Annotated in this window: 42 protein-coding genes and 1 pseudogene; 31 read left to right on the top strand and 12 right to left on the bottom strand. The window is 74.6% G+C overall.

Going from position 1 to position 56,923, the window contains the following annotated elements:
• Together ABD353_RS24825 and ligD are read right to left on the bottom strand one after the other, a co-directional pair.
• Positions 1-531, bottom strand: a pseudogene (locus tag ABD353_RS24825) (hypothetical protein); the annotation flags it as partial.
• A gap of 246 nt (positions 532-777) precedes the next feature.
• Positions 778-1,776, bottom strand: coding sequence for a non-homologous end-joining DNA ligase (gene ligD / locus ABD353_RS24820; protein WP_344625876.1), 999 nt, complete (start codon positions 1,774-1,776; stop codon positions 778-780).
• A gap of 69 nt (positions 1,777-1,845) precedes the next feature.
• Between ligD and ABD353_RS24815 the strand changes: the two genes are divergently transcribed.
• Positions 1,846-2,904: an ATP-dependent DNA ligase gene (locus tag ABD353_RS24815; RefSeq protein WP_344625875.1), complete on the top strand. Its 1,059-nt coding sequence runs from the start codon at positions 1,846-1,848 to the stop codon at positions 2,902-2,904.
• A 308-nt stretch (positions 2,905-3,212) separates the two neighbouring features.
• Positions 3,213-5,666 carry a glycoside hydrolase family 9 protein gene (locus ABD353_RS24810; RefSeq protein WP_344625874.1) on the top strand — a complete coding sequence of 818 codons (2,454 nt, stop codon included), beginning with the start codon at positions 3,213-3,215 and terminating at the stop codon, positions 5,664-5,666.
• 82 nt (positions 5,667-5,748) lie between these two features.
• Here ABD353_RS24810 and ABD353_RS24805 read toward each other — a convergent pair whose 3' ends face one another.
• On the bottom strand, positions 5,749-6,090 hold the full coding sequence (locus ABD353_RS24805; RefSeq protein ID WP_344625873.1) for a DUF5713 family protein: 342 nt from the start codon (positions 6,088-6,090) through the stop codon (positions 5,749-5,751).
• A gap of 227 nt (positions 6,091-6,317) precedes the next feature.
• Between ABD353_RS24805 and ABD353_RS24800 the strand changes: the two genes are divergently transcribed.
• Entirely contained in the window at positions 6,318-8,072 is a 1,755-nt protein-coding gene (locus ABD353_RS24800) for an ABC transporter transmembrane domain-containing protein (protein ID WP_425555243.1), read from the top strand.
• Positions 8,069-9,814: an ABC transporter ATP-binding protein gene (locus ABD353_RS24795; protein WP_344625872.1), complete on the top strand. Its 1,746-nt coding sequence runs from the start codon at positions 8,069-8,071 to the stop codon at positions 9,812-9,814. The genes ABD353_RS24800 and ABD353_RS24795 overlap by 4 nt, the downstream gene beginning before the upstream one ends.
• Positions 9,815-9,902: 88 nt before the next feature.
• Here the strand turns inward: ABD353_RS24795 and ABD353_RS24790 are convergent, their stop codons facing one another.
• Entirely contained in the window at positions 9,903-10,592 is a 690-nt protein-coding gene (locus ABD353_RS24790; RefSeq protein ID WP_344625871.1) for a tyrosine-protein phosphatase, read from the bottom strand.
• Positions 10,593-10,870: 278 nt separating this feature from the next.
• On the opposite strand from ABD353_RS24790, the gene tdh reads away from it, so the two are divergent.
• From tdh to ABD353_RS24770, 4 genes are all read left to right on the top strand, one after another.
• Positions 10,871-11,899 (top strand): L-threonine 3-dehydrogenase, encoded by a 1,029-nt coding sequence (gene tdh / locus ABD353_RS24785; RefSeq protein ID WP_344625870.1) that lies wholly within the window; start codon positions 10,871-10,873, stop codon positions 11,897-11,899.
• 140 nt (positions 11,900-12,039) lie between these two features.
• The gene (locus ABD353_RS24780; protein WP_344625869.1) at positions 12,040-13,233 is read left to right on the top strand and encodes a glycine C-acetyltransferase; all 1,194 of its coding nucleotides are present in this window, start codon (positions 12,040-12,042) and stop codon (positions 13,231-13,233) included.
• Between the two features lie 312 nt (positions 13,234-13,545).
• Positions 13,546-15,558, top strand: coding sequence for a phosphatase PAP2 family protein (locus ABD353_RS24775; RefSeq protein ID WP_344625868.1), 2,013 nt, complete (start codon positions 13,546-13,548; stop codon positions 15,556-15,558).
• Positions 15,559-15,642: 84 nt separating this feature from the next.
• Complete coding sequence (locus ABD353_RS24770) at positions 15,643-16,560, top strand: LysR family transcriptional regulator (protein WP_344625867.1); 918 nt, start codon at positions 15,643-15,645, stop codon at positions 16,558-16,560.
• Between the two features lie 12 nt (positions 16,561-16,572).
• Here ABD353_RS24770 and ABD353_RS24765 read toward each other — a convergent pair whose 3' ends face one another.
• Both ABD353_RS24765 and ABD353_RS24760 read right to left on the bottom strand, forming a co-directional pair.
• Entirely contained in the window at positions 16,573-17,214 is a 642-nt protein-coding gene (locus tag ABD353_RS24765; RefSeq protein WP_344625866.1) for an SMI1/KNR4 family protein, read from the bottom strand.
• Between the two features lie 66 nt (positions 17,215-17,280).
• Positions 17,281-17,859: a TetR/AcrR family transcriptional regulator gene (locus tag ABD353_RS24760; protein ID WP_344625865.1), complete on the bottom strand. Its 579-nt coding sequence runs from the start codon at positions 17,857-17,859 to the stop codon at positions 17,281-17,283.
• Between the two features lie 70 nt (positions 17,860-17,929).
• Here ABD353_RS24760 and ABD353_RS24755 point away from each other — a divergent pair, with 70 nt between their 5' ends.
• The gene (locus ABD353_RS24755) at positions 17,930-18,523 is read left to right on the top strand and encodes a dihydrofolate reductase family protein (protein ID WP_344625864.1); all 594 of its coding nucleotides are present in this window, start codon (positions 17,930-17,932) and stop codon (positions 18,521-18,523) included.
• Positions 18,524-18,626: 103 nt separating this feature from the next.
• Here the strand turns inward: ABD353_RS24755 and ABD353_RS24750 are convergent, their stop codons facing one another.
• The gene (locus tag ABD353_RS24750) at positions 18,627-20,585 is read right to left on the bottom strand and encodes an FtsX-like permease family protein (RefSeq protein ID WP_344625863.1); all 1,959 of its coding nucleotides are present in this window, start codon (positions 20,583-20,585) and stop codon (positions 18,627-18,629) included.
• A gap of 148 nt (positions 20,586-20,733) precedes the next feature.
• Between ABD353_RS24750 and ABD353_RS24745 the strand changes: the two genes are divergently transcribed.
• Positions 20,734-22,092: a sensor histidine kinase gene (locus ABD353_RS24745; protein ID WP_344625862.1), complete on the top strand. Its 1,359-nt coding sequence runs from the start codon at positions 20,734-20,736 to the stop codon at positions 22,090-22,092.
• A gap of 14 nt (positions 22,093-22,106) precedes the next feature.
• Positions 22,107-22,739 (top strand): response regulator transcription factor, encoded by a 633-nt coding sequence (locus ABD353_RS24740; RefSeq protein ID WP_344625881.1) that lies wholly within the window; start codon positions 22,107-22,109, stop codon positions 22,737-22,739.
• An 18-nt stretch (positions 22,740-22,757) separates the two neighbouring features.
• Here the strand turns inward: ABD353_RS24740 and ABD353_RS24735 are convergent, their stop codons facing one another.
• Entirely contained in the window at positions 22,758-23,663 is a 906-nt protein-coding gene (locus ABD353_RS24735; RefSeq protein WP_344625861.1) for an alpha/beta fold hydrolase, read from the bottom strand.
• Positions 23,664-23,878: 215 nt separating this feature from the next.
• Between ABD353_RS24735 and ABD353_RS24730 the strand changes: the two genes are divergently transcribed.
• Positions 23,879-24,775 carry a Gfo/Idh/MocA family protein gene (locus ABD353_RS24730; RefSeq protein WP_344625880.1) on the top strand — a complete coding sequence of 299 codons (897 nt, stop codon included), beginning with the start codon at positions 23,879-23,881 and terminating at the stop codon, positions 24,773-24,775.
• A 37-nt stretch (positions 24,776-24,812) separates the two neighbouring features.
• Here the strand turns inward: ABD353_RS24730 and ABD353_RS24725 are convergent, their stop codons facing one another.
• A complete protein-coding gene (locus tag ABD353_RS24725; RefSeq protein WP_425555241.1) occupies positions 24,813-25,064 on the bottom strand; it encodes a chaplin in 252 nt (83 codons plus the stop codon).
• 409 nt (positions 25,065-25,473) lie between these two features.
• Here ABD353_RS24725 and ABD353_RS24720 point away from each other — a divergent pair, with 409 nt between their 5' ends.
• From ABD353_RS24720 to ABD353_RS24685, 8 genes are all read left to right on the top strand, one after another.
• Entirely contained in the window at positions 25,474-27,171 is a 1,698-nt protein-coding gene (locus ABD353_RS24720; protein WP_344625860.1) for an acyclic terpene utilization AtuA family protein, read from the top strand.
• Positions 27,168-28,766, top strand: a complete 1,599-nt coding sequence (locus tag ABD353_RS24715) for an acyl-CoA carboxylase subunit beta (RefSeq protein ID WP_344625859.1) — start codon at positions 27,168-27,170, stop codon at positions 28,764-28,766. The genes ABD353_RS24720 and ABD353_RS24715 overlap by 4 nt, the downstream gene beginning before the upstream one ends.
• A 23-nt stretch (positions 28,767-28,789) precedes the next feature.
• Positions 28,790-30,718 carry an acetyl/propionyl/methylcrotonyl-CoA carboxylase subunit alpha gene (locus ABD353_RS24710; protein WP_344625858.1) on the top strand — a complete coding sequence of 643 codons (1,929 nt, stop codon included), beginning with the start codon at positions 28,790-28,792 and terminating at the stop codon, positions 30,716-30,718.
• 70 nt (positions 30,719-30,788) lie between these two features.
• A complete protein-coding gene (locus ABD353_RS24705; protein ID WP_344625857.1) occupies positions 30,789-31,970 on the top strand; it encodes an acyl-CoA dehydrogenase family protein in 1,182 nt (393 codons plus the stop codon).
• Between the two features lie 235 nt (positions 31,971-32,205).
• On the top strand, positions 32,206-33,804 hold the full coding sequence (locus ABD353_RS24700) for an AMP-binding protein (RefSeq protein WP_425555240.1): 1,599 nt from the start codon (positions 32,206-32,208) through the stop codon (positions 33,802-33,804).
• Positions 33,805-33,850: 46 nt separating this feature from the next.
• On the top strand, positions 33,851-34,510 hold the full coding sequence (locus ABD353_RS24695; RefSeq protein ID WP_344625856.1) for a TetR/AcrR family transcriptional regulator: 660 nt from the start codon (positions 33,851-33,853) through the stop codon (positions 34,508-34,510).
• A gap of 129 nt (positions 34,511-34,639) precedes the next feature.
• A complete protein-coding gene (locus ABD353_RS24690; RefSeq protein WP_344625855.1) occupies positions 34,640-37,111 on the top strand; it encodes a SpoIIE family protein phosphatase in 2,472 nt (823 codons plus the stop codon).
• Between the two features lie 121 nt (positions 37,112-37,232).
• Positions 37,233-37,733, top strand: a complete 501-nt coding sequence (locus ABD353_RS24685) for a hypothetical protein (protein WP_344625854.1) — start codon at positions 37,233-37,235, stop codon at positions 37,731-37,733.
• 6 nt (positions 37,734-37,739) lie between these two features.
• Here the strand turns inward: ABD353_RS24685 and ABD353_RS24680 are convergent, their stop codons facing one another.
• The 3 genes from ABD353_RS24680 to ABD353_RS24670 all read right to left on the bottom strand — a co-directional run bounded on the left by ABD353_RS24680 (position 37,740) and on the right by ABD353_RS24670 (position 40,766).
• Positions 37,740-38,126 carry an MmcQ/YjbR family DNA-binding protein gene (locus tag ABD353_RS24680; RefSeq protein WP_344625853.1) on the bottom strand — a complete coding sequence of 129 codons (387 nt, stop codon included), beginning with the start codon at positions 38,124-38,126 and terminating at the stop codon, positions 37,740-37,742.
• Positions 38,127-38,193: 67 nt separating this feature from the next.
• Positions 38,194-39,099, bottom strand: a complete 906-nt coding sequence (locus ABD353_RS24675; RefSeq protein WP_425555242.1) for a diacylglycerol kinase — start codon at positions 39,097-39,099, stop codon at positions 38,194-38,196.
• Positions 39,100-39,134: 35 nt separating this feature from the next.
• Positions 39,135-40,766 (bottom strand): FAD-binding oxidoreductase, encoded by a 1,632-nt coding sequence (locus tag ABD353_RS24670; protein WP_425555239.1) that lies wholly within the window; start codon positions 40,764-40,766, stop codon positions 39,135-39,137.
• Positions 40,767-40,786: 20 nt separating this feature from the next.
• Between ABD353_RS24670 and ABD353_RS24665 the strand changes: the two genes are divergently transcribed.
• From ABD353_RS24665 to ABD353_RS24615, 11 genes are all read left to right on the top strand, one after another.
• A complete protein-coding gene (locus ABD353_RS24665; protein ID WP_344625851.1) occupies positions 40,787-41,383 on the top strand; it encodes a TetR/AcrR family transcriptional regulator in 597 nt (198 codons plus the stop codon).
• A 66-nt stretch (positions 41,384-41,449) separates the two neighbouring features.
• Positions 41,450-43,006 (top strand): glycerol-3-phosphate dehydrogenase/oxidase, encoded by a 1,557-nt coding sequence (locus ABD353_RS24660; protein ID WP_344625850.1) that lies wholly within the window; start codon positions 41,450-41,452, stop codon positions 43,004-43,006.
• 119 nt (positions 43,007-43,125) lie between these two features.
• Complete coding sequence (locus ABD353_RS24655) at positions 43,126-43,491, top strand: trypco2 family protein (RefSeq protein WP_344625849.1); 366 nt, start codon at positions 43,126-43,128, stop codon at positions 43,489-43,491.
• 54 nt (positions 43,492-43,545) lie between these two features.
• Complete coding sequence (locus ABD353_RS24650; RefSeq protein WP_344625848.1) at positions 43,546-48,264, top strand: tetratricopeptide repeat protein; 4,719 nt, start codon at positions 43,546-43,548, stop codon at positions 48,262-48,264.
• Positions 48,265-48,345: 81 nt separating this feature from the next.
• Positions 48,346-49,815 (top strand): oxidoreductase, encoded by a 1,470-nt coding sequence (locus ABD353_RS24645; protein ID WP_344625847.1) that lies wholly within the window; start codon positions 48,346-48,348, stop codon positions 49,813-49,815.
• Positions 49,816-49,859: 44 nt separating this feature from the next.
• Complete coding sequence (locus ABD353_RS24640) at positions 49,860-50,828, top strand: leucine-rich repeat domain-containing protein (protein ID WP_344625846.1); 969 nt, start codon at positions 49,860-49,862, stop codon at positions 50,826-50,828.
• 114 nt (positions 50,829-50,942) lie between these two features.
• Positions 50,943-51,848, top strand: coding sequence for an NADP-dependent oxidoreductase (locus ABD353_RS24635; RefSeq protein WP_344625845.1), 906 nt, complete (start codon positions 50,943-50,945; stop codon positions 51,846-51,848).
• 132 nt (positions 51,849-51,980) lie between these two features.
• Positions 51,981-52,235, top strand: a complete 255-nt coding sequence (locus tag ABD353_RS24630) for a variant leucine-rich repeat-containing protein (RefSeq protein ID WP_344625844.1) — start codon at positions 51,981-51,983, stop codon at positions 52,233-52,235.
• Positions 52,236-52,743: 508 nt separating this feature from the next.
• Positions 52,744-54,288 (top strand): aminotransferase class I/II-fold pyridoxal phosphate-dependent enzyme, encoded by a 1,545-nt coding sequence (locus ABD353_RS24625; protein ID WP_344625843.1) that lies wholly within the window; start codon positions 52,744-52,746, stop codon positions 54,286-54,288.
• Positions 54,289-54,291: 3 nt separating this feature from the next.
• The gene (locus tag ABD353_RS24620) at positions 54,292-55,905 is read left to right on the top strand and encodes a class I adenylate-forming enzyme family protein (RefSeq protein ID WP_344625842.1); all 1,614 of its coding nucleotides are present in this window, start codon (positions 54,292-54,294) and stop codon (positions 55,903-55,905) included.
• 52 nt (positions 55,906-55,957) lie between these two features.
• A partial coding sequence (locus tag ABD353_RS24615; RefSeq protein WP_344625841.1) for a DMT family transporter occupies positions 55,958-56,923 on the top strand: 966 nt, incomplete at its 3' end.

The following is a 56,923-nucleotide window of genomic DNA, read 5'->3' as shown; positions in this document are numbered from 1 at the left end:
ACCGGCCCGCCGGCGCCCGGCCGCCAGGACGGCGGCGACCGGTTCCGACCCGGGCCGCCGGGCCCAGGACGGCAGCACCGGAGCGGGCGGCGGGGGTGCGGCCACCGGCTGCGGCCGGACGGCGGGCCGGTGCGGCACGGCCGTCCACGGCAACTGCTCCAGCAGCACCGTCACCTGGTCGAAGGGCCGGCCCGGTCCGAGCGCGACCAGCGTCCGCGCGCTGGCCGGCGACAGCTCCAGCCGACGGGTGACCACCGTCCGGCCGCCGGCGGCGGGCATCCGCAGCGAGCTGTCCCGGTAGCGGTGGAACCGCCCGTCCACGTCCAGGACGAGCGCACAGCTGCTGCGCACCTCCGTACGGCGCGTCCGCACCGCCGCCCCGCCGCGGTCCCAGGCGGGCAGCCGGTCGACCACCCAGCCGTCCACCGCGGCGCCCTCGTCGTCCCGGAACGACAGCGGCGCGACACCCTGCGCCAGCAGCGTCCGGGCGGTGCCGCGGGCCAGCACCAGCAGCTCCTCGTACGCGTCCACCGGGCCCGGTCAGCCCTCGTCGCCGCAGCCGGGGCACGGCCGCCGCGGTACCTCGGTGGCCGCGCACCAGCCGCACGTCGCGGTCTCGCCCATCTCGCCGTCCCCTCCCGAAGCGGTGTCAGGTGCGCGAGCGTAGCCACGCACCGGGGCGGCGGAGGGCCGGCGTTCGGAACCGGCGCGGATCGACCGGATCCGACGGTTCCGGACCGCGAACGAGAGGTTCCTGCCCGGCCCGGGCCCCCGCCCTCAGCCCTTCTTCGCCCGGCTCGGCTGCACCCGCATCGGCTCGCCCGGCATCTTCGGATGGTCCGGCGGGTAGGGCAGGTCCACGGCGTCCTGCTGCGCGAACAGCTCCAGCAGCGGGTCCAGGGCGAACGCGAAGTCGTCCATCTCGGCGTGCAGGTCGCCGAGTTCGGCGAACCGCGCGGGCACCGTCCGCAGGTCGAAGTCCTGCGGGACGACGTCGTCGATCTCCTCCCAACGCAGCGGGGTGGAGGCGGTCGCCTCGGGCCGGGCCCGCAGCGAGTACGGCGAGGCGATCGTCCGGTCGCGGGCCATCTGGTTGTAGTCCACGAAGATCCGCTCGCCGCGCTCCTCCTTCCACCAGGCGGTGGTCACCCGTCCGGGCATCCGGCGCTCCAGCTCCCGGCCGAGCGCGATCACGGCGTGCCGGCAGTCGGTGAAGGTCCAGCGCGGCTCCACCGGCACGTAGACGTGCAGCCCGCGCCCGCCGGAGGTCTTCGGCCAGCCGCGCAGCCCCAGCTCCTCCAGCAGCGCGCGCAGCTCGTGCGCGGCGGTCACCGCGTCGTGGAAGTCGGTGCCCGGCTGCGGGTCGAGGTCGATCCGCAGCTCGTCCGGGTGCTCGGTGTCGGCACGGCGCACCGGCCAGGGGTGGAAGGTCAGGCAGCCGAGGTTGGCGGCCCACAGCACCGCGGCCGGCTCGTTCGGGCAGATCTCGTCGGCGCTGCGGCCGCTCGGGAAGGCGATCCGGGCGGTCGGCAGCCACTCCGGCAGGCCCTTGGGCGCCCGCTTCTGGTAGAAGAACTCGCCCTCGACGCCGTCCGGGAACCGCTGCAGCGTGGTCGGCCGGTTCCGCAGCCCGCGCAGCACGCCCGGCGCGACCGCCAGGTAGTACTCGGCGACGTCCCGCTTGGTGAAGCCGCGCGCCGGATAGTAGACCTTGTCGGGGTTGGAGAGCCGGACCGGCCGGCCGTCCACCTCCAGTTCAACCGCTGTCGAGGCCATGCCTCCCACGCTAGGCGGGCCCCCCGCATCCGGCGCGCGGGCCGTGCGACGTGCGGCGACGATCGGAGCATGGACCTTCCCGTGATGCCGCCCGTGCAGCCGATGCTCGCCAAGTCGGTGGCCGAGATCCCGCCCGGCATGCAGTACGAGGCCAAGTGGGACGGCTTCCGCGCGATCGTCTTCCGCGACGGCGACGAGGTCGAGATCGGCAGCCGCACCACCAAGACGCTCACCCGGTACTTCCCCGAACTGGTGGAGGCCTTCCGCCGCGAGCTGCCCGCCCGCTGCGTGGTCGACGGCGAGATCGTGATCGCCCGCGAGGGCCGGCTGCGCTTCGAGGAACTGCTGGAACGCATCCACCCGGCGGCCTCCCGGGTCCGCACCCTGGCCGAGCGCACCCCCGCCTCGTTCGTCGCCTTCGACCTGCTGGCGCTGGACGACACCGCCCTCGCCGACCGCCCGCTCGCCGAGCGCCGCAGCGCCCTGGAGTCCGCCCTGGCCGGCGCCTCCGCCCCCGTCCACCTGGCGCCCGCCGTGACCGACGTCGAACTCGCCCGGACGTGGTTCGCCCAGTACGAGGGCGCCGGACTCGACGGCGTGGTCGCCAAACCGCTGGACGGCCCGTACGCGGCCGGCGAGCGCACCCTGTTCAAGATCAAGCACCAGCGGACGGCCGACTGCGTCCTCGCCGGCTACCGCGAGCACAAGAGCGGACCGATCGTCGGCTCGCTGCTGCTCGGCCTCTACGACGGCGACGGGCAGTTGCAGCACGTCGGGGTCTGCGCCTCCTTCCCGATGGCCCGGCGCCACGAACTGGTCGAGGAGCTGGCCCCGCTGCGGCTCGACGACCTCACCGGCCACCCGTGGGCCGCCTGGGCCGACGAGAGCGCCCAGGCCGCCTCCCGGCTGCCCGGCGCCGTCAGCCGCTGGACGGGCACCAAGGACCTCTCCTGGGTGCCGCTGCGCCCCGACCGGGTCGTCGAGGTGGCGTACGACCACATGGAGAGCACCCGCTTCCGGCACACCACCCAGTTCCGCCGCTGGCGCCCCGACCGGGAGCCGGCCAGCTGCACCTACGAGCAGTTGGAGGAGCCGGTCTCCTACGACCTGTCGGACATCCTCCGCTGAACCCGGCCCGGCTCCGGGCCGCTCGCATCGCCAACTCCGCTGCCCGAGTGCCGCGTTGTGCATTGACACGGGCGCGGCGGCACGGACACCATGGACGCCGCCCGCTGCCTACCGACACCACCCCGGTCGGCCTCAATGGGAGCGCTCCCATGGCATCGCAGCAGGTCACGGGCGTTCCCCGAGGCTGCCCGCACCCGTCCCACCCCCACCCCCACCCCCACCCGCTGTTCCGCCCCCGCGCACCTGCCCCCGGCGCCGCCAGCCGCGTCCCTCCGCCGGGCCCACCCCGCCGTCCCGGAAGGACGCCCGTGCCCCACTCCGCCGCACCCCCACCCGGCCCGTCCACCCCCACGCCCGCACGTCCGGCCGCCCGCCGCCACCGGCAGGGCCCGGCCCGCCGCCCCGCCTGCGGGGCGGTTGCCGCCCTCGCCCTCGCCGCCGGCGCCCTGCTGCCGCTGCACGCCGCGCCCGCCCGCGCCGCCGCCCCGGCGTTCAACTACGGTGAGGCGCTGCAGAAGTCGCTGCTCTTCTACGAGGCCCAGCAGTCCGGCAAGCTGCCCGCCACCAACCGGGTGGGCTGGCGCGGCGACTCCGCCCTCGACGACGGCAAGGACGTCGGGCTCGACCTCACCGGCGGCTGGTACGACGCCGGCGACCACGTCAAGTTCGGCCTGCCGATGGCCGCTTCCACCACCATGCTGGCCTGGGGCGGCATCGCCGCGAAGCAGGGCTACACCGCCTCCGGCCAGATGCCGTACCTCAAGAACAACCTGCGCTTCGTCGACGACTACCTGCTCAAGGCGCACGCCGCCCCGAACGTGCTCTACGGCCAGGTCGGCAACGGCTCGGCCGACCACGCCTGGTGGGGCCCGGCCGAGGTGCTGCCGATGGCCCGGCCCGCGTACCGGATCGACGCCACCTGCCCCGGCTCCGACCTCGCCGGCGAGACCGCCGCCGCCCTCGCCTCCTCCTCGATCGTCTTCGCCGACAGCGACCCGGCGTACGCCGCCACCCTGGTCACCCACGCCAAGCAGCTGTACTCCTTCGCCGACACCTACCGCGGCAAGTACAGCGACTGCATCAAGGACGCCCAGGGCTACTACAACTCCTGGAGCGGCTACAACGACGAACTGGTCTGGGGCGCGATCTGGCTGTACAAGGCCACCGGCGACAGCAGCTACCTCGCCAAGGCCGAGACCTACTACGCCAACCTCTCCACCGAGCCGCAGACCAGCACCAAGTCCTACCGCTGGACGATCGCCTGGGACGACAAGTCCTACGGCGCGTACGTGCTGCTCGCCCAACTCACCGGCAAGCAGCAGTACATCGACGACGCCAACCGCTGGCTGGACTGGTGGACGGTCGGCGTCAACGGCAGCCAGGTGAAGTACTCGCCCGGCGGCGAGGCCGTGCTCGACTCCTGGGGATCGCTGCGCTACGCCGCCAACACCTCGTTCGCCGCCCTGGTCCACTCCGACTGGCTCACCGGCGACGCCACCCGCAAGGCCCGCTACCACGACTTCGCCGTCCGCCAGATCGACTACGCGCTCGGCGACAACCCCCGCAAGTCCAGCTACCTCATCGGCTTCGGCACCAACCCGCCGAAGAACCCGCACCACCGCACCGCCCACGGCTCCTGGACGGACCAGCTCACCAACCCGGTCAACAGCCGGCACACCCTGATCGGCGCCCTGGTCGGCGGACCGAGCTCGCCCGACGACTCCTACACCGACGACCGCTCCAACTACGTCAACAACGAGGTCGCCACCGACTACAACGCCGCCTTCACCGGCGCCCTCGCCCGGCTCTACGGCGAGTACGGCGGCAGCCCGCTCGCGGCCTTCCCGCCCACGGAGACCCCGGACGGGCCGGAGACGACCGTCCAGGCCTCGGTGAACGCCTCCGGCACCGACTTCACCGAGATCAAGGCCTACCTCGTCAACACCTCCGCCTGGCCCGCCCGCGCGCTGAAGAACGCCTCGCTGCGCTACTGGTTCACCCTGGAGCCGGGGGTGAGCCCGAGTCAGATCACCCTCACCACCAACTACAACCAGTGCGGGGCGATCAGCGGCCCGACCCCGTACTCCGGCTCCACCTACTACGTCACCGTCGACTGCTCGAACACCGTGATCGCGCCGGCCGGGCAGTCCGCGTACCGCAAGGAGATCCAGTTCCGGATCGCCTCCTCCGGTGCCTGGGACCCGACCAACGACTGGTCCTACCAGGGCATTTCGCCGGTGCCCGGCTCGACGCCGGTGAACGCGCCGAACATCCGGCTGCTGGACGGGGGAGTACCGCAGTGGGGCGCCGAACCGGACGGCACCACGCCGTCGCCGTCCCCCTCGCCCAGCCCCAGCCCCTCGCCGTCTCCTTCGCCGTCCCCCTCGGCCTCTCCTTCACCCTCGCCCTCGCCCTCGCCTTCGCCGAGCGGCAGCCCCACCCAGCCGATCGCGGGCTGCACGGTCGCCTACGCGGTGGGCAGCAACTGGGGTACCGGGTTCACCGCCGACGTGACCGTCCGCAACACCGGCAGCACGACCGTCTCCGGCTGGACGCTCGCCTGGACCTACCTGGGCGGTGAGAAGATCACCAACGCCTGGAACGCCCGCGTCACGCAGTCCGGCGCGGCCGTGACCGCCGGCGACGCCGGCTGGAACGGCACCCTCGCCCCGGGCGGCACCGCCTCCTTCGGCTTCCAGGCCACCGGAAGCCCGGCCGCCCTGCCCGCCTTCAGCCTCAACGGCCGGGCCTGCACCACCTGAACCACCCCCCACCGCGGTCCGGCCCACCGAGGGGGCGGGCCGGACCGCGGACCCCGTCCGGGCCCAAGGGCACAGCCCCCGCTCACCAGTCGCGGGTGGCGATCAACTCCTCGACGTCCGCGTCGGTGAAGCCGTAGGCGGCGGCGACGAAGGCGAAGTCCTCGGCGATCTCCTCCCGCGCGAACGTCTCGATCTCGCTGCCCGCCTCCTCGAAGGCCTCCTGCAGCACGTTGAACTCCTCGGTGGCGGCCTGGGTGAGGACGTACAGCTCGGCCAGGCCGGACGGCCGCTCCGCCTCGATCCGCTCGCACAGCCGCAGCAGGATGCCGCGGCCGCGGTCGACGACGGCGTCCGGGTAGTACGTGTCCGCGTTCAGGGCGCGCAGGAAGTGGTGCCGGGCGATCCGGTCATTGGCAATCGGCATGACGCCGATCCTGCCTCCGGGCACTGACACCGGGTACTGGCACCAGGTGCTGACGCCGGTCACTGACACCGGTCACCGACGCCGGACGCGATCCACCCGACGGTCCCGGCGCTGGCCCGGGCTGACGTCCGATCACTACAGTCACCGCTGTGACGATCGTACGTACAGAGTCGGAGGGTGCCCCGCCGGGCGCCGAGGCGCACCTGCCCCGGCCGCCCCGCCGCGCGATACCCGGCAGCCCGCACGGCTACCTGTGGTGGCTGGTCACCGCACAGCCCGGCCGCGCCGCCGGCGGTGCGCTGCTCGGCAGCCTCTGGATGGCCCTGCTGACACTGCCGCCCTACCTGCTCTCCCGGGCGATCGACCAGGGCCTGCAGGGCGGCGACACCCGCGCCCTGCTCGGCTGGAGCGCCGCGCTGCTCGCCACCGGGCTGCTGAACGCGCTGCTCGCCGGGCTCCGCCACCGCACCATGACCCTGATGCGCACCGACGCGCTGCTGCGCACCGTCGACGCCGTGGTGCGCCAGGCGATCCGGCTCGGTGCCTCGCTGCCCGGCCGGGTCGGCGCCGGCGAGGTCGTCACCATCGGCATCGGCGACGTGCGCACCCTCGGCATGGCGATGACCCCGGTCGGCCCCGGACTCGGCGCGGTGGTCGCCTACCTGGTGGTGGCCGTCCTGCTGTTCGACATCTCGCCGCCGCTCGCCGTGGTCGTCCTGCTCGGGGTGCCGCTGCTCGCGCTGGTGGTCGGCCCGCTGCTCGGCCGGCTGCTCGGCGTCGAGAGCGACTACCGCACCCGGCAGGGCGCGCTGGCCGCCCGGCTGGCCGACCTCGTCGGCGGCCTGCGGGTGCTGAACGGGCTGGGCGGCAAGGAGCTGTTCGCCGACCGCTACACCGCCGAGTCGCAGCGGCTGCGCGCCGAGGGCTACCGGGTCGCCGCCGTGACCAGCTGGATCCAGGCCCTCGGGGTCGGCCTGCCGGGCCTGTTCCTGGCCGCCGTGACCTGGCCGGCGGCCCGGATGGCGGCCCAGGGGACCATCACCGTCGGCCAGTTGGTGGCCGTCTACGGCTACGTCGCGATGCTGGTGCTGCCCGTCTCCTTCCTGATCGAGAGCTGCTACGACATCAGCCGCGGCCTGGTGGCGGCCCGCCGGGTGGTGCGCTTCCTCGCACTGGATCCCGCCCGGACGGGCGGCGGAACGGCCGCACCGACCGGGCCCGCCCCGCTGACCGACCCGGAGTCGGGCGTGCGGCTGCTGCCCGGCAGCTTCACCGCCCTGGTCGCCGCCCGGCCCGCCGAGGCCGGGGCCGTGGTCGACCGGCTGGGCGGCTTCGCCGAGTCGGCGGCCGACTGGGGCGGGGTGCGGCTGGACGTGATCGCCGCCGGCCCGCTGCGCGAACGGATCCTGGTCGCGGACAACGAGGCCGACCTGTTCGCCGGCCCGCTCCGCGACCTGCTGGCCGGACGCCACGAACCGGACGAACGGGCGATCGCCGAAGCGGTGCGCACCGCGGTGGCCGGCGACGTGGTCTCCGGACTGCCGGACGGGCTGGACACGCCGATCGAGTCGCAGGGCCGCAACCTGTCCGGCGGCCAGCGCCAGCGGCTGCGGCTCGCCCGGGCGCTGCTCGCCGAGCCCGAGGTACTGCTGGCCGTCGAGCCGACCTCGGCCCTCGACGCGCACACCGAGGCCGCACTCGCCGAGCGCCTGCGCGCCGCGCGCGCCGGCCGCAGCACCCTGGTCACCAGCACCTCGCCCCTGCTGCTGGAGCAGGCGGACACCGTCTACTTCCTGCTGGACGGCAAGGTCGCGGCCGACGGCACGCACCACGAACTGCTGCGCACCGTGCCGGCCTACCGTTCCCTGGTGGCCCGCGAGACCGGCCGGGCCGAGGAGGACGCGGCGGGGGAGCCCGCGGCTCACGCGGTCGCGGCCCACGGGGACCGGGACCGTCCGGCCGGGGTGGAGGTGGCCCGGTGAACCACCGACTGCCGATCGCCGACCGGGCCGCCGCCCGCCGTGCCGCACTGCGGCTGATCCGGCTGGAGCGCGGCGCCTTCGCCACCGTCCTGCTGCTCGCCACGCTCTCCGCCCTCGCCGGCGTGGCCGCACCCTGGCTGCTCGGGCGGATCGTCGACGCGGTCCGCGCCCACCGCGGCACCGGCGCCGTCGACCACCTGGCACCCGCGATCCTGCTCTGCACGCTCGCCCAGCTGCTGCTGGCCCGCCACGCCCGGCTGCTCACCCACCGCTTCGGCGAGCGGACCGCGGCCCGGGTCCGCGAGCAGTACCTGCGCCGGGCGCTCGCCCTGCCGAGCGCCGTCGTGGAGCGGGCCGGCACCGGCGACCTGACCACCCGCGGCACCGTCGACGCGGACGCGGTCGCCGCCGCCCTGCGCGAGCTCGGCCCCGAGGTGCTGGTCGCGGTGATCCAGTCGCTCCTGATCCTCGGCGCGGCGCTCGCCGTGGACCTCCGGCTCGGCGCCTGCGGGCTGCTCGGACTGCTGGGCATCCTGCTGGCCTGGCGCTGGTACCTGCGCCGCGCCCGGGCCGCCTACCTGACCGAGGCGGGCACCACCTCCGAGCTCGCCGAGATGCTCGCCGCCACCGCCGCCGGAGCCCGCACCATCGAGGCGCTCGGACTCCAGCACCGGCGCCGGGCGGTCGGCCGCCGGGTGCTGGCGGTCGCCGCGGCCGCGCGGGGGCGCACCCTGGCCCTGCGCAACGTGCTCTTCCCGCTCGTGGACGTCTGCCACGCCGTTCCGGTGGTCGCGGTGCTGCTGCTCGGCGGCCTGCTGCACGCACGCGGCGAGGTCGGCGCGGGCGCTGTGGTGGCCGTCGCGCTCTACCTGCGCCAGCTCTCCGGGCCGCTGGAGGAGCTGATGTTCCGCAGCGACCAGCTCCAGAGCAGCTCCGCGGCCTTCGCCCGGCTCGAAGGGCTGGCCGGCGCCGAGGAGGCGGCCCGGCGGACGGGTGCCGTCCCGGCCGACGACCGGATCGAGCTGCGCGGGGTCGGCTTCGGCTACCAGGACGGGCCCGAGGTGCTGCACGGGGTGGACCTGACGGTCCGTCCGGGCGAACGCCTCGCCGTGGTCGGCCCCTCGGGCGCCGGCAAGTCCACCCTGGGCCGGCTGCTGGCGGGGGTGGAGCGTCCGCGCACCGGCACGGTCACGGTCGGCGGGGTGCCGGTCGCCGACCTGGACCCGGAGCAGCTGCGCCGCCAGGTGGTGCTGGTGACCCAGGAGCAGCACGTCTTCCTCGGCACCGTCCGGGAGAACCTGCTGCTCGCCGCGCCGGCCGCCACCGACGCCGAACTGGACGCGGCGCTCGCCGCGGTCGGCGCCGACTGGGCCCGCGAGCTGCCGGCCGGTCTGGACACCGAGCTGGGCCCCGACGGCCACCGCGCCGACGGCGCCCAGGCCCAGCAACTGGCCCTGGCCCGGGTCCTGCTGGCCGACCCGCACACGCTGGTGCTGGACGAGGCCACCGCGCTGCTCGACCCGGCCACCGCCCGGCACGCCGAACGGGCACTCGCCGCCGTACTGGCCGGGCGCACCGTGATCGCCGTCGCACACCGCCTGCACACCGCGCACGACGCCGACGAGGTCGCCGTCCTGGAGGACGGCCACCTGGTCGAGCTCGGCCCCCACGACCGCCTGGTCGCCCAGGACGGCCCCTACGCGGCGCTCTGGTCCGGCTGGCAGGGGGAGCCGACGCCCTAGGACGGGTCTTCAGAGGCGTACGGATGCCACCCGGGGGCGCGTGGGGCGCCCCTGAACGGGCCGTCCGAGCACCCTTGAAGACGACTTCCTAGCCGCCGAGTGCGGCACGTGCCGCGGACAGGTCGGCCTCCCGGGCGCCGTGGGCCAGCAGGTAGTCGGCGACCGAGCCGTGCCGACCGCGGATCCACTGCATCGCCCGGTCCAGGTGGACGGCGGCGACCGGACGGGAGTTGTGGCCCGGTCCGGCCGTCGCCGCCGACAGGCCCAGGGCGGCGTTGGACAGCAGGAAGTCGGCGGTGGTCTCGGCCTCGGAGGCGCCCAGCAGGGTCTGCAGGACGGCGGCGACCACCCCGGTGCGGTCCTTGCCGGAGGCGCAGTGGACGAGGACGGGCAGCGCCCCGGGTTCGGCCAGCCGTCGGACGAGCGCGGCCGCGGCCGGTCCCGCGTGCTCCGCCATGGCGGGGTACAGCTCGGCCTGCCCGGCCGGCCATCGCCGCTCGGTGAAGACCGGCAGGTGCCGGTGGTCGACGGTGAGGCCGCGGCAGTCGTCCGGCAGCTCCGCCACCTCGGGGCCGCTCCGCAGGTCGACCACCGTCCGCACGCCCAGCTCCGCGAGTCGGCGCGCCCCCTCGGGCCGCAGCCCGTGCAGCGCCCCCGACCGGTACAGCACGCCGCGCCGCAGCGCACCGACCCCGCCCGCGTCCCGGACGTTCCGCACCCCCGCGACCTCGACGGCCGGCGCCGCCGGGCCGAGGACGGTCTCCTCCGCGATCTCCACGCCGTGCCCCTCCCGTGCCGCCGCTCCGTGGGCAGACGATACCCGGGGTCCCGCACCGGCCCGCGGTAGCCCGGACGGGTGGTGCTCGGCATGCCGTGGGGGTGGCCGGGATGCCCGGCGGCCGGTGCTCGGGGACGATCGTTCAGCCCAGCTACGACCGCCCTTAAGAATTCCTCGATGGACCGGACCTGCTCCGGCACGGCAGATTTCACTGTGCCCGGCGCGGCAGGGGTTGCAGCGCCGGGCTTCCGTTCCACCCTCCCCCAGGAGCGCTCGCCGTGAAGGCACTCGTCAAGCACCAGGCCGAGCCAGGTCTCTGGCTGATGGACGTCCCCATGCCGGAGATCGGCCCCGCGGACGTGCTGATCAAGGTGCTGCGCACCGGCATCTGCGGTACCGACCTGCACATCCGCTCCTGGGACGGCTGGGCGCAGCAGACCATCAAGACCCCGCTGACCATCGGTCACGAGTTCGTCGGCGAGGTCGCCGCGATCGGCGCGGCCGTCGCCGACATCGAGGTGGGCGACCTGGTCAGCGGCGAGGGCCACCTGGTCTGCGGCAAGTGCCGCAACTGCCTGGCGGGCCGCCGCCACCTCTGCCGCAACACGGTGGGCCTGGGTGTGGGCCGCGACGGCGCTTTCGCCGAGTACGTGGCGCTGCCCGCGTCCAACGTGTGGGTGCACCGGGTGCCGGTGGACCTGGACGTCGCGGCGATCTTCGACCCGTTCGGCAACGCGGTGCACACCGCGCTGTCCTTCCCGCTGGTCGGCGAGGACGTGCTGATCACCGGCGCCGGCCCGATCGGCATCATGGCCGCCGCGGTCGCCCGGCACGCCGGTGCCCGCAACGTGATGATCACCGATGTCTCGCCGTACCGCCTGGACCTCGCCCGCAAGGTCGGCGTCACCCTGGCGCTGGACGTCTCGCAGCACAGCATCGAGGAGGGCCAGCAGCAGCTGGGCCTGCGCGAGGGCTTCGACGTCGGCCTGGAGATGTCCGGCCGGCCCGAGGCGATGCGCTCGATGATCGCCAACATGACGCACGGCGGCAAGATCGCCATGCTGGGCCTGCCCGCCGACGAGTTCCCGGTGGACTGGGCGTCGATCGTCACCTCGATGATCACCATCAAGGGCATCTACGGCCGCGAGATGTTCGAGACCTGGTACGCGATGTCCGTCCTGCTGGAGGGCGGCCTGGACCTCACCCCGGTGATCACCGGCCGGTACGCCGCCACGGACTTCGCCGAGGCCTTCGACGAGGCCGCGAGCGGCAACTGCGGCAAGATCATCCTCGACTGGACCGTCTGAGCACGCACCGCCCGCACCGCCCGGCCCCGCACCGACCCGCCCGGCCCCGCACCGCCCCGTGCCGGGCGGTCCCGCACCGCACGACCGCCCCGACCGCCCGGCACCCCGTCAGCGAACCTCCATCCAGGGAGACACCACCCGTGTTCGACAACGTGCGCGAAGACCTCGCCGCCACCCTCGACGAGATCCGCGAGGCCGGCCTCTTCAAGCCCGAGCGGGTCATCGGCAGCCCGCAGAGCGCCGCCGTCACCGTCACCGCGGGCGGCCGCCCCGGCGAGGTGCTGAACTTCTGCGCCAACAACTACCTCGGCCTCGCCGACCACCCCGCCGTGGTCGCCGCCGCCAAGGACGCCCTGGACCGCTGGGGCTACGGCATGGCCTCCGTCCGCTTCATCTGCGGCACCCAGGACGTGCACAAGCAGCTCGAGGAGCGCCTCTCGCACTTCCTCGGCCAGGAGGACACGATCCTCTACTCCTCCTGCTTCGACGCCAACGGCGGCGTCTTCGAGACCCTGCTGGACGAGCGCGACGCCGTCATCTCGGACGCCCTCAACCACGCCTCCATCATCGACGGCATCCGCCTCTCCAAGGCCCGCCGCCACCGCTACGCCAACCGCGACCTCGCCGACCTGGAGCAGCAGCTCAAGGCCACCCAGGACGCCCGCCGCCGCCTGATCGTCACCGACGGCGTGTTCTCCATGGACGGCTACATCGCCCCGCTGCGGGAGATCTGCGACCTCGCCGACCGCTACGACGCGATGGTCATGGTCGACGACTCGCACGCCGTGGGCTTCGTCGGCCCGACCGGCCGCGGCACCCCCGAGCTGCACGGCGTGATGGACCGCGTCGACATCATCACCGGCACCCTCGGCAAGGCCCTCGGCGGCGCCTCCGGCGGCTACGTCGCCGCCCGCCGCGAGATCGTCGCCCTGCTGCGCCAGCGCTCCCGCCCGTACCTGTTCTCCAACTCGCTCGCCCCGGTGATCGCGGCGGCCTCGCTGACCGTGCTCGACCTGCTGGAGCAGTCCGGCGACCTGCGCGAGCGCCTGGCCGCCAACACCCACCTGTTCCGCACCAAGATGACCGAGGCCGGCTTCGAGATCCTGCCCGGCGAGCACGCCATCGCCCCCGTCATGATCGGCGACGCGGCCGAGGCCGGCCGCCTGGCCGAGCTGCTGCTGGAGCGCGGCGTGTACGTGATCGGCTTCTCCTACCCGGTCGTGCCGCACGGCCAGGCCCGCATCCGCGTGCAGCTGTCCGCCGCCCACTCGACCGAGGACGTCGAGCGCGCCGTCGCCGCCTTCGTCGACGCCCGCGAGGCGATGGGCAAGTAGCACCCCGGGGCCCCGGCCCCGAACCGACCACCACCGCGGGGCGCGGCCCTACCCTCACCGCGCCCCTGCGGGGCAACCCCCGGCCCCGCTCCGCCGTCGGCCCGGCCTTCCCCAGCCGGGCCGGCGGCGTTTCCCGCTCCGCCGCCCCCTTGCCCCGTCCCGCGCACGGCCCGCCGCCACCCGGGCGGCACCCCACGGGATGCGTAGCGGGCGCCGCCGCTGGACAGTCGCAAGGGAGGACCGGCCACCGGACCGCAGCCACTCCCGCGGTACCGGACCCGCCGGCCGGCGCACGCGGCGAGAGGAGCAGGGATGCCACCGGTGTCCGCGCTGCCCCGGCCCCGCGTCCCCTCCGCCGCCCGCCTGATCGCCGCGGCCGCCGTCCTCGCCGTGCTCGCCGTGCTCGCCGTCTGCGCCCCGGTCACCTGGAACACCCTCGCCGAACCCGTCGGCCGCCCCAGCCCGGTCGCCGACCTCGCCGCCACCGGCCTCGGCGGCTGGTACGCGATCGGCACCCGGGCCGTGCTGCTGCCCGCCGCACTCGCCTCGGCCGTCCCCCCCCCCCCCCCCCCCCCCCCCCCCCCCCCGCCCGCCCCGCCCCCCCCCGGCGCCGCCGGCAGCGCCGCCGCCGGCGCCCTGCTGCTCAGCGCCGACCTGCGCGGCCAGCCCGTCGACGCCGTCCTCGGCCTCGCCGCCGTCGCGCTCGCCCTCGCCGAGGTCCTGCCGGGCACCCGCCTGCCCGACGGCCTCGCCCTCGGCGCGGCGATCGCCCTCGAACCGGCGCTCGCCCTCTTCGCCGTCCTGCTGGTCTGCCGGGGGTCCCGACGGCACGCCCTCAACGCCCTCGTCCTCGCCTTCGCCCTGAACGTCGCGGCCTGGGCCGCCCGGCCGGCCGAGACCGCCAACGGCTGGCGGCAGCTGATCGACCCGCTGGTCGCCGTCGGCCCCGACAACCAGTCGGCGTACGGCCTGCTGCTCCGCCTCGGCCTGCGCGGACCGCTGCTCGCCGTCGTCTGCCTGGTCGCCGTCGTCGCCGTCAGCGTGCTCGCGCTCCGCCGCGGCCCGGCGCTCGCCGCGGACGGGCAGCACCTGCTCGCCGCCGGCGTGGTCGGCTGCGCCGCCGTGGTGGTCTCCCCGCTCACCGGGCCCGCCGACTTCGGCTGGCTGCTCGCCGCCGCGGTCGGCCGCCTCGGCCGCAGACCCGAGGACCGGGCGCTGTGGCCGGTCGTTGCCGTCACCGTCGCCCTGCTGTCCAGCAGCATGCTCGACCCGCAGATCGAACCGGTGACCACCTTCCTGCTGCGCGGCGCCGCCCCGCTGACCGCCGCCGCGGCCGCCGCGCTGCTGCCCTTCCGCCGCACCACCGACCCGCTCTGGACGCTGCACCGCACCCCCGCACCGACCCCGCACCACCCCTTCGGCCGCCGCCGGCTGCCCCTGCTGCCCGCCAAGCTGCGCCCGGTCAGCCGGCCCAACCTGCTGATGGAACTGCTGTTCATCCAGGTCGGCTACGGCATCTACACCAAGATCCGCAACGCGGCGCCGAACCGGATCGAGTCCGCCGTCGAGAACGCCCGCGACATCTACGGGGCGGAGAGGTTCCTGCGGATCGACGTCGAACGGGCGATCAACGGCTGGGTGCTGCACACCCACGGCATGCTCGACCTCTCGCTGCAGTACTACAAGACCTTCCACCTCATCGGGCCGCTGGCCGTGCTCGGCTGGCTCTACCTGCGCCACCCCCGCCGGTACCGCACCAGCCGCACGGTGCTCTTCACCGCGACCGGCCTCGCCCTGCTCGGCTTCTGGGGCTACCCGCTCGCCCCGCCCCGGCTCACCCCCGGCCTCGGCCTGCGCGACAGCCCGTACGGCGGGCCGGACGGCTCGCCGCTCGGCGCGCTCACCGCCCTCACCAACCAGTTCGCGGCGATGCCCTCGCTGCACTGCGCCTGGGCGTTCTGGTGCGCGGCGGCGGTGATCGCCGCGACCCGGCGGCGCTGGGTGTGGGCCGTCGCGGTGCTCTACCCGCTGCTCACCCTGTTCGTGGTGGTCGGCACCGCCAACCACTGGCTGCTGGACGCGGCCGGCGGGGTGGCCGTCGTCCTCGCGGGCTGCCTGTTCCAGTACGTGCTCACCGGCCGGCGGATGTTCGACCGCTCGGCCGCACTGGCGGCCAGGCTCCGCGCTTGGTCGGGCCGGCCCGGGACCGACGGGACGCCGACGCCCGGCACCGGCACCGGATCCGCGGTCGACCGCCACCCGGCACCGGCTCCTCCGCCGCCCGCCCCGAGCACCGAACCCGCCGAACGCCGCCGGGACCCCTGAGCCGCTTCGCCCGGCACGGGCCGTTGCGGGAAGGTGTTCAGGGCCGCGGAACGACGGGCTCCGCGCCGCTGGCAGAATTGAGCCGTGATCGACGCACGACGGCTGCGGACCCTGCGGGCCGTGGCCGACCACCGCACCGTGACGGCCGCCGCGGCCGCGCTGTACCTCACCCCCTCCGCCGTCTCGCAGCAGCTCGCCGCGCTCGAGCAGGAGACCGGCCACCACCTGCTCGCCAGGGACGGCCGGGGTGTACGGCTCACCGCGGCCGGCGAGATCCTGCTCGGCCACGCGGACGCGGTGCTCGCCCAGCTGGAACGCGCCGAGGCCGACCTCGCCGCCTACAGCGCCGGGGTCGCCGGCGAGGTCACCGTCGCCGCGTTCGCCACCGGCATCGCGCTCGTGCTGGCCCCCGCGATCACCGGGCTGGCCGCCGCGGCCCCCGGCGTCCGGCTGAAAGTCCTCGACGCCGAGGGCGACGCCAGTCTGCCGATGCTGCTGGACGGCCAGGCCGACATCGCCGTCGCCGTCGAGTACCGCGGCGCCCCGCGCGCCGACGACCAGCGGCTGACCCGGGTGCCGCTGTACGCCGAGCCGTTCCGTGCCGTCCTGCCGCTCGGCCACCCGCTGGCCGCCGGCGAGGGCCCCGTCCCGGTCGCCGACCTGGCCGCCGAGCCGTGGATCGGCCCCTACCCCGGCAACCCCTGCCACGACGTGGTGCTGCTCGCCTGCGAGCACGCCGGGTTCCAGCCCCGGCTGGTGCACTCCTCGGACGACTTCCGGGCCGTGGTCGCGCTCGCCTCCGCGGGCGCAGGCGTCGCCCTCGTCCCGCGCTCGGCCCTGCCCGGCGCCGACCTCTCCGCGGTGGCCGTCCGCCCGGTGGACACCGAACTCGCCACCCGCAAGGTCTTCGCCGCCGTCCGCGCCGGCGCCGAACACCACCCGCTGATCGCCCCCGTCCTGACCGCCCTCACCGACGCCGCCCGCAGCCTCGACAACCAGTGACCTGCGGACGGCTCACCCCGGGCCCACCGGGGCCGGGGTGAGCGGTTCGCCGTTCGGGGACGGGCGGTCCCCGGCGCAGTCCCACCACAGGTCGCCGTCCGCGGTCAGGTAGGGGCGGTACGTTCCGCGGACGCCGCCGCCGTGCCACAGGGCGCGGGACACCTCGTGCAGGTACGCGGCCAGGCCCGGCCAGGCGCCGGAGAAGTCACCGCCACCCGAGTGGCCGGCCCACCCCAGCCGGCCGGAGCCGGGGCCGGGGCGCAGGTCGATCACCTGGACGCCGCCGTCGGCGCTCTCGGCCCGGGGCACCCACAACGGGTGCCACCAGGGCTCGTCGTCCCAGGGACGCGTCACCAGTCCGTCGGTCCCGGCCGCGGTCTCCAGACGCATCCGCCCGTGCTCGGCGATGTCCGCCGCGCCGAGCGGCGACTGCTCCGGCAGCAGGCCGGTCCACCCGGTGGCGCCGTCGTGGCAGCCGAGCGACTCGCGCAGCTCGGCGGGGAACGGCACGTCCAGCGCCCGCTCGGCCGCCTCGACCGCGTCCGCACCGGCCGGCGGACGGAGCGCCGCCGACGCGGCCGGGGCGTGCACCGCCGGCCAGGCGTCGATCCGCCGCCACGAGGCCGTCACCGACCCCTCCGGGTGCTGCGTCATGCGTCCGTCCTCTCGGGGGAGTCCGTTCAGGGCGGCCGGCCGGCCGCGGTGCGGGTCGGGGCGCCGCTACCGGGGCGGGACGATGCGGTCCACCGCGGCGGCGACGAGTTCGTCGCGCTCCTGCGGGGTGAGCACGTCGGGCAGGGTGAGCTGTTCGACGATCAGCCAGTTCAGGGCCAGGTAGAGCAGTTTGACGGCCGTGGCGTCGCCGGGCAGGCCGGACGCCAGGTGGTAGGCGACGTTGGCGTCGAGGTCTGCGCGGACGCGCTCGGTGAGGACCGTGCGCAGTTCGGGGCGGCGGGTCGCCTCCAGCCGGAGTTCGAGCAGCGCCAGGTAGCCGGTGCGGAAGGACGAGACGCGGGCCACCAGTTCGCGCATCAGCTCGGCGTAGGTCTCGCGGTCGCGCTCGGCCGTGCGGTGGCGGGTGACGGTGGCCTCGTCGGGCTGGAGCCGCTCGTAGACGCGTGCCCCGGCCTGGGTGAGCAGGTCGTCGCGGTTGGCGAAGTAGTTGGAGGCGGTGCCGGCGGGTACGGCGGCCTCCGCGTCGACGGCCCGGAAGGTCAGGCCCCGTGCGCCCTCCCTCGCCAGCACCTCGATCGCGCCGTCGACGAGGGCGGCCCGCCGCTGGTCGTTCCGTCTCACCATTGACACCACTCCAGGCGTAGTACTATGTTGAAACCACTTCAATCAGAGTACTACATGTGGAGTCATCAGAGTGCGAAAGCTCGTGTACTACGTTGCCGTCACCCTCGACGGCCGCATCGCAGGCCCCGGTGGCGAGTACCACTTCTTCCCCCAGGGGGACGAGGAGCAGGCCGCGGCCTACACCGCCTGGACCAACACGCTCTACCCCGAGACCGTCCCGACCGTCGCGCGAGCCCCCCTCGGGCTGGCCGACGCGCCCAACCGGCGCTTCGACACCGTCCTCATGGGCCTCGGTGCCTACCGCCCCGCCCTCGACGCGGGCATCACCAGCCCCTACGCCCACCTGCGCCAGTACGTGGTGTCCAGCACCCTCGCCCCCGACACCGACCCGGCCGTCACCGTCGTCCCCGGCGACCCGGTCGCCCTCGTCCGGGACCTCAAGAAGGAGGAGAGCGGCAGCCTCGACATCTGGCTCTGCGGCGGAGGCAAGCTCGCCGGAGCCCTGCTCGGCGAGGTCGACGAACTGCTGATCAAGAACTACCCGGTGGTCGCCGGCGCCGGCATCCCTGCCTTCGACGGCACCTTCGACCCGACCGTCTTCGACGTCGCCGAACGCACCGCCTTCCCCAACGGCATCACCCTCACCCGCCTCGTCCGCCGCTAGGAGCCGTCTTCCATGGGCGCTCGGGTGGTCGATCCGGGTGCCCCCAGCGCCCCTGTGCGGCATCCGTACGCCTTCGAAGACACGTCCTACAGGCCTCCCGTGCCTACCCCCGGGCCGCGTCCACCGGGCGGGGGCGGAGGGTGCGGAGGGCGGCCAGGGCCGCGCCGGGGGCGGCCAGCAGGAGGCAGGCGGCGGTCACCGCGCCGACCGGCCGCCAGGGAAGCACCAGGGGCGGGGGACTGCCGAGCAGGGCCAGGGCGGCGTTCATCGCACCGAGTTGGACGGCGGCGACCGCGCAGCCCAGCAGGGCGCCCACCGCCACCACGAGCAGCGACTCGCCGGTCACCAGCCCGACCACCTGCGTCCGGGTGGCGCCGGTGAGGCGCAGCAGGGCGAGTTCCCGGCGGCGGTCGGCGGTCGCCATCGCGAGGATGTTGACGAGCGCGATGCCGGTGTACGTCAGTGCGAGGCCGAGCACCAGCACGATCCTCAGCCGGGCGGTCCGGCCGTTGGCGGGGGCGGTGGCGGCCAGCCACCGTTCGCGGGTGTCGACCCGGGCGCCGAAGCGGGCGGCCGTGGCACGCAGCCCCGCCTCCAGCGAGACCCGGTCCGACCCGGGGGCGGACCGGACGTCGATGCGGTCCGTCCGGGATCCGGGAGCGTTGGCGGCGGTCACGTACAGGCCGTTGTCGCCGAGTCCGTCCCGCAGGACGGCGGCGACCCGCAGGGTCACCCGGCGGCCGTCCGCGAGGACGACCGGCACCGGGTCGCCGACGGCCCGGTGGCCCCACTCCAGCGGCAGCACGATGCCGTCGTCGGTGAGCGCGGCCACCGATCCGGCGACCACCGGCAGCCGGGCCACTCCGGCCAGTGCGGCGGGATCGGCCGTCCGCGCCTCGGAGCGCACCGCGTTGCCGTCCGGCTCGACCAGTGCGAGCCGGGTCGGTCCGGTGGGGGAGACGACCGCCCCGGGAAGCGTCCGCAGGGACTCGACCAGCCCCGGGCGGCCCACGCCGGGGGTGTCCGTACCGGGGGTGTCCGTACCGGGGGTGTCCGTACTCGGGGTGTCCGTACCGGGGGTGAGGACGAAGTCGGCGCCGGTCCGCGCCCGGGCCTCGGCCGTCCGGGAGGCGCTCACGGTGTCCACGGCGCCGGCCAGCGAGCCGGTCAGGGCGACCGACACCAGCACCGGCGCGGCGATCGCCCCGGTGCGGCGCACCGCGGCGGCGGCGTTCTCCCGCATCAGCCGGCCCGACCAGCGGGACAGCCGGGCCGGCAGCCGGCCGAGCAGGCGCAGCAGCGGCCGGGCGAGGGCGGGCGCGAGCAGCCCGCAGGCCGAGACGAGCACCATCGGCCGGACGGTGTAGGTCTTGCGGTGCAGCAGGCCGACGGGGTCCGTGAGCAGGGCCGAGCCGATCAGCCCGGCCGCGACCGCCAGTAGCCCGAGGCCCCAGATCCAGCGCCCGGTGGTCATCACGCCGGTGTCGAGGTCGGCGCTGCGCAGGGCGTCCAGCGGGCCGAGGCGCCCGGCGCGGCGGGCGGCGACGAGGACGCCGCCGAGGGCGACCAGCAGGCCGGTCAGGAAGGCGGCGGCCAGGGGCCAGGTCCGCTGGTCGACGGTGAACCCGGGCGGGGCCATCCCGACCTCCGTCAGCCACCGCACCGCGGCGGGCGCGCCGAGCCGTCCGAGCACGCACCCGGCGGCGGAGGCGACGGCGCCGACCACCAGCGCCTCGGCCAGTACCGCGAGCCTCACCTGGGCGCGGGTGGCGCCGGCCAGCCGCAGCAGTCCGAGCTCGCGACGGCGCTGGGCCACGGCGTAGGCGAAGGTCGAGGCGACGACGAACGCCGAGACGAAGGCGCTCACCCCGCCGGCGGTGCCGAGCGCGGCGACCAGCGACACCATCGCCTCGCCGCCGCCCCCCGGCCAGGACACCGCGGTGGCCAGGCCGAGCAGCATCACCGCCGTCATCGCCACTCCGAGCGCCAGGGCCGTGAACGCACCCAGCAGCGACACCCAACGCACCCTCAGCGACCTCAGCGCGATCCGCATCATCCTCATGCCCTCCAGCCAACCGCCGGCCAGCGGGCCGGATCAGCAGGCCGGGGCCCACCTTCCGGGGTAGGGCCAGCCCTACCGCGCGGGCCGCCGGGGCCGCCTAGGGTGGGGCGGAACCAGGCGGGCGACGGGACGGCGGAGGGGCGGCGGGATGGGTACGGACGGGCGCGGCGGTGCGCCGTGGCAGGCGTTGGCCCGGCCCGGATTCCTGCGCGGCGGGCTGCCCTGGCGGGCCGCCGGCTACCTGCTGGCCTCCGGGACGGCCGGGCTGCTGCTCTGTGCGGGGCTGCTGCTGGCGGGGACGGTCGCCGGTGCGCTCGCCGTCCTGCTGGTCGGGCTGCCCCTGCTGCTGGGCCTGGGTCTGGTCGGGGTGCCGTTCGCGGCGTGGGAACGGCGGCTGGTCCGGCTGCTGGACGGCGCGCCGGTGCCCGGCCCCCACCAGGTGCCGGCCCGCCCGGGTCTCCCGGCCTGGCTGCGGCTGCGTTACCGCGAGCGGGCGACCTGGCGGGAGCTGGGTTTCGCGGCGCTCGCCGCCTTCGTGCTGTGGCCGATCGACCTGACCGTCGCGGGTTGCGCGATCGCGGTGCCCGGCTACCTGCTGGCGGCGCTGCCGCTGCTGCTGCTCGACGGCGAGCAGGTGAACGTCCTCAAGCTCTGGCAGGTCCACTCCCCGTACGTGGCGGCGGCGTTGGGTGTCGCCGGGGTGCTGGCGGCGGCACTGCTCGCCTATCCGCTGACCGCGGTGGCGGCGGGGCGGGCCGCACTCGTGCGGGCGGTGCTGGCGCCGGGCGGCCAGGAGGCGCGGATCGGCGAACTGGTCCGCTCGCGGGCCCGGTTGGTGGACGCCTTCGAGGCGGAACGGCGCCGGATCGAGCGGGACCTGCACGACGGTGCCCAACAGCGCCTGGTCGCCCTGGCGATGACGCTCGGACTCGCCAGGCTGGACGCGCCGCCCGGCAGCCCGCTCGCCGACCGGCTGGCGCAGGCGCACCGGGAGGCGGGGGACGTGCTGGCCGAGCTCAGGGAATTGATCAACGGCATCCATCCGCAGGTGCTGACCGACCGGGGTCTGCCGGACGCCTGCGCGGACGCCGCCGACCGGTCGCCGGTGCCGGTGGACGTCACCTTCGCGCTGCCCGGTCGGCTGCCGGCCGCGGTCGAGTCGGCCGGCTGGTTCGCGGTCACCGAGGCACTGGCGAACGTCGCCAAGCACAGCGGTGCCCGTTCCGCCCGCGTCGACGGGCGGTACGCCGACGGGCTGTTGACCGTCGAGGTGTCGGACGACGGACGCGGCGGCGCCGATCCGGCGGGCGGCACCGGTCTCACCGGGCTGGCCGACCGGGTCTCCGTGGTCGACGGCACCCTGACGGTGAGCAGCCCGCCCGGAGGCCCGACCCTGCTGCGCGTGGAGATCCCGTGCACCCCGATCGGCCCGCGCGCCGAGGACCTCACACGCACCTCGGGCCTCACGCCCACCCCGGGCGGCCCGCACACCCCGGACCGCCCGTGAGGCCGCTCCGGGTGGTGCTCGCCGAGGACGGCGTGCTGCTGCGCGAGGGCCTGATCGGCCTGTTGGAGCGCTTCGGCCACCAGGTGGTCGCCGCGGTGGGGGACGCCGGGGCGCTGAGCGCCGCCGTCGACGAGCACGTGCCGGACGTCGTCATCACCGACGTGCGGATGCCGCCCGGGCAGACCGACGAGGGCCTGCGGGCCGCCGTCGCGCTGCGCGCCCGGCGCCCCGGCCTGCCGGTGCTGGTGCTCAGCCAGTACGTGCAGCGCTCGTACGCCGCCGAGCTGCTGGACTCGGGGGACGGCTCCGGCGTCGGGTACCTGCTGAAGGACCGGATCGGGCAGGTCGAGGAGTTCGTGGCGGCGGTCGGCGCGGTGGCGGCCGGCGGCACCGTGGTGGACCCGGAGGTGGTGCGCCAGTTGCTGCGGCGCCGGCGCGACCCGCTGGACCGGCTGACGCCGCGCGAGCGGGAGGTGCTGGCGCTGATGGCCGAGGGCAGGTCCAACGCGGCGATCTGCCGCGAGCTGGTGGTGTCCGAGGCGGCCGTCGGCAAGCACATCGGCAACATCCTGATGAAGCTGGACCTGCCCCCGGCGGAGGAGACCCACCGGCGGGTCCTGGCGGTGCTGGAGTTCCTCCGGGCCTGAGCGGCGAGCCGGTGGCGCTCACCCGGCCGGGCCCTCCCCGGCAGGGTCTTCCCCGGTGAGGTCCGCCCCGGCAGGGTCCTCCGCGGCGGCGGTGTGGTCGAGGACGGCCCGGACGACCGTCGGCCAGTCGGCCCGGTCCAGTCCGTGGCCGGCGTCCGGCAGGGTCAGGAGCCGCGCACCGGGGATCCGCTCCGCGAGGTCCTCGCCGTGCGGGAGCGGGAACATCGGGTCGGCCGTCCCGTGGACCACCAGCACGGGCACGGCGATCGAGGAGAGCGGTGCCCGGGTGGGGCCGCCCTCCGGCAGCGCGTCGTGGTTGCGGGCGGCGGCGATGTCACGGGCCCGCCCGACCTCGCGGCGGGCCAGGTCCCGGACGGCGGCCTCGTCGAACGGACGCCGGCCCCCGGAGAGCAGGCGGGCGTACGCGACCAGGTGGCCGACCAGTGCGTCGGCGTCCGAGGGGCCGGGGCCCGCGGCCGCGAGGAAGGCCATGAGCTCCTCGGCCGGCGCGGGCAGCGCCCGGTCGCCGGGCACGGCGGAGGAGGTGCTGATCAGGACGAGGGAGAGGACGCGGCCGGGGTCGTCGAGCGCGAGCAGCTGCGCGAGCGCCCCGCCGGCCGAGACGCCCACGACATGGGCGGCCGGGATGCCGTGGCCGTCGAGCACCCGGGCGGCGTCGGCGACCAGGTCCGCGCCGGTGTAGCCGGGGCGGCCCGGCGGGTAGGTGGTCGAGCGGCCGGTGTCGCGGTGGTCGTAGCGGATCACGAAGCGGCGGCCTCCGGCGAGCAGCCGGCAGAAGCCCTCCTCCCACCAGAGCATCGAGGCGCCGATGCCCATGACGAGCAGGACGGGCGGATCCGCCGGGTCGCCGAAGGACTCGGTGCACAGCTCGACGCCGTCCCCGCCGACCGTCCGCTCGACCATCGCCGCGCCTCCTCCCGTGTCCCTCCATGGTGCCCGCACCACGGCAGCACCGGAATCTGACGGTCTGTCGGGCTCGATCTCCGGTATCCGGACTGCTCAACGGCATGGCTGGCATATGCTGCTGGGCGGCCCGGCCCCGACCACCCGGCAAGGGGGCCACCGCACCCTCAGCAGGAGAGCCCGTGAGCCACGACCACGACATCGACCCCGCACCCTTGCCGGTGGCGGTGATCGGCCTCGGCGACATCGCTCAGAAGGCCTACCTCCCGGTGCTCACCGCCCAGCCGGGCCTCGACCTGCGGCTGATGACCCGCGACCGCGCCAAGCTGGACCGCCTCGGCGACGCCCACCGGATCCAGCACCGCTACACCGACCTCGGCGAGGTCATCGACAGCGGGATCCGGGCCGCCTTCGTGCACGCCTCCACCAGCCAGCACGTCCCGATCGTCGAGCAGCTGCTGACCGCCGGCGTCGACGTCTACGTGGACAAGCCGCTGGACCACACCCTGGACGGCGCCCGCCGGCTGGTCGACCTCGCCGAGCAGGCCGACCGTTCGCTGCTGGTCGGCTTCAACCGCCGGCACGCCCCCGGCTACCTGCTCGCCCAGGAACGGCCGCGCGACCTGATCGTGCTTCAGAAGCACCGCGAGGGACTCCCGGAGGCCGCCCGCTCCGCCGTCTTCGACGACTTCATCCACGTGGTCGACACCCTGCGCTTCCTGGTGCCGGGCGAGATCGAGCACGTGGACGTCCGCTCCCGCAGCCGCGACGGCCTGATGGAGCACGTCGTGCTCACCCTGGCGGGCCAGGGCTTCACCGCCCTCGGCATCATGAACCGGATGAGCGGCGCCACCGAGGAGGTGCTGGAGGTCTCCGGCGGCGACTCCAAGCGCAGCGTCATCAACCTCGCCGAGATCGTCGACTTCCGCGGCCAGCCGACCGTCCGCCGCCGCGGCGACTGGGTGTCGGTCGCGCGCCAGCGCGGCATCGAGCAGATCGTGCTGTCCTTCCTGGAGTCCGTCCGGGCCGGCAAGGTGCTCTCCGCGCGGGACGCGCTGCGCACCCACGAGCTGTGCGAGCACGTCGTCGAGCAGATCGAGGCCCAGGCCTGACGGACCGCCACCGGCCGGGGGCGCCCGTGCGCGAGGCTCAGCTGTTGGTGCAGACGTTGCCGGCCGTCGGGTTCAGGAGGCCGATCAGGTTGATGCTGTTCCCGCAGATGTTGACGGGGATGTGGATCGGAATCTGAACCACGTTGCCGGACAGCACGCCCGGGGAGTTGGTGGCCGTGCCGACGGCGCTCGCGTCTGCGTTGGCCACGCCGGCCGAGCCGAGCACGAGAGCACCGGCGGCGACGGTCAGCGCGAGAGCCTTGCGGATGTCCTTCACGGTCTTCTCCAATTCGGGAGGGGACGTTCCTGGGTGGAACCCGGGCGCCGGGCCGACGGCCTGCCGGCCGGGCGGCGCCCGACACCCAGTCTTGGCACGGCGAGGCGGAACGGTCCTCCGGGCACGCGCGAGGTTCGTCCGCCCGGGTGGGAATCTCCGCAACCACTGGGCCATCGGCGGTACTCGGGACCCCGCTTCTGATTACGGGCTGTGACGACCCGTCGGATTCGGGCCCGCACCACCCCCGTACGGCCCCGGCCCTCGTCGGACGAACCGTTCCACCGGGCCGCCAGTCGATCGGAGTCCCGGGGCGGCCGGGAAGCGGCTCCGGAACCGGTTCCGGGCCAAAACAAGCATGCATGCTTGATTTATTCGTGGCCCGCTGCCAGGCTGCTGCACGACCAGCGCAGGGGAGGCGGGCATGCTCAGGATCGGCAATGCGTCCGGGTTCTACGGCGACCGGTTCGCCGCGTTCGAGGAGATGCTCACCGGCGGACCGCTGGACGTGCTGACCGGCGACTACCTCGCCGAGCTCACCATGCTCATCCTCGCCCGCGACCGGCTGAAGGACCCGGGCCTCGGCTACGCCAAGACCTTCCTCCGGCAGGCCGAGCAGTGCCTCGCGCTCGCCGCCGAACGCGGCGTCAAGCTCGTCGTCAACGCCGGCGGACTCAACCCCGCCCGGCTCGCCGAGGCGGTCGCCGAACTCGCCGCCAAGCAGGGCCTCGCGCTGCGCACCGGCCACGTCCTCGGCGACGACCTGCTCGCCCGCGCCGCGGAGTTCGGCCCCCGACCCGGACTGCTCGCCGCCAACGCCTACCTCGGCGGGGCCGGCATCGCCGCCTGCCTGCGCGGCGGAGCCGACGTCGTCGTCACCGGCCGGGTCACCGACGCCGCGCTCGTCACCGGCCCCGCCATGGCCCACTTCGGCTGGGGACCCGACGACCTCGACCCGCTCGCCGGCGCCGTCGTCGCCGGCCACGTCCTCGAGTGCGGCACCCAGGCCACCGGCGGCAACTACGCCTTCTTCCGCGAGCACCTCGGCCCCGGCGCCGACCCCCGCCCCGGCTTCCCGCTCGCCGAGATCCACGCCGACGGCAGCAGCGTCATCACCAAGCACCCCGGCACCGGCGGCGCCGTCACCGTCGAGACCGTCACCGCCCAGCTGCTCTACGAGACCGCCGGACCGCGCTACGCCGGACCGGATGTGACGGCCCGCCTGGACACCGTCCGGCTCGCCCAGCAGGGGCCCGACCGGGTGCTCGTCGAGGGCGTCCGCGGCGAGGCGCCACCGCCCGGCCTCAAGGTCGGCCTCAACCGGCTCGGCGGCTACCGCAACGAGGTCGTCTTCGTCCTCACCGGCCTCGACGTCGAGGCCAAGGCCGACCTGGTGCGCCGCCAGTTCGAGCAGGCGCTCACCCGCCGGCCCGCCGAACTCCGCTGGACCCTCGCCCGCACCGACCACCCCGACGCCGACACCGAGGAAGCGGCCTCCGCGCTGCTGCGCCTCACCGTCCGCGACCCCGACGAGCGGGCCGTCGGCCGGGCCGTCGGTGCCGCCGCCGTCGAACTCGGCCTCGCCGGCTACCCCGGCTTCCACCTCACCGCACCGCCCGGCCCCGGCACCCCGTACGGCGTCTTCGAGACCGCGTACACCGACCGGCGCGGCGTGCCGCACACCGCGGTGCTGCCCGACGGCACCACCCGGCCCGTCCCCGCACCCGACCGCACCCGGCCGCTCGAACCGCTCGCCGAACCGCCGCTGCCGGAGCCGCTGCCCGCCGGGCCGACCCGCCGCGCCCCGCTCGGCCTGGTCGCCGGCGCCCGCAGCGGCGACAAGGGCGGCGACGCCAACCTCGGCGTCTGGGCCCGCACCGAGGACGGCTGGCGCTGGCTCGCCCACACCCTCACCACCGACCTGCTGCGCCGACTGCTCCCCGAGACCGCCGCACTGACGGTGGAACGGCACCTGCTGCCCAACCTGCGGGCCGTCAACTTCACCATTGCCGGGCTGCTCGGCGAGGGAGTCGCCGCACAGGCCCGCTTCGACCCGCAGGCCAAGGCGCTGGGGGAGTGGCTGCGCTCCCGGCACCTCGACATCCCGGAGGCCCTCCTGTGACCGTCCTCCCCACCCGCCTCGACCCCGGCGGCGCCGAGCACACCGCCCACCGGGCCGCGATGCTGGAGAAGCTCGCCGCCCTCGATGCCGAACACGCCAAGGCGCTGGCCGGCGGCGGCCCCCGCTACGTCGAGAGGCACCGCAACCGCGGCAAGCTGCTCGCCCGCGAGCGCATCGAACTCCTCCTCGACCAGGACGCGCCGTTCCTGGAACTCTCCCCGCTCGCCGCCTGGGGCAGCGACCACCCGGTCGGCGCCGCCCTGGTCACCGGCATCGGGGTGATCGAGGGCACGGTCTGCGTCATCACCGCCAACGACCCGACCGTGCGCGGCGGCGCCAGCAACCCGTGGACGCTGAAGAAGGCGCTGCGGGCCAACGAGGTCGCCCTGCACAACCGGCTGCCGCTGGTGAACCTGGTCGAGTCCGGCGGCGCGGACCTGCCCAGCCAGAAGGAGATCTTCATCCCCGGCGGGGCGCTCTTCCGCGACCTCACCCGGCTCTCCGCCGCCGGCATCCCGACGATCGCCGTCGTCTTCGGCAACTCCACCGCCGGCGGCGCCTACGTGCCCGGCATGTCCGACCACACCGTGCTGGTGCGCGAGCGCGCCAAGGTCTTCCTCGGCGGCCCGCCGCTGGTCAAGATGGCCACCGGTGAGGAGGCCGACGAGGAACGGCTCGGCGGCGCCGACATGCACGCCCGCACCTCCGGCCTCGCCGACCACGTCGCCGAGGACGAGCCGGACGCCTGCCGGATCGCCCGCCGGATCGTCAAACGGCTGCACTGGCAGCGCAGCGGCCCGCTGCCCGACACCACCGCCGAGCCGCCGAAGTACGACGAGGAGGAGCTGCTCGGCATCGTCCCCGGCGACCTGCGGGTGCCCTTCGACCCGCGCGAGGTCATCGCCCGGATCGTCGACGGCTCCGACTTCGACGAGTTCAAGCCGCTGTACGGGCCGAGCCTGGCCACCGGCTGGGCCACCGTGCACGGCTACCCCGTCGGCATCCTCGCCAACGCGCAGGGCGTGCTCTTCAGCGCCGAGTCGCAGAAGGCCGCCCAGTTCATCCAGCTCGCCAACCAGCGCGACATCCCGCTGCTCTTCCTGCACAACACCACCGGCTACATGGTCGGTGAGGCCTACGAGCAGGGCGGCATCATCAAGCACGGCGCGATGATGATCAACGCGGTCTCCAACTCGCGCGTCCCGCACCTGTCCGTGCTGATGGGCGCCTCCTACGGCGCCGGGCACTACGGCATGTGCGGACGCGCCTACGAGCCGCGCTTCCTGTTCGCCTGGCCGAGCGCCAAGTCCGCGGTGATGGGCCCGCAGCAGCTCGCCGGGGTGCTGTCCATCGTCGCCCGGCAGTCCGCCGCCGCCAAGGGCACCCCGTACGACGAGGACGCCGACGCGGCGATCCGCGCCATGGTCGAGCAGCAGATCGAGGCCGAGTCGCTGCCCGCCTTCCTCTCCGGACGGCTCTACGACGACGGCGTCATCGACCCGCGGGACACCAGGACCGTGCTCGGACTCTGCCTCTCCGCCGTGCACAGCGGCCCCGTCGAGGGCGCCCGCGGCTACGGCGTCTTCCGGATGTAGCTTCTCGTGGAGGAACGACCCAAGTGATCACCTCTCTGCTGGTCGCCAACCGCGGCGAGATCGCCCGGCGGATCTTCCGCACCTGCCGCGACCTCGGCATCGCCACCGTCGCCGTGCACTCCGACCCGGACGCCGACGCCCCGCACGTCCGGGAGGCCGACACCGCCGTCCGCCTCCCCGGCGCCGCCCCCGCCGACACCTACCTCCGGGCCGACCTGCTGATCGCCGCCGCCCGCGCCGCCGGCGCGGACGCCGTCCACCCCGGCTACGGCTTCCTCTCCGAGAACGCCGACTTCGCGCAGGCCGTCCTCGACGCCGGACTCGCCTGGATCGGACCGCCGCCCGCCGCGATCGCCGCCATGGGCTCCAAGACCGCCGCCAAACGGCTGATGGCCGCGGCCGGCGTGCCCGTCCTCACCGTCGGCACCGAACCCACCGAGGCCGACCTGCCGCTGCTCGTCAAGGCCGCGGCCGGCGGCGGCGGACGCGGCATGCGGATCGTCCGCGACCTCGCCGAACTGCCGGCCGCGCTCGCCGCCGCCCGCGCCGAGGCGCTCTCGGCCTTCGGCTCCGACGAGGTCTTCTGCGAGCCGTACCTGCCCACCGGCCGGCACGTCGAGGTCCAGCTGATGGCCGACACCCACGGCACCGTGTGGGCCGTCGGCGACCGCGACTGCTCCCTGCAGCGCCGCCACCAGAAGGTGATCGAGGAGGCCCCCGCCCCCGGACTCACCGCACGGCAGCGCACCGAACTCCACCGCGCCGCCGTCGACGCCGCCCGGGCCATCGGCTACGTCGGCGCCGGAACCGCCGAATTCCTGCTCGCCCCCGACGGCCGGCTCGCCTTCCTGGAGATGAACACCCGCCTCCAGGTCGAACACCCCGTCACCGAATGCGTCACCGGCCTCGACCTGGTCGCCCTGCAGATCGCCGTCGCCGAGGGCGAGGCCCTGCCCGCCGAACCGCCCGCCACCACCGGCCACGCCGTCGAGGCCCGCCTCTACGCCGAGGACCCGGCCCGCGACTGGCAGCCCCAGACCGGCACCCTGCACCGCCTCGCCCTCGCCCACCCGCACACCGAATTCACCACCGGCGGGGCCCCCACCGGGCTGCGCCTGGACTCCGGCGCCGACGACGGCACCACCGTCACCGTGCACTACGACGCCATGCTCGCCAAGGTCGTCGCCTGGGCACCCACCCGGGCCGCCGCCGCCCGCCGGCTCGCCGACGCACTCGGCCGCGCCCGGATCCACGGCCCCGCCACCAACCGCGACCTGCTCGTCCGCGCCCTGCGCCACCCCGCCTTCCTGGCCGCCCGGCTGCACACCGGCTTCCTCACCGAACACGCCGCCGACCTCACCGCCCCCGACGGCAAGGACACCCCGCTCGCCGCCCTCGCCGCCGCCCTCGCCGACGCCGCCTCCCGCCGCACCGCGCTGCCCTCCGGCTGGCGCAACCTGCCCTCCCAGCCGCAGATCAAGCGGTACCGCGCCGCCGACGGCGGCGAATGGGAGGTCCGCTACCGGCTCGGCCGGACCGGACTCGACGCCGAGGGCCACCCCGGCACCCGGCTGCTCCGCTCCGCCCCGGACCTGGTCGTCCTGGAGACGGACACCCTGCGGCAGACCTTCCACGTCGCCGCCCACGGCACCGGCGTCTGGGTCGACGGGCCGAACGGCGCCACCGCCCTCACCGCGCTCGACCGCTTCCCCGACCCGGCGCAGCGGACCGACCCCGGCGCCCTGCTCGCCCCCATGCCCGGCACCGTCGTCCGCTCCGCCGCCGCCGTCGGCGACACCGTCGCCGCCGGACAGCCACTGCTCTGGCTGGAGGCGATGAAGATGGAGCACCAGGTCACCGCCCCCGCCGACGGGCTGCTCACCGAACTCCGCGTCGCCCCCGGCCAGCAGGTCGAGCCCGGCGCCGTCCTCGCCGTCGTCCAGCCCGCCTGAGCCCCGCACACCCCGTACACCCCTCGCACCCTGCACGGCACCCCACCCTCACCGCCCGGAAGGACGCCGCATGTCCGCACCGCGCACCACCGCAGGCACCCTCGTCGAGACCCCCGAACAGCAGGCCCTGCGCCGGGCCGTCGCCGACCTCGCCGCCCGCTTCGGCCCCGCCTGGTTCCAGGCCAAGGCCCGCGCCGGCGAGTACGCCGACGAACTGTGGGCCGAAGCCGGCAAACTCGGCTACCTCGGCGTCAACCTGCCCGCCGAGTACGGCGGCGGGGGCGCCGGCATCACCGAACTCGCCATCGTCCTCGAAGAGCTCGGCGCCGGCGGCTGCCCGCTGCTGATGCTCGTCGTCTCACCCGCCATCTGCGGCACCGTCATCGCCCGCTACGGCACCGAGGAACAGCGCCGCCGCTGGCTGCCCGGCCTCGCCGACGGCACCCGCCGGATGGCCTTCGGCATCACCGAACCCGACGCCGGCTCCAACTCCCACCGGATCGCCACCGTCGCCCGCCGCGACGGCGAGGACTGGCTGCTCACCGGCCGCAAGGTCTTCATCTCCGGCATCGACCACGCCGATGCCGTGCTCTTCGTCGCCCGCACCGAGGACGCCCGCACCGGGCGGCTGCGGCCCTCGCTCTTCGTCGTCCCCCGCGACACCCCCGGCTTCGAGTACCGGGCCATCCCGATGGAGCTGGTCGCCGCGGAGAAGCAGTTCCAGGTCTTCCTGGACGACGTCCGGCTGCCCGCGGACGCCCTGGTCGGCGACGAGGACGCCGGCCTGCTGCAGCTCTTCGCCGGCCTCAACCCCGAACGGATCATGACCGCGGCGTTCTCCATCGGCGCCGCCCGCCGCGCCCTCGACACCGCCGTCGACTACGCCCGCACCCGCACCGTCTGGGACACCCCGATCGGCGCCCACCAGGGCATAGCCCACCCGCTCGCCCAGTGCGCCATCGAGGTCGAGCTCGCCCGGCTGATGACCCAGAAGGCCGCCCACCTGTACGACGCCGGGGACGACCTCGCGGCGGGCGAAGCCGCGAACATGGCCAAGTACGCCGCGGCGGAGGCCGCCTGCCGGGCCGTCGACCAGGCCGTCCAGACCCTCGGCGGCAACGGCCTCACCCAGGAGTACGGCCTCGCCGCCCTCCTCACCGTCACCCGCGTCGGCCGGGTCGCCCCGGTCAGCCGCGAGATGGTCCTCAACTACGTCGCCCAGCACACCCTCGGCCTCCCGCGGTCGTACTAGGACGGGTATGCACCAGGGGCGCTGGGGGGGTGCCCCAGCGCCCCTGGGTGGCCGCCCCTTTCCCCTGAGTGGTCACCCACTTCCCCCGGGTGGTTGACCCGCGCCCCTGGTGAGGTGCCCGCCCACGCAAAGGATCGCTGCACGCCCTCTGGGCTGCGGGGCGGAAAACGGGCAGGCTGTCACCCGGCAACCTGGCAGCACCGCGAGCTCCCCACCACCCCCGCCGGAGGTATGCATGGTGTTCCGCAGCGACCACCCCGAGATCGAGCCCGTCGACCTGCCGATCCACGACGCCGTCCTCGGTGACCTGAACGGCCGGGCCGGGCTGCCCGCCCTGGTCGACGGCGTCACCGGCCGCACCCTCAGCTACGCCGAGCTCGACCTCGCCGCCCGCCGGACCGCGGCCGGCCTCGCCGAGGCGGGTGTCCGCCAGGGGGACGTGGTCGCGCTGTTCAGTCCGAACACCATCGCCTGGCCGGTCGCCTTCTACGGCGCGACCCGCACCGGCGCCACCGTCACCACGGTCAGTTCGCTCGCCACCGCGGGCGAACTCGCCGGGCAGTTGCGCGACAGCGGTGCCCGCTGGATCGTCACCGTCTCCGCCTTCCTGCCGGTCGCGACCGAGGCCGCCGCCGCGCTCGCCGCCGAGGGCCGTCCGATCGCGGAGGTCTTCGTCTGCGACGAGGCCCCCGGCCACCGCTCGCTCGCCGACCTCGCCGCGACCACCGCGGCGGAGCCCGCGCCGCGGATCGACGCCGGCGACCTCGCCGTGCTGCCGTACTCCAGCGGCACCACCGGCCTGCCGAAGGGCGTGATGCTCACCCACCGGTCGATCGGCTCGAACCTGGCGCAGACCGACTCGGTGCACGCCACCGCCGCCGGTGAGCGGATCATCGCCGTGCTGCCCTTCTTCCACATCTACGGCCTGACGGCGCTGCTCAACCACCCGCTGCGCTGCGGCTCGACCGTCGTCGTGCTGCCCCGTTTCGACCTGGAGCAGTTCCTGCGGACCATCCAGGAGCAGCGGATCGAGGGCGTCTTCGCCGCACCGCCGATGGTCCTCGCGCTGGCCAAGCACCCGCTGGTCGACCGGTACGACCTGTCCTCGGTGAAGTACGTGCTCAGCGCCGCCGCCCCGCTGGACGCCGAGCTCGCCGACGCCGCCGCCCGCCGGCTCGGCCTGCCGCGCATCCACCAGGGCTACGGCATGACCGAGCTCTCCCCGGTCACCCACGTCGTCCCGCTGGACGACCCGGCGCCACCGCCCGGCACGGTCGGGAAGATGGTGGCCTCCACCGAGCTGAGGATCGTCTCGCTGGACGACCCCGACACCGACCTGCCGACGGGTCAGCGCGGAGAGCTGCTCTTCCGCGGCCCGCAGGTGATGAAGGGCTACTTCGGCCGCCAGTCGGAGACCGACGCGATGCTGGACGCCGACGGCTGGCTGCACACCGGTGACGTCGGCTACGTCGACGAGGACGGCTACCTCTTCGTCGTCGACCGGGTGAAGGAGCTGATCAAGTACAAGGGGTACCAGGTCGCGCCCGCCGAGCTGGAGGCGCTGCTGCTCACCCACCCGGAGATCGCGGACGCCGCGGTGGTCGGTGTCACCGGCGAGGACGGCACCGAGCGCCCGAAGGCCTTCGTGGTGCGGGCCCCCGGCAGCGAGTTGACCGGGGCCCAGGTCCAGGAGTACGTGGCGGCGCAGGTCGCCCCGTACAAGAAGGTGCGGGCGGTGGAGTTCCTCGACGCGGTGCCGAAGTCCGCGAGCGGCAAGATCCTCCGCCGCGAGCTGCGGGCCCGCCCGTCCGCCACCGGCGCGCCGGCGATCTGAGAGGATCGGGCGCAACCGCCGTACACCGCCACCGGAAAGCCAGGCCATGACCGCCCACGCCGCCGCCCTGCGCACCCCGCAGCAGGACCGAAGCCGCGCCACCCGCCGCCGCCTGCTGGAGGCCGCCGTGGAGTGCCTGGCCGAGCTGGGCTGGCAGGGTTCGACGGTCGCCGTGGTCGCCGAGCGGGCCGGGGTGACGCGGGGCGCGGCCCAGCACCACTTCCCGACCCGCGAGGACCTCTTCACGGCGGCCGTCGAGCACGTCGCCGACGAGCGGCTGGCCCAGGTGCGGGCCAGCGCCGAGCAGCTGCCGCCGGCCGGTCCGGGGCGCACCGAGGCAGTGGTCTCCATGATCGTCCGGCTCTACACCGGTCCGCTGTTCCGCGCCGCGCTGCACCTGTGGGTGGCCGCCGCCACCGAGGACGCGCTGCGCGAGCGTATCGTCGCGCTGGAGAACCACGTCGGCCGGGAGTCCCACCGGGCCGCCGTGGAGTTCCTCGGCGCGGACGAGTCCCGGCCCGGGGTGCGGGAGACCGTGCAGGCCACCATGGACATGGCCCGTGGCCTGGGCCTGGCCAACCTGCTGACCGACGACGGGGCCCGCCGGGCCGGCATCGTCCGCCAGTGGGCCGGGCTGCTGGAGGCGGCACTGGCCGGCGGGGGACCGGCCGCGGACGGTCCGGCCGGCGGGAGACCGGCGTGCTGAGTACGAACAGACCGCGCCCGACCGGCCGGCGACCCGCAGTCGCCGTCCGGCCGGGCTTTGTGCAGTCTGGTGGGGACCGGATTGGCCGGCCTCCCACCGGGAAGGTACCGGGCAGGTGAACTCCTGAAGATGCACGGATTCGACTGGACCGCCACCGACGGCGCCGGCCGCGGTGAGGCGGGCGCCGCTTCGGCGCGCCTGGCCGGACACCGGCTGGTGCCGCTCGCCACCGCCCTCCTCCAGGAGGACGGCCGCGTCCTGCACTGGAGCGAGGAGGCCGAGGCGCTCTCCGGCCACTCCGCCGAGGAGGCCGTCGGCTCCTACGCGGCCGAGCTGCTCGTCCCCGAGGGCCGGCGCCACCAGGCCGGCGAGCTGTTCGAGCAGATCATGGCGGGCTCCGGCTGGTCCGGCATCCACCCGATCCGGCACCGGGACGGCTCCGACGTCGAGATCGAGTTCCACACCTACCCGATCGCCGGCCCCGGCGGTCAGCACCTGCTGCTGGTCACCGGCTCCGACGTGCGCGCGCTGCGCCAGGTGGAGGCGGACCTCGCCGTCCTCGACGGCATCTTCAACCAGTCCCCGATCGGGATGGCGGTCTACGACACCGACCTGCGCTTCGTCCGGCTCAACCAAGCCCTCGCCAAGATCAACGGCGTGCCGGTGGACGAGCACATCGGCCGCCGGGTCTCCGGCGTGCTGCCGGGCCTCAACAGTGCCGAGATCGAGGCCGTGATGCGCCAGGTGCTCACCACCGGCCGCCCGATCGTCGACGCCCGCTCGCACGGCCGCACCCCCGGCGAGCCGCGCCGCGACCGCGCCTGGTCCGCCTCCTACTTCCGGCTGGAGGACTCCACCGGCCGGGTGCTCGGCGTCAGCTCCTCGCTGATCGACGTCACCGAGCGCTTCCAGGCCGAGGCGCGTGCCGCGCGCGCCCAGGAGCGCCTCGCCCTGCTCGCCGAGGCCACCGCCCGCATCGGCACCACCCTCGACCTGCAGCGCACCGCCGAGGAGCTGATCGAGGCGGTCATCCCGCGGTTCGCCGACTTCGCCACCGTCGACCTGCTGGAGCCGGTGCTGCGCGGCGAGGAGCCCGCCCCCATCCAGCCGGACAAGCCGATCCTCGTCCGCGCCGTCGCCGTCGGCGAGGCCTACGAGGCCGGGCTCACCCGGGCCGCCGACGCCGTCGGCGCGACCACCGAGTACGACGCCCAGCGCGTCTACACCCAGTGCCTGCGCAGCGGTCGGCCGCTGCTGCGCTCGCACGTCGACGAGGAGGTGCTGCGCGGCCTGGTGCCCAGCTCCGACCGGGTCGGCCCGGGCATCGCCGCGGGCGTGCACTCCTACCTGATGGTGCCGGTCCTGGCCCGCGGGATGGTGCTCGGCGGCGCCGAGTTCGTCCGCACCCGCAACCCCGAGCCGTTCACCGCCGCCGACGTCGCCCTCGCCGAGGAACTCGTCGCCCGCGCCGCCCTCGCCATCGACAACGCCCGGCTCTACCGGCGCGAGCGCGAGACCGCCCTCACCCTGCAGCGCAGCCTGCTGCCGCAGGAGATCCACCGCACCCTCGGCCTGGAGATCGCCCACCGCTACCTGCCGAGCAGCCTGGTCTCCGAGGTCGGCGGCGACTGGTTCGACGTGGTGCCGCTCTCCTGCGGCCGGGTCGCCCTGGTCGTCGGCGACGTGATGGGCCACGGCATCCGGGCCGCCGCCACCATGGGCCAGCTGCGCACCGTCGCCCGCACCCTGGCCACCCTCGACCTGCCGCCCGAGCAGGTGCTCACCCGCCTCGACGAGACCGCCAACGCCATCGGCGAGGGCCAGTTCGCCACCTGCATCTGCCTGGTCTACGACCCCGTGGACCGCACCTGCACGGTCGCCTCGGCCGGGCACCTGCCGCCCGTCCGGATCGCCCCGGACGGCACCGCCAGCACGGTCGACCTGCCGCCCGGCGTCCCGCTCGGCATCGGCGGCGCCGGTTTCGAGAGCGTCGAGTTCACCCTGCCGGTCGGTGCGACCGTCGCCCTCTACACCGACGGACTGATCGAACGCCGGGGCCAGGACATCGACGAGGGCATCGCCCTGCTCGCCCGCACCCTCGCCGGCCGCCCGCGGACCCTGGAGGAGAGCGCCGACGCGGTGCTCGCCGCGCTGGTCGCCGAGGGCACCGACGATGACATCGCGATGATCCTCGCCCGCGCGCTGCCCGTCCCCGCCGAGCGGATCGCCACCCTCGACCTCCCGGGCGAGGGCCCGCTGCCCGCGCAGGCCCGCCGCTTCACCCGGGCCACCCTGCAGGCCTGGGGCCTGGCCGGGCACTCGGACTTCGCGGAACTGATGGTCAGTGAACTCGTCACCAACGCCCTGCTGCACGCCGATGCGCCGCGCCGGCTGCGGCTCTACCGCGACGACCGCACGCTGACCGTCGAGGTCTCCGACGCCGGCGGCCAGTCACCGCGGCTGCGCTCCTCGGCCGAGGAGGACGAGGGCGGCCGCGGGATGCACCTGGTCAGCGAACTCGCCCACCGCTGGGGCACCCGCCCCACCAAGGAGGGCAAGGTGGTCTGGGCCGAGGTCGAACTTCCTTACCGCGCCGGATAGTTGTTCGAGGAATTCGCCGATTTCCCGCACGGTGCCCGCTGCCGTGCCCGACGATGGAGGTCCGAGCACCGAGCGGCGCGCGGCCGGCCGGCCCCGCGGCGGCAGAGGGGGATCCGAGCGCATGCCCGTGCACCTGGGGGAGCGGTACACGCTGTCCTTCGCCTGCCTGGCCGAGGTGAAGTCGGCCGGTACCGTGGTCACCACCCGGTGGAAGGTCAGCCAGCTGTCCTCGCCGGAGTACCTCCGTCCGCGCGAGGGCGCCGCCACGACCCTCTTCCGCTGCCCGACCTGCCGGACGGACTTCACCGTCCGGGTGGAGAGCCTGGCCAAGGCCCGGGCGAAGCGGCTCGCCAACCTGGTGGCCGGCGTGGTGCTGCTCGCCCTGCTGCTGCTCTGGGTGCCGATGCTGGTGCACTACGGCGGGCAGACGGTGGACGAGTCCCAGGCCGACTCGACCGTCGACACCATCGGCCTGCTCGTCCTGGCGACGGCCGTCTCGTTCGTCGGCGGCCTGACCGCCTTCAAGGTGGGCCGTGCCTACACCGGGATCAACAAGCTGCGCAGGACCACCGGCGAGGGCCGGCCCTCCGTCCGGGTGAGGGGCCACAAGTTCTGGCCGTAGCGGGCGTCAGCCACCGTCGGTGCCGCGGGACCTGACGCCGGGCCAGTCGAGGCGGAGCTGCTGGGCGCGGGGCAGCGAGGCGACCACCAGGTCGTACGAGTCCTCGATCATGTCCAGGACCAGCCGGGCGGGCAGCGAGCCGTCCAGCAGCACGGTGTTCCAGTGGCGCTTGTTGAGGTGCCAGCCGCCGGTGATCGCCGGGTGCTCGGCCCGCAGCCGGACGGCCAGGTCGGGATCGCACTTGAGGCTCACCGACAACGGCGAGCCCTCCAGCGCGCTGAGGGCGAACATCTTCCCGCCGACCTTGAACACCGAGGTCTCGGCGTTGAACGGGAAGGTCTCCTCGGCGCCGTTCAGTGCCAGGCAGGCCGTCTTGAGGGCTTCGGGCGTCATACCCCCAGTCTGCCCCGCCGCACCGACAGCCCGTCGGACGGGCCGCCGGTGCGGCGGAGGGGTGCGGTCACCCGGTGTCCGCACCCCGCGCGCCTGCCGGCACCAGCAGGCGCAGCGCACCCGGCACCACCTCGACCTGCACCGGCAGCGGGCCGATGTACTCGCCGTCGGCGTAGGCGGTGATGCCGGGGGACTCGATGCGCAGCGAGGAGGTCCGGTGGATCTCGACCTCCTGGTGCTGCACGTGGGTGCCCTTGAAGACGGTCGGGAAGAACCGGGCCACCTTCAGCCGCGGCATCGCCCGGACGACCGTCAGGTCGAACAGCCCGTCGGCCGGGTCGGCCTGCGGGCACATCCGCATGCCGCCGCCGTAGCTGCTGGTGTTGCCCACCGCGGCGAGCACGAGGTCGCGCTCGATGACCGTGCCGTCCGCCAGCACCAGGCGGAACGGCAGCGGCCGCAGGTTGGCGAACTCGACCAGGATCGCCAGGTTGTAGCGCATCCGGCCGCGCGGCCACCGCAGCCGGTTGGTGCGGTCGCTGACCAGCGAGTCGAAGCCGGCGGCGAGCACCGAGCCGAACCAGCGCCCGGTGCCGTCCGCGGTGGTGGCCCTGCCCAGGTCGACGGTGGCGGTGCGGCCCGCGGCGATCACGTCGGCGGCCGCCTCCGGGTCGCCGAGCGGCAGCCCGTACGCCCGGGCGTGGTCGTTGCCGGTGCCGGCCGGGACGATGCCCAGCGGGGTGCCGGTGCCGGCCAGGGCCTGCAGCGCGAGGCTGATCATGCCGTCGCCACCGGCGGTGACCAGGGCGTCCACACCGCGGCCGACCGCCTCCCGGGCGAGCCGGATCGCGTCCTCGGGGTCGGCGCCCGCCGTGTTCAGCACCTCGATGCCGTGCTCCCGCAGCCGGGCGGTGGCCCGGCGGGCGGCCTTCTCGGCGTGCCCGGCGCCCGCGGCGGCGTTGGTGAGCACCATGACGCTGCGCGGCGGCCGGCCGGCCGCGGCGGCGGTCAAGGGATCAGCTTGCCGGGGTTGAGGATGCCGACCGGGTCGACGGCGTCCTTGACGGCACGGAGGATCTTCACGCCGAGCGGGCCGATCTCCTGCTCCATCCACGGGCGGTGGTCGGCGCCGACCGCGTGGTGGTGGGTGATGGTGCCGCCGTTCGCCATGATGGCGTCGCAGGCGGCTCGCTTGGCCGCGTCCCACTGGGCGATCGGGTCGCCCTGCTGGGCGCCGACCACGGTGAAGTAGAGCGAGGCGCCCGTCGGGTAGACGTGCGAGATGTGGCAGAGCACCAGGCCGTTGGCGCCGAGCCCGGCCTGCAGCGCGGCCGTGACGGCCGTCCGGAGCCGGTCCAGGTTCGCCCAGTCGGTGGCGGTCTCCAGGGTCTCGCAGAGCGCGCCGCTGTCCAGCAGCGCGTCGCGCAGGTACGGGGCGGAGAATCGGCCGTGCTCCCAGCCGACGGCCGGCTCGGCGCCCAGCGAGGTGCCGCCGGCGGCGAGCATGACGGCCCGGGTCCGCTCGTGGCGGGCCTCGGCCTGCTCCTTGGCGCCCTCGAAGACGGTGACGGCCAGGCAGCCGCCGGTGACCTGGGTACCGCCGATCTTCTCGGTCATCGCCAGGTTGACGGCGGTCTCGGCCTCGTCCGACAGCCGGATCACCGTCGGGCCGGTGCCCTGCTGCTCGACGGCGCGCAGTGCGGCGGCGCCGGTGGCGAAGTCGGGGAAGCTCCAGGCCTCGTGGACCTTGGCGGCGGGCAGCGGGTGGATCCGCACCCGTACCCGGGTGATGACGCCGAAGACGCCCTCGGAGCCGAGGAACAGCTCGCGCAGGTCCGGGCCGGCGGCCGAGGCGGGGGCACGGCCCAGGTCCAGCACCCCGGCCGGGGTGACCACGCGCAGACCGCGGACCATCTCGTCGAAGCGGCCGTGGCCGGCCGAGTCCTGGCCGGAGGAGCGGGTGGCGGCGAAGCCGCCGACGGTCGCGTAGCGGAAGCTCTGCGGGTAGTGGCCGAGCTCCCAGCCGCGCTCGGCGAGCAGCTCCTCGGCGCGCGGGCCGGTGAGGCCGGCGCCGAGCACCGCCTCGCCGGAGACCTCGTCGAGCGCGTGCAGGGCGTCCAGGCGGCGCAGGTCGAGCGAGACGACGGCGCCGAAGGAACCGCGGACGGGGTCGAGGCCGCCGACCACGCTGGTGCCGCCGCCGAAGGGCACCACGGCGATCCGGCGCTCGGCGCAGACCGCGAGGACGGCGGCGATCTCCTCCTCGCTGCCGGGCAGCAGCACCGCGTCCGGTGCGTCCTGCGGCTCGCGGCTGCGGCGGCGCAGCAGGTCCGGGGTGGACTTGCCGCCGGCCCGGGGCAGCCGGTCCGCGTCGGCCGTGCTGAGGTGTGCGGCGCCGACCACGGCCGCGAGGGCGGTGACGTCCTCGGCGGCGAGGGCGGAGGGCCGCAGCCGGACGTCCTCGGCGGCCAGCAGCGCGGCCGCGGCGACCGCCGAGACGCCGAGGGCGGCGGCCAGCAGGCCCTTGACGTCCTCGGGGAGCGGCTTGGCGAGGGCCGGGTCGCCCCAGGCGTCCCACTTCATCGGGGGGAGGGGCAGCGCGGCGGCGCCGTCCTGACCTGCTTGCGTCTCAGATGCCATGCGTTACAGTATTACGCATTATGTCAAGCAGTAACGAGACCGGGCCGACGGGCCCCGCCGCACCGGCGACGAGCACCGACGACGCGATCCTCGACGCCGCCGCCCACCTGGTCGTCCACCTCGGCGTCCAGCGCACCCAACTGGCGGAGATCGCCCGCCGCGCCGGGGTCAGCCGACCGACCGTCTACCGCCGCTGGCCGGACGTCCGCGCGGTCATCGGCGCCCTGCTCACCCGCGAGATCCGCCGCACCCAGGAGCAGGTCGTCCTCACCGGCGAGGACCGCGAGGCCTTCGTCGACGCCGTCGTCGAGGTCGCCGTCCGGCTGCGCGACCACCCGGTGATCGGCGCCCTGCTGCACTCCGACACGATCACCGAGTACGTCGTCGAACGGCTCGGCACCAGCCAGCGCGGCCTGCTCGACGCCATCGGCGCCGCCGTCCTCCAGGGCCAGCGGCACGGCTCCATCCGCGCCGGCGAACCCACCGAGATGGCCGCCATGGTGCTGCTCATCGCCCAGTCCACCGTCCAGTCGCACCGCATGGTCGCGCAGCTGCTGCCCGAGCAGGCCTGGCGCCGCGAACTGGCCCGCGCCCTGAACGGCTACCTCGCACCCTGACCGCCGCCACCTGACGCCGCCCCGCCCGCCGCCGCCTGCCGCCGACCCGAACGGATACCCCGCGCCGTGACCTCTGCCGCTGCCGCCTCCGCAGCCGGATTCGCCGGAACCAGCGCCCTCAACGCCCGCCGCCGGACGGCCGAACTCGCCGCCCTCGGCGACACCCCGGACATCGACCTGCTGGTCGTCGGCGGCGGCATCACCGGCGTCGGCACCGCCCTCGACGCGGCCGCCCGCGGGCTGCGCACCGTGCTGGTCGAATCCCGCGACCTCGCCTTCGGCACCAGCCGCTGGAGCTCCAAGCTCGTCCACGGCGGCCTGCGCTACCTCGCCTCCGGCCGGATCGGGGTCGCCCGCGAGAGCGCCGTCGAGCGCGGCATCCTGATGACCCGCACCGCCCCGCACCTGGTGCGCGCCCTGCCGCAGCTCGTCCCGCTGCTGCCCTCCGTCGGCCGCGGGCAGGCCGCGCTCGTCCGGGCCGGCTTCCTGGCCGGCGACGCACTGCGGGCCGTGGCCGGCACGCCCGCCGCCGTGCTGCCCCGGGTCCGCAGGATCGGCGCCGAGGAGACCGTCCGGCTGGTCCCCGCCGTCCGCACCGTCGGGCTGTCCGGTGCGCTCGTCGCCCACGACGGCCAACTCGTCGACGACGCACGGCTGGTGGTCGCCGTCGCCCGGACGGCCGCGCACCACGGGGCGACCGTGCTCACCCGGGTCCGCGCCGACCGGGTCACCGGCACCTCCGCCCGGCTCACCGACACGCTCACCGGCGAGACCCTCACCGTGACCGCCCGCGCCGTCGTCAACGCCGCCGGCGTCTGGGCGGGCGAGGTCGACGACGCCGTCCGGCTGCGGCCCAGCCGCGGCACCCACCTGGTGCTGGACGCCGCCGCCCTCGGCCACCCGCGGGCCGCCCTCACCGTGCCGGTGCCCGGCTCCACCAGCCGCTTCGTCTTCGCCCTGCCGCAGCAACTCGGCCGGGTCGCCGTCGGCCTCACCGACGAGGACGCCCCCGGACCGATCCCGGACGAGCCGCAGCCGACCGGAACCGAGATCGCCTTCCTGCTCGACACCGTGAACACCGCGCTGCAGACCGCCCTCACCCGCGAGGACGTCCGCGGCGCCTTCGCCGGCCTGCGCCCCCTCATCGACACCGGCGGCGGCGCCACCGCCGACCTCTCGCGCAAGCACGCCGTGCTCGACTCCCCGAACGGTGTCATCACCGTCGTCGGCGGCAAGCTGACCACCTACCGGCAGATGGCCGAGGACGCCGTCGACACCGCCGTCCGCCTCCGCGGACTCTCCGCCGGGCCCTGCCTCACCCGCCGTCTGCCCCTGGTCGGCGCCCCCGGCCGCAGCGACAGCCGGCCCACCGCCGGTCTGCCCGCCTCCCTCGTCGCCCGCCACGGCGGCCTCGCCGCCGACGTCGCCGCCGCCGCGGTCCCCCGGCCCCTGGAGCCGGTGGCCGAAGGCCTCGACGTCACCCGCGCCGAGATCGCCTACGCCCTCACCCACGAAGGCGCCCTCGACACCGAGGACGTCCTGCACCGCCGCACCCGCATCGGCCTCGTCCCCGCCGACGCCGACCGCGCCCGCCCCGCGGTCGAGGAGATCGCTGGGGGTTGAGGCCGTACCACACGCACCGTCAACTCCACGAAGTGACATCTGTTCAGGGATCCGACCCGCTACCGTGACAGCGAGTCGACCGGACGTCGGGAGCGTCCGGCGCGTCTGGGGGTGGGGTCATGGAGATCGGTCTGGCGGATGCCGTGGACGCCGTGCGCAAGGAACTCCTGGAGGCGGCCGTCAGGGGAGCGGACCAGCCGCTCTCCTTCGAGGTCGGCCCGATCGAGATGGAGTTCGAGATCGAACTGCGCGCCGAGGCGAAGGCGGGCGGCAAGTTCAAGGCCTGGGTCGTCTCCGCCGAGACCGAGGCGGGAGTGTCCCGTGGCCGTACCCACCGGGTGGCGTTCACGCTGACCCCGCGCGCCGGTGGGCCCGCCGACTCCCTGCCGGACGCCGACGGCTCGACACCGCGACGCAGCTGGACCATCGACGACCACGTGGACGGCGACGACGCCGAGGACGTCTCGGACCGCATCGCGCACTGACCGGCTCCCGGCGCGTACGCCGTAGCACGGCCGAGTACACGAGGGGGGGGACCGATGGACGAGTCACGTCTGGTCGCGGTGCAGAGCGGGAAGAGCAGGAGCAGCGGGTACGCGATCGGTCCGCGCCTCGTGCTCGCCTCCGCCCACGGCGTGGGCCCGGTGGGACAGACCGTGCGGGTATGGCGACCGGGCCACCAACCGCACCACGACGCGCACGTGGTGTGGCGCGGCACGCCCGAAGGCCGTGACGACGCGGCCCTGCTGCACATCGAGGACCCCACGTGGCAGGAGCCCGCGGGCCGGTCCGAGTCGTGGGGGCGGATGGCGACCATGCGCCCCGGGCAGCAGTGCGAGACCTGGGGCGTCCCGCGCGCCATCCAGATCCCGGGACGGCCGGAGCAACGGCGCGTCCCCGCCGAGACCATGCAACTGGTCGGCACCGTCAACCCGGGCACCGGCTACGTCGGGAACCGGTACTTCCTCGCCCTCTCCGACCATCCGCTGCTCCCCGGCCGCGACGGTGAACTGCCGTGGGCCGGACTGTCCGGTGCGGCCGTCACGAGTGGCGGACTGCTCGTCGGCGTCGTCAAAGCGGAAGCGCCCGAGTTCGGCCACGGCCTGCTGGAGATCGTCCCAGCCTACGTGCTGCACGCCGACAAGAGCTTCCTGAAGGCCCTGGAGGACCACGGGGCCGACTCCTCCACCCTCGGCCAGGCGGAGTTCGACCGGCTGCGCCGCACCGACGCCCCAGGACCGACGATCGGCCCGCTGCCGCCCGGCAGTCTGCTGGAGGCCGGCCGGCAGGTCGTCGGGTTCCACGGACGGGAGGACATCCTCCGTCGTCTGAGGGAGTGGGCCGAGCCGCCGGGCTTCGGCGTTCGCCTGATCCACGGACCGGGAGGCCAGGGCAAGACCCGTCTGGCCGCGCGGCTGGCGGAGCTCCTGCAGGAGGACGACAAGCGGTGGACGGTGCTGTGGCCGGATCCCGGCGCCGGCCAGGAGGAACTGGCCCGTGTCCAGGACACGGTTGCTCCCATGCTGGTGGTCCTCGACTACGCCGAGGCGAGACGGGACCAGCTGTCGGGACTGTTGGAAGCCGGTCGACTTCACCGTGGCAGTGTTCCCCTCAAGGTGCTCCTGCTCGCCCGTACCGCCGGCGGCTGGTGGGACGACGTCCAATTCATGCCCGCGGGCGTCGCGCTGAGGCGAGCACCCGTCGATGAGCTCCCGGCGCTTGCGCCGGACCGGGAGACGCGGGCACTGCTCTATCGGCAGGCGCTGAGCAGTTTTGCCGAGCGATTGGCAGACCCGGTCGGCGTGCGCCCGGAGGAGACGTGGAGAGCCCGGGCGGCTGCCCGACCCGAACCCTCCTCCGCGGCACTGGCTTCGGGTAATGTCCTGACGCTGCACATGACGGCTCTGGCCGACCTACTGGACGCCGGTCTGGGCACTGGCGGCCGATCGGAGGCCGGTGCCGCTCCGCGGGACGGCAAGGACGCCGAGGACCGCATCCTCGACCACGAGCAGCTCTACTGGATGGAGGTCGCCAGGCAACACGACCTGCCGAACGGTATCCGTCGCTTGCCGGTGCTCGGCGAAGCCCTCGCCACTGCGGTGCTTCTGGGCGGTGCGCCGCTCGACGAGTTTGACCGGGAAGTCCTGCTGCGCAGGGCACCCATCCTCGCGGATCTCAAGGTGCACGAGATGTCCGTCGTCCGGGAATGGGTCGATTCCGTTTACCCCTCGCCGGCCGGGTCGCCGTGGGAGACCCTGCAGCCGGACCGGCTGGCGGAACGCTTCGTCGGCAACCACCTCGTGCGGAACCGCAGGCTCGTCCACGGTCTACTGGCCCCGGACGGAAACGGACGCGAACCGGAGACGGGGATCAGCGCCGCCCAGTCGGTCCGGCTGCTCACCGTGATCGCCCGTGCTGCCGCCCACACCCCGCTGCTCGGTCGGCTGGACGGGTTGCTCACCGACGTGTGCACCCGCCACGCCGGTCGGCTCGGAACGGCCACTATGGACGTGGCCACCCAGGTGGAGCGACCGCAGCCGCTGGTGGACGCCCTGTGGATGCGTACCGAGGACCCGGCGACGCCGCTCGCCGAGCTGGCGGACCTGGCCGATCGGCTGCCGGACCGGTCGCACGTTCTGGCGGACTGGGCGCTACGGCTGATGGAGCGGCTGGTGGAAGTCCGCACGGCTGCCAGGGCGGTGACCGCCGAGGACACGATCGCGCTCGGTGTCGACCACCGTCGCCTGGCCAAGCGGCTGCTGGAACTCAATCGGGCTGCCAAGGGGTTGGAGGCCGCTGATCGGGCTGTGGAGCTGCTCGAATCGCTGATGGAGACCGACCCCGGGGCCGTCCGGTTCCATTTGGCCGCTGCCTTGAACAACCGGGCGGTGTGCCTCGGAGTGCTGGGCCGGCGCAGCGAGGCCATCGAACCGGCCCACCGGGCGGTCGAGCACTACCGCATCGTGGTCGGCGGCGATTCCGTCCCCCCGGAGGCCCCCGGCCAGCTGGTGCGCTGCCTGAGCGGACTGTCGGATGCCCAGCGCAACCTCGGGCGGCACAAGGACGCGCTGAGGACGGCCGAGGAGGCAGTGGCCGTCGAGCGGACCTTCGTTCCGGACGGCGGCCCCGAGGCGGTGTCGAGTCTCGCCGCGCGGCTGAACAACCTCTCCATCCGGCACACCGACCTGGGCCAGTACCGTCAGGCCTTCGAGGCCGCGGCCGAGGCGGTGGACCTGTGCGAGCCCCTTGCCGAGCAGTACCCGGATGCCTACCTGAACGACCTGAGCCGCGTACTGGGCACGCTGTCCACGTGCTACGGAGGCCTGGGAGACCGGGAGAAGGCCCTGGAGTTGGCGCAGCGGTGTGTCGACATCCGCGAACGGCTCCACCGGGACCGCCCCGAGACGTACCGCCACGACCTCGCCCAAGGGCTCAACTCCCTGGCGATCGACCTCGGCGAACTGGGGCACATGGACCGGGCGGCAGCGGTGGCCGAGCGGTCGGTCGAGCTGTTCCGGAAGCTGGACGGCCCGCACGCGCGCGGTCGCCGGCACGAACTGGCGAACGTGCTGAACACCTTGGCCAACCGGCGCGCCGACATCGGAGACCCCGCCGGCGCCCTGGAGGCGATCAAGGAGGCGTGCGACATCTACCGCGAGCTCGACACGGAACTGCCCGGTGTGTTCACCGCGGACCTGGCGATGTGCCTCGGCACCATGGCGAGCTGTCTGGAGGGACTCGGGCGGCGCGAGGACGCCATCGCGCTGAGCTTCGAGGCCGTTGAGCTCAATCGCAGGCTGGTCCCGCGGGATCCGGGATCGATCGCCGTGTACTTCGCCGCGGTGCTCCACAACCTCCGTCTGTACCTGGAAGCCGCGGGCCGGACGGCCGATGCGCTGGAACTCGTCGACGAGGGACTGGCGACGTACGCGGATCCCCACGCGGCCCATGCCGTCGCCCTCTACCCCGTGACGGCGGAGTTGTTGCTCAGCCGGGCGATGTGCCTGCGCGAGCTCGGGCGAACGGACGAGTCGATGGCTCCGGCGCGGGAGCTCGTCGAGATCGCGAGGCGGATGGCCGTGCTTCCGTCCGGGCCGGGGCCGGCCGACCTGGTCCAGAAGCTCGACTTCCTCGGCACGATCGCCTTCGGCGCCGGGCACACCACCGAGAGCGCGGACGCCTTGGTGGAGCAGGCCGGGCTGCTGCGGCAACTCGCACGGGTCCACCCGCAGCGGTACGAAGGGGAGCTGGCCGACGTGCTCGGCTACGCCAAGAACCTGCTCTCCATGGTGGGACGCACTGACGAGGCGGAGGCGCTGGCCCGTGAGGCGGTCGAGGTCCGCGGCAGGATCGCCGATCACGGTGGGGCCGCCGAGCGTGTCCGATTCGTTGCCGAGCTGGCCGGGTTCGCCGATGCCCTGATGGCGCGCCTGCAAGCGGCCGAGGCGCTGGCCGTCCTCGACCTGGCACGGCAGCAGGAGGCCGAGCTGACGGCGGAGGAAGCCGACGCGCACCGGGGGACGCTCGTGTTGGCCCAACGCGTTCGGTCGCAACTCCTGGTGATGGTGGGGCGCCGGGAAGAGGCACTCTCCTTCGCGCGGGAGTCCGTGCTTGCCGCCGAGCGGATCGCCGAGTCCGATCCCACGCGGACCTTGACCCTCCTCATGGCCCACTTCTCGCTCGGGTCGCTCCTGGTCGACGACAGGCAGCGCGAGGAGTCACTGGTGCACCTCCGGCGGGCGGTGGCCCTCTGCCGGCCCCTCGCGGAGGCCGCCGAGCCCGGGTGCGAGATCCTGATGGCCTCCTGCCTCGGTGGACTGGGCGCGGCCCTGGCGCTCGAGCCGGCCGAGCCGGAGCGGATGCTGAAGGCGACCGGTGAGGCGCTGGACATCTGCCGTCGGCTCTGCGAGGCCGACCCGGTGCGCGGACGGGGCGGACTCGCCCATGCGGCGGTCCAGCACAGCCTGGGGCTCGCCGGGGCCGGCCGTGCCGAGGAGGGCAGCGAACTCGCCGTGGAAGCACTGCGCCTGGCCCGGGAACTGGCCGATGTCGAACGACGCGTCCACCTGTTCGAACTCGGCGAGGCGCTCTACGCGTACGCCGATGTCCACGCTCGCACCGGCAGGGAGGCCGTGGCGGCATCGGCCGCGCTGGACGAGCTGGCGGATCTTCTGGAGATCCTGCGAGAGGACCAGCCCAGCCTGGTGGAGCAGATGACCGACAAGATCGCCACCGTCCGGGAACGCCTGCCCGGTTGAGCGGCCGGGACCGGGCACGGACCGTCCCCGTCCCGTCCACTACGCTCCTGACCCGGTGTCAACCGGACGGGGGAGTGGCGGGTGCCGGCGTACGAGGAGCTGGGTGAAGCGGAGCGGCGGCTGTGGGAGGCGTTCCCGCGCGGGGAGGAGCTCGACCTGCGGGGTGCGGCGGACACGGCCGTCCGGGCGGAGGTGGTGGCCGCGCTGCTGCTCGGCGGCGGGCCGGCCACCGTCCGCGGGCGGGTCGGCGGGCTGCGGCTCGTCGGCGCCACCGTCACCGGGCAGTTGGACCTCACCGGGGCCGCCGTCGAGCTGCCGGTGCAGGTGCGGGACTGCACCTTCGAGCAGCGGGTGCTGCTGCGCGGGGCGACCGTGCGCTCGACCTCCTTCCTCAAGTGCCAGCTGCCGGGCCTGGACGGCTGGCTGCTGCGGGTGGACGGCAACCTGTTCTTCGAGGACTCGGTGATCGAGGGCAGGCTCACCCTCACCCGCGCCCACATCACCGGCGAACTCCGGCTCAGCGGCGTCCGGTTGACCGCATCGGAGCTGCTGGAGCCGGCGGGCCCCGAGGAGCGGCCGGCACCGGCCTGGGCGCTCTGGGCCGGCGGGCTGGTCATGGAGGGCGGCTGCTTCGCCCGGAAGGGCTTCCGTTCCCGCGGCGGGCTGCGCCTGGTCGGCGCGACCTTCGGCGGCGGGCTGTTCATGGAGGGCGCGCAGATCGACAACCCCGGCGGCGAGGCCTTCTCCGGGGACGACCTCACCGCCTCCACCATGATCCTCACCGAGGGGTTCACCGCCCGCGGCGTGCTGAAGCTGCCCGGGGCGACCGTCCGCAGCCGCCTCTCGCTGGACGGCGCCCGCCTGCACGGCGACGGCACCACCGCCCTGGACGCCACCCGCCTCACCGCCGGAGACCTGCACCTCACCCCGGCCGCCGTCCCCGAGGGCACGGTCGACCTGAGCGCCGCCCAGGTCGCCGTCCTGCACGACAACGTGCCCGCGCGCAGCGCCGACACCCGGCTCGACGGACTCGTGTACACCTCCCTGCAGGGCGCCACCGGCCTCGACGACCGCCTCGCCTGGCTGGGCCGCACCCCCGGCTACACCCCGCAGCCGTACGAGCAGCTGGCGGCCTGGTACCGGCGGATCGGCCACGACGACGACGCCCGCCGGGTGCTGCTGGCCAAGCAGCGCCGCCGCCGGCGCACCCTCGGACCGCTCGGCCGGGTCTGGGGCCGGCTCCTCGACGCGACCGTCGGCTACGGCTACCGCCCGTGGCAGGCCGCGGTCTGGCTGGCGGCCCTGATCGCGGCCGGTACAGCGGCGTTCAGCCACGGCTCGCCGACCGCCGTCCAGGCGGGGCAGGGGGCGCCGTTCAACCCGCTGATCTACACGATGGACCTGCTGATACCCATCGGCGGGTTCGGCCAGCGCACCGCCTGGTACTGGACGGGCCTGCACCAGTGGCTCGGCTACGCCCTGATCGCCGCCGGCTGGCTGCTCACCACCGCCACCCTGGCCGGCGTCACCCGTTCGCTGAACCGCAGTTGAGCACGGTGCCCGACCGACCGCACGGACCCGAAAGGCAGTCTCCCGTGACCCTCCCGGCCGATGCCCTCCGCCGCGACGCGGACGGCACCCCGACCGCCCTGCGCGCCCCGCACGCCGACCTCACCCGCTGGCCCGCGGACATCGCCGCGTACCCCGGGCTGCGGCTGATCGACCTGGACGGCAACCGGCTCGCCGACCTGCCGCCGTCGGTCGCCGCCCTGCCCGCGCTGCACACCCTGCTGCTGTACGGCAACCGGATCGGCACCGTGCCGCCCGAACTCGGCGACGCGCCCGCACTGCGCCATCTGAGCCTCGGCGGCAACGGCCTGCCCGACGTCCCGGACAGCCTCTGGCGGCTGACCGGCCTGCACTCGCTGAACCTCGCCGAGAACGAACTCACCGGCGTCCCCGACCACATCGGGGCGTTCACCCGCCTGCGGATGCTCGACCTCGGGCACAACCGCCTCGACCACGTCCCCGCGGCCGTCGGCGCGCTGACCGGACTCACCGACTTCCTCTACCTCAGCGACAACGGGTTCACCGCCGTCCCCGAGAGCCTCGGCCGCCTCGACCGGCTCGCCTACCTCAACCTCACCGACAACCGGCTCGGCGCACTGCCGGCGTCGATCGGCGGGCTGGCGGGCCTGCGCGAACTGCGTCTCCACCGCAACCGGTTGACGGCGCTGCCGGACACCATCGGCCGCCTGCCGGCGCTGCGCGAGCTGCACCTCACCGACAACCGGCTCACCGAGCTGCCGGCCGCCGTCGGCGGGCTGGCGGAACTGCGGGTGCTGGACCTGCGGAACAATCCGCTGCGGCGGCTGCCGGAGTCCGTGGCCGGCCTCACCCGGCTGCGGCACCTCGACCTGCGGGCCACCCGGATCACCGAGCTGCCCGCAGGGCTCGCCGCCCTGCCGGACCTGGAGAAGCTCGACCTGCGCTGGACGAAGCCGGAGGTCCTGCCGGACTGGCTGTCGGACCTCCGCGACCGCGGCTGCGCCGTGCTGCTCTGAACCCGGGCACGCGCTCCCCGGCGTCGGCCTCCGGCGGCGGTTCCGGCCGGGCCGCCGCAGAGTGGGTCAGGGCACCTGCGGTTCCGTCCGTCCGTCTCACCCCGGGAGTTCCCGATGTCCAGAGCGATCACCTTCTCCGAGTACGGCGCACCCGAGGTGCTGCGGCTGTCGGAGGTCGACCCGCCGGAGCCCGGACCGGGCCAGGTCCGGATCCGGGTCCGGGCCGCCTCCGTGAACCCGTTCGACCTGAAGATCCGCTCCGGACGGATGGCCGCCGTCGCCCCCGTGAGCTTCCCCGTGGTGCCCGGACTGGACGCGGCCGGTGTCGTCGACGCCGTCGGCGAGAACGCCGGCGCGGCAGTGGGGGACGAGGTCCTCGGCTCCACCGCCGGCGGCAGCTACGCCGAGTACGCTCTGCTGGACCGGCCGGTGGCCAAGCCCCCCGCGCTGTCCTGGGAGGCCGCCGCCTCGCTGGTCACCGTCGGCCGGACGGCGCACCGCGTGCTGGAGCAGCTGGGCGTGCAGGAGGGGCAGACCCTGCTCGTCCACGGCGCCGGCGGCAGCGTCGGGATCATCGCGGTGCAGCTGGCCGCCGCCCGCGGCATCACCGTGGTCGGCACGGCCGGCGAGCAGGAAGTCGAACGCGTCACCGCCATGGGCGCGAGGGTCGTCCGCTACGGCGACGGCTGGGTGGACCGGGTGACGGCCGCGGCCCCGCAGGGCGTCGACTTCGTCCTCGACGCCTCCGGCGCGGGCGTGCTGGCCGACTCCGTCGCCCTGACCGGGGACGCGGGCAGGGTCATCACCATCGCCGACACGGCCGCCGCCGAGCACGGCGTCCGCTTCAGCGCGGGCACCTCCGGCCAGGGCGAGGAGTCCGTGCCCGAGCTGGCCCTCCTGGCCGCCCGGGGGAAGCTCACCGTCCCGATCTGGCGCACGTACCCGCTGGCGGAGGCGGCCCGCGCCCACACCGACCTGGAGGCCCGCCGCAACCGGGGCAAGGCCGTCCTCCTGCCCTGACCCGCCCGCACAGGGGGAGCCGCCGCCGTCGGCCCGTTCCAGCGGCTGCTCCGCGCCCACGGGGAGGTCTCCGGCATCCCGCCGTTCCTGGCGGACCACCCCAACGTCCCGCGCCGTGCGCTGCGGGCCTTCGTGGACGAGGCGGACCCGCGGGTGCGCCTCCTCGCCCTGAAGGACCCCGGGCTGCCCCTCGCGGAGCTGCGGCGGCTCGCGGACTGCGAGGAGCCGTTCCTGCGGGCGGCCGTGGCCCGGCATCCCCACGCCGATGCGGACCTGCTGGAGCGGCTGCTGGCCGACCCGGAACCGCGGGTCGCCGACGACGCGGCGGCCGGGCCGGTGCTGCCGCGGGACCGGATGGAGCGCATCCTCGTCGCGGCCGGACTCTGACGGCGACTCCGCCGGACGCCGTCACCTCCGCCAGGTGCCGGCCGGCGGGGTGCGGGCGACCTGCTCGGTCGTCCGTTGCCGCCCCCGCCCGGACCGGACCGAACGGTCGGAAAGTGTGAAGCGGAACGCAGCCCACCCCGCGCGCGAGTCTGATGATCGTACTTGCTGTGCGAACTTTTGACGGGCCGCCAACTGCTCCGTGCCGGAACGGGGCTGGCCGGGCGGCGCCGATGGCCGTGATCCGGCCCGGGTTGTGCGCGTCCGGGCGTTGCGACGTGCGTGAATCGGCGGCAGGGGCGCGCGGATCCGTCAAGGTTCCCCTCATCGGCCACTGGCGCCCCATCCGTACACCGCGCGCCGGTCCGGCACGCCTTGCGGGAAGTCTGCGCAGCCATCAGAATTCCCGATGAGATTTGATACCGGCGCGAAGGTTTTATTTCATGGGAGGCGAGGCACTCAGCCCACGCCCTCTCCCGGGTGCTCCGATACCCCTCTGGAGTGCACACCCATGACCCCAGCCAGCAGCACCGCCCTCGGGCCGGAAACCGTCCCGCAGGCCGCGTCGGAGCTCGGCCCCCCGGAGCCGAGCGCCACCCCGCTCGCCGACGCCGTCCTGCGCGTCGCCAGACGCGACATCGCGTCCTTCCACGCGCTGCCGCTCTCGCACGGCCGGTCCATCCTCAACTCCCGGACCAAGGCCGTGTACGAGGCCCTGTTCGGGCAGGCGCAGCTGGCCGCCGACGTGTCCTACAGCGGCACCATGCTCGACTCGTTCTTCCGCCCGCACGGCCCGCTGCGCGAGGCCCAGCGGCTCGCCGCCCGGACCTTCGGCGCCGACACCACGCTCTTCCTCTCGGCCGGCACCTCGACCGCCAACCGGGTCGCGCTCGCCGCCCTCACCCGCCCCGGCGGCCGGGTGCTCGCCGACCGCAGCTGCCACCAGTCCGTGCACTTCGCCCTCGGCTCGCTGACCGTCGACGTCGAGTACGCCCCCATGCGGCGCTGCTGCGACACCTGCCCGCGCACCTTCGCCGACCTGCCGGTGCTGCTCCGCAGCTTCGCCGAGGCCGCCGCCGAGGGCCGCCCCTTCGACACCGTCGTGCTCTCCGCGGTCTCCTACGACGGCGTCCGCTACGACCTGCCGACGCTGCTCGCCGAGATGTCCCGGATCCACCCGACCGTCAACGTCCTGGTCGACGAGGCGTGGGGCGCCATCCACCGCTTCCACCCGCAGCTGCGCCCGCTCACCGCCCTCGCCGCCGTCGAGCAGCTGCGGGCCGAGAACCCGTCACTGCCCATGACGGTCGCCGTCACGCACTCCGCGCACAAGTCGATGTCCGCGCTGCGGCAGGGCTCGTACCTGCACCTCGTGGGCGATCGGGAGGCGCAGGAGCGCACCGCCCAGGCGCTCTTCCAGCACCACACCACCTCACCGAGCTTCCCCGTGCTGGCCAGCCTCGACCTCGCCCGGCTGCAGGCCGAGCACGAGGGCGAGGCCCTGCTGGAGCGGTCGCTGATGCTCGCCCGCACCCTGCGGACCGAGATCGCCACCGACCCGCGGCTCTCCGCCTACCGCACCCTCGGCCCCGAGGGCCACCTCACCGACCCGGCGATGCTCGTCTCCGACGACCCCACCCGCGTCCTGGTCGACATTCGCGCCCTCGGCATCACCGCCGCCGACTTCCGCCGCATCCTGTTCGACGAGTACGCCCTGTACGTGGCCCGGGAGAGCGGCGGCGCCGTCCTCTTCCACGTCCACATCGGCGTCGACGAGGGCACCCTGCTGCGGCTGCTGGAGGCGCTGCGGGTCATCCAGCGCACCTACCGCACCACCTCCGCCGCCCTCCACGAGGACAGCGCCGACCACTTCATCATCGCCTACCCGCCCGGGATCCCCATCACCGTGCCCGGCGAGAAGCTCTGCGACGCGACCCGCGCCGAGATCCGGGCGCTGCGCGCCAGCGGCAGCGAGATCTACACCCTCTACCAGCCGCAACCCGCCGCCGCCCCGGCCCCCGAGACGGCGTCCGCCACCACCGCTGCATCGGAGTAACGCATGATCAAGCTCGACGACATCCGCAAGCACGCCGCCCGGCGCCCCGACCACGTGGCCGTGGTGGACCGCGACTTCCGCCTCACCTGGACCGAACTCGCCGAGCAGGTCGCCCGGGTGGCCACCGGCCTGGCCGACCACCTGCCCGCCGAGCGCCCCGCCCGCGCCGCCTTCATGTCCTGCAACAGCTGGGAGCTGGTGGTCGTGATGGCCGCCTGCGCGACCCTCGGCGTGCCCTGCATAGGCCTCGACTACACGACCACCCCCGAGGCCACCGCCGGCGCCCTGGAGCAGCTGCAGCCGACCGTGCTCATCAGCACCCCGCTGCGCCGCCCGCTGCTGGAGCGGTCCGGCTGGCCGGGCACGCGCGACGTCCTGAGCATCCACCTGGCCGGCCCGGAGAACGACGACTACGACACCGGCCCGGCCGCCCCCGGCGCGGTCTGCTTCCAGGCGCTCGCCGCCTACGAGCCGGCCCCGACCACCCCGGTCGAGCAGCCGTTCACCGCCTTCTCCTTCACCTCCGGCACCAGCGGCATCCCCAAGCTGGTGATCCGCAACTCCTCGTTCGAGGCGCGCCGGCTCTCCGACCTGGTGGACCAGTACTCCTTCGACGAGGACGACGTCCACATGGTCACCGTCCCGCTGTACCACTCCTCCGGCCCCGGCTGGGCCCGGATCTTCCTCTCGCTCGGCGGCTCGGTCGTGCTCAGCCCGTACGAGGACGCCGAGAAGATGGCCGAGCTGATCGTCGCCGAGGGCGTCTCCACCACCCTGATGGTGCCCCCGGTGCTCAACCGGCTCATCTCCCACCCGGCCTCCGAGCACCTGCACAAGACGTCCCGGCTGCGCTTCCTGCTCTCCGGCGGCCGCCACCTCAACCGCTGGGTCATCAACCAGACCTGGGACCGCCTCGGCCCCGTCCTGCACCTGTACTACGGCACCACCGAGACCGGCCTGAACACCATGATCGGCCCCGAGGAGCTGCACGTCGCACCGGCCCGCTCCGGCCGTCCGATGCCCGGCAGCACCATCCTCGTCCTCGACCCGGAGCACCGCCCGCTGCCGAAGGGGCAGCTCGGCCGGATCGCCATCGCCAGCTACCAGCTGATGGACAGCTACGCCTCCGCCGAGCCCGACTTCCTGATGATCGAGCACGCCGGCCGCACCCAGAAGTACCTGCTCACCGGCGACAGCGGCGTCATGGACGAGGGCGGCCGGATCGAGCTCAGCGCCCGCAACGACGGCGTCACCAAGGCCGAGGGCCGGCACCCGCTGGACGTCAACATCTTCGCCCTCGAGGACGAGCTCACCGGACTCCCGTGCGTCCGGGAGACCGCCGTCCTCAAGGTCGACCTCCCCGACGAGGGCCCGACGCTGGTCGCGGCCTTCGCCCCCATCTCCCCCGAGCGCGAGGCGAGCGGCTCCCGTGCCGTCCTCGCCGCGTGCCTGCGCCGCGCACCGCAGCTGCCCGCGCGCGTCGTGACCGTCCCCGAGATCCCGTACAGCCCGACCGGCAAGGTGCGTACCGCGCAGCTGCTGTCGACCGTCCTCGACCTGATCGGGCAGGAGAACGCGGCCTCGGCGGCCGACCGCATGGAGCTGACGACGGCATGACCGCCGTCCTGCGTGCCGCCCCACCTCACCCCGACTCCCTGACAGGAGAACTGTGAACGACCAGAAGAAGTACGCCCGAGGGGTCCTGCTGTGCCTCGCGGCCACGCTCTCGTGGGGGGCCATGTTCCCCCTCATGGACGTGACGCTGAAGTACATCGACCCCTTCACCTTCACCTGCCTGCGCTACGGGATCGCCGGCCTGATCTTCGTGGTCGTCCTGCGCGCCCGGGAGGGCGTCGCCGGACTGCGCCTCAAGGGCGAGCGGGTCGGCCTCGCCTGGCTCTTCGGCACCGCCGGATTCGCCGGCTTCCAGTTCCTGGTCTTCTTCGGCCAGGACCTGATCGGCGAGCAGGGCGCGCTGATCGCCTCGATCATGATGGCCACCATGCCGATGATGGGCTTCCTGGTGAACTGGGTGCTGCGCAAGGTCGTGCCGCCCAAGTGGTCCTTCGCCTTCATCGGGCTGTCCTTCGTCGGCGTGATCCTCGTCGTCACCAAGGGCGACGTGGCCGCGCTCTTCAACACCCCGCAGAACTACGGCGCCGACGCCCTGCTGCTCTTCGCCGCGCTCTGCTGGGTGATCTACACCTCCGGCGCGACCTACTTCCCGAGCTGGTCGCCCATCAAGTACACGACCGTCACCACCGTGCTGGGCCTCGGCAGCGCCGTGGTCATCACCGCGGTGCTGCTCGCCACCGGCGCCGTCGCGGTGCCGACCGGCCACGCGGTCGTCACGATCCTGCCCGAACTCGCCTACATGAGCCTGATCGCCGGCTTCGGCGGCGTGCTCGCCTGGAACATCGGCAACCGCAACCTCGGCCCGCTGAACGGCGTGCTGTTCATGGACGTCGTCCCGATCACCGCCTTCACCATCTCCGCGCTGACCGGTGTGATCCCGGCCGGCATGCAGGTGGTCGGCGCGCTGTTCACCGCGTCCGCCCTCGTCCTCAACAACCTCTACCTGCGGCGCCGGGCCGCAGCCGCTGCGCCCGCCCCGGCCGCGGTCCCGGCCGCCGCG

The sequence above is a fragment of the Kitasatospora arboriphila genome, assembly GCF_039528095.1.
Classification (GTDB): Bacteria; Actinomycetota; Actinomycetes; order Streptomycetales; family Streptomycetaceae; genus Kitasatospora; species Kitasatospora arboriphila.
The sequence above is the reverse complement of the archived record's forward strand: the minus strand, read 5'-3'. Positions and strand labels throughout refer to the sequence as shown.

What these genes read in the sequence shown, in the direction of transcription:
- ligD (WP_344625876.1), bottom strand. Translation starts at nt 1,776, where the DNA reads ATGGCCTCGACAGCGGTTGAACTGGAGGTGGACGGCCGGCCGGTCCGG.
- ABD353_RS24815 (WP_344625875.1), top strand. Translation starts at nt 1,846, where the DNA reads ATGGACCTTCCCGTGATGCCGCCCGTGCAGCCGATGCTCGCCAAGTCG.
- ABD353_RS24805 (WP_344625873.1), bottom strand. Translation starts at nt 6,090, where the DNA reads ATGCCGATTGCCAATGACCGGATCGCCCGGCACCACTTCCTGCGCGCC.
- ABD353_RS24775 (WP_344625868.1), top strand. Translation starts at nt 13,546, where the DNA reads ATGCCACCGGTGTCCGCGCTGCCCCGGCCCCGCGTCCCCTCCGCCGCC.
- ABD353_RS24765 (WP_344625866.1), bottom strand. Translation starts at nt 17,214, where the DNA reads ATGACGCAGCACCCGGAGGGGTCGGTGACGGCCTCGTGGCGGCGGATC.
- ABD353_RS24760 (WP_344625865.1), bottom strand. Translation starts at nt 17,859, where the DNA reads ATGGTGAGACGGAACGACCAGCGGCGGGCCGCCCTCGTCGACGGCGCG.
- ABD353_RS24750 (WP_344625863.1), bottom strand. Translation starts at nt 20,585, where the DNA reads ATGAGGATGATGCGGATCGCGCTGAGGTCGCTGAGGGTGCGTTGGGTG.
- ABD353_RS24745 (WP_344625862.1), top strand. Translation starts at nt 20,734, where the DNA reads ATGGGTACGGACGGGCGCGGCGGTGCGCCGTGGCAGGCGTTGGCCCGG.
- ABD353_RS24735 (WP_344625861.1), bottom strand. Translation starts at nt 23,663, where the DNA reads ATGGTCGAGCGGACGGTCGGCGGGGACGGCGTCGAGCTGTGCACCGAG.
- ABD353_RS24720 (WP_344625860.1), top strand. Translation starts at nt 25,474, where the DNA reads ATGCTCAGGATCGGCAATGCGTCCGGGTTCTACGGCGACCGGTTCGCC.
- ABD353_RS24705 (WP_344625857.1), top strand. Translation starts at nt 30,789, where the DNA reads ATGTCCGCACCGCGCACCACCGCAGGCACCCTCGTCGAGACCCCCGAA.
- ABD353_RS24700 (WP_425555240.1), top strand. Translation starts at nt 32,206, where the DNA reads ATGGTGTTCCGCAGCGACCACCCCGAGATCGAGCCCGTCGACCTGCCG.
- ABD353_RS24695 (WP_344625856.1), top strand. Translation starts at nt 33,851, where the DNA reads ATGACCGCCCACGCCGCCGCCCTGCGCACCCCGCAGCAGGACCGAAGC.
- ABD353_RS24690 (WP_344625855.1), top strand. Translation starts at nt 34,640, where the DNA reads ATGCACGGATTCGACTGGACCGCCACCGACGGCGCCGGCCGCGGTGAG.
- ABD353_RS24685 (WP_344625854.1), top strand. Translation starts at nt 37,233, where the DNA reads ATGCCCGTGCACCTGGGGGAGCGGTACACGCTGTCCTTCGCCTGCCTG.
- ABD353_RS24680 (WP_344625853.1), bottom strand. Translation starts at nt 38,126, where the DNA reads ATGACGCCCGAAGCCCTCAAGACGGCCTGCCTGGCACTGAACGGCGCC.
- ABD353_RS24675 (WP_425555242.1), bottom strand. Translation starts at nt 39,099, where the DNA reads ATGGTGCTCACCAACGCCGCCGCGGGCGCCGGGCACGCCGAGAAGGCC.
- ABD353_RS24670 (WP_425555239.1), bottom strand. Translation starts at nt 40,766, where the DNA reads ATGGCATCTGAGACGCAAGCAGGTCAGGACGGCGCCGCCGCGCTGCCC.
- ABD353_RS24665 (WP_344625851.1), top strand. Translation starts at nt 40,787, where the DNA reads ATGTCAAGCAGTAACGAGACCGGGCCGACGGGCCCCGCCGCACCGGCG.
- ABD353_RS24655 (WP_344625849.1), top strand. Translation starts at nt 43,126, where the DNA reads ATGGAGATCGGTCTGGCGGATGCCGTGGACGCCGTGCGCAAGGAACTC.
- ABD353_RS24650 (WP_344625848.1), top strand. Translation starts at nt 43,546, where the DNA reads ATGGACGAGTCACGTCTGGTCGCGGTGCAGAGCGGGAAGAGCAGGAGC.
- ABD353_RS24635 (WP_344625845.1), top strand. Translation starts at nt 50,943, where the DNA reads ATGTCCAGAGCGATCACCTTCTCCGAGTACGGCGCACCCGAGGTGCTG.
- ABD353_RS24625 (WP_344625843.1), top strand. Translation starts at nt 52,744, where the DNA reads ATGACCCCAGCCAGCAGCACCGCCCTCGGGCCGGAAACCGTCCCGCAG.
- ABD353_RS24620 (WP_344625842.1), top strand. Translation starts at nt 54,292, where the DNA reads ATGATCAAGCTCGACGACATCCGCAAGCACGCCGCCCGGCGCCCCGAC.